The sequence below is a fragment of the Rhizobium rhizogenes NBRC 13257 genome (genome assembly GCF_000696095.1).
Lineage (GTDB): Bacteria > Pseudomonadota > Alphaproteobacteria > Rhizobiales > Rhizobiaceae > Rhizobium > Rhizobium rhizogenes.
Genome location: NZ_BAYX01000018.1, coordinates 1 through 54347, shown reverse-complemented (window position 1 = coordinate 54347; position 54347 = coordinate 1). Strand labels below are relative to the sequence as shown.

The 54347-nt window shown below is 59.1% G+C and carries 65 protein-coding genes and 3 tRNA genes (1 of these 68 running past the window's edge); 39 read left to right on the top strand and 29 right to left on the bottom strand.

The window, feature by feature from the left end:
* From msrA to RRH01S_RS28350, 5 genes are all read left to right on the top strand, one after another.
* Positions 1–532 carry the 3' portion of a peptide-methionine (S)-S-oxide reductase MsrA gene (gene msrA, locus RRH01S_RS28370; RefSeq protein ID WP_042476080.1) on the top strand. Its footprint begins 209 nt before the window's first position, so 532 of the gene's 741 nt are visible here — the last part of the coding sequence; its start codon lies beyond the left edge, outside the window; it ends in the stop codon at positions 530–532.
* Positions 533–664: 132 nt separating this feature from the next.
* On the top strand, positions 665–1588 hold the full coding sequence (locus RRH01S_RS28365) for a bestrophin family protein (protein ID WP_042476075.1): 924 nt from the start codon (positions 665–667) through the stop codon (positions 1586–1588).
* Positions 1589–1652: 64 nt separating this feature from the next.
* Complete coding sequence (locus RRH01S_RS28360) at positions 1653–2192, top strand: sigma-70 family RNA polymerase sigma factor (RefSeq protein ID WP_007699204.1); 540 nt, start codon at positions 1653–1655, stop codon at positions 2190–2192.
* Positions 2179–2949 (top strand): anti-sigma factor family protein, encoded by a 771-nt coding sequence (locus RRH01S_RS28355; RefSeq protein WP_042476069.1) that lies wholly within the window; start codon positions 2179–2181, stop codon positions 2947–2949. Before RRH01S_RS28360 ends, RRH01S_RS28355 begins: the two co-directional genes overlap by 14 nt.
* Positions 2950–2971: 22 nt before the next feature.
* The gene (locus RRH01S_RS28350; RefSeq protein WP_012652482.1) at positions 2972–3688 is read left to right on the top strand and encodes a Bax inhibitor-1/YccA family protein; all 717 of its coding nucleotides are present in this window, start codon (positions 2972–2974) and stop codon (positions 3686–3688) included.
* Between the two features lie 515 nt (positions 3689–4203).
* Here RRH01S_RS28350 and dgoD read toward each other — a convergent pair.
* Both dgoD and RRH01S_RS28340 read right to left on the bottom strand, forming a co-directional pair.
* Entirely contained in the window at positions 4204–5352 is a 1149-nt protein-coding gene (gene dgoD / locus RRH01S_RS28345) for a galactonate dehydratase (protein WP_007699196.1), read from the bottom strand.
* Positions 5353–5414: 62 nt separating this feature from the next.
* Positions 5415–6179 carry a FadR/GntR family transcriptional regulator gene (locus RRH01S_RS28340; protein ID WP_042476066.1) on the bottom strand — a complete coding sequence of 255 codons (765 nt, stop codon included), beginning with the start codon at positions 6177–6179 and terminating at the stop codon, positions 5415–5417.
* A gap of 313 nt (positions 6180–6492) precedes the next feature.
* Between RRH01S_RS28340 and RRH01S_RS28335 the strand changes: the two genes are divergently transcribed.
* On the top strand, positions 6493–6924 hold the full coding sequence (locus RRH01S_RS28335; protein WP_012652480.1) for an OsmC family protein: 432 nt from the start codon (positions 6493–6495) through the stop codon (positions 6922–6924).
* A 109-nt stretch (positions 6925–7033) separates the two neighbouring features.
* Here RRH01S_RS28335 and RRH01S_RS28330 read toward each other — a convergent pair whose 3' ends face one another.
* Positions 7034–7573 (bottom strand): hypothetical protein, encoded by a 540-nt coding sequence (locus RRH01S_RS28330; protein ID WP_042476062.1) that lies wholly within the window; start codon positions 7571–7573, stop codon positions 7034–7036.
* A gap of 432 nt (positions 7574–8005) precedes the next feature.
* Between RRH01S_RS28330 and RRH01S_RS28325 the strand changes: the two genes are divergently transcribed.
* From RRH01S_RS28325 to RRH01S_RS28310, 4 genes are all read left to right on the top strand, one after another.
* Complete coding sequence (locus RRH01S_RS28325) at positions 8006–8485, top strand: hypothetical protein (RefSeq protein WP_042476059.1); 480 nt, start codon at positions 8006–8008, stop codon at positions 8483–8485.
* Positions 8486–8606: 121 nt separating this feature from the next.
* Positions 8607–9215 carry a TetR/AcrR family transcriptional regulator gene (locus RRH01S_RS28320; RefSeq protein ID WP_007699182.1) on the top strand — a complete coding sequence of 203 codons (609 nt, stop codon included), beginning with the start codon at positions 8607–8609 and terminating at the stop codon, positions 9213–9215.
* Between the two features lie 58 nt (positions 9216–9273).
* Complete coding sequence (locus RRH01S_RS28315) at positions 9274–10431, top strand: efflux RND transporter periplasmic adaptor subunit (RefSeq protein WP_012652477.1); 1158 nt, start codon at positions 9274–9276, stop codon at positions 10429–10431.
* 20 nt (positions 10432–10451) lie between these two features.
* A complete protein-coding gene (locus tag RRH01S_RS28310) occupies positions 10452–13607 on the top strand; it encodes an efflux RND transporter permease subunit (protein WP_042476056.1) in 3156 nt (1051 codons plus the stop codon).
* A 74-nt stretch (positions 13608–13681) separates the two neighbouring features.
* Here the strand turns inward: RRH01S_RS28310 and RRH01S_RS28305 are convergent, their stop codons facing one another.
* Positions 13682–14419: a metallophosphoesterase family protein gene (locus tag RRH01S_RS28305; RefSeq protein WP_165586821.1), complete on the bottom strand. Its 738-nt coding sequence runs from the start codon at positions 14417–14419 to the stop codon at positions 13682–13684.
* Between the two features lie 389 nt (positions 14420–14808).
* On the opposite strand from RRH01S_RS28305, the gene RRH01S_RS28300 reads away from it, so the two are divergent.
* Positions 14809–15246 carry a VOC family protein gene (locus tag RRH01S_RS28300; protein ID WP_037221338.1) on the top strand — a complete coding sequence of 146 codons (438 nt, stop codon included), beginning with the start codon at positions 14809–14811 and terminating at the stop codon, positions 15244–15246.
* A 26-nt stretch (positions 15247–15272) separates the two neighbouring features.
* Here the strand turns inward: RRH01S_RS28300 and RRH01S_RS28295 are convergent, their stop codons facing one another.
* The gene (locus tag RRH01S_RS28295) at positions 15273–15746 is read right to left on the bottom strand and encodes a VOC family protein (protein WP_042476053.1); all 474 of its coding nucleotides are present in this window, start codon (positions 15744–15746) and stop codon (positions 15273–15275) included.
* Positions 15747–15974: 228 nt separating this feature from the next.
* On the opposite strand from RRH01S_RS28295, the gene RRH01S_RS28290 reads away from it, so the two are divergent.
* Entirely contained in the window at positions 15975–16322 is a 348-nt protein-coding gene (locus RRH01S_RS28290; RefSeq protein ID WP_007699162.1) for a hypothetical protein, read from the top strand.
* A gap of 200 nt (positions 16323–16522) precedes the next feature.
* Here the strand turns inward: RRH01S_RS28290 and RRH01S_RS28285 are convergent.
* Positions 16523–16597, bottom strand: a tRNA-Thr gene (locus RRH01S_RS28285).
* A gap of 154 nt (positions 16598–16751) precedes the next feature.
* Here RRH01S_RS28285 and RRH01S_RS28280 point away from each other — a divergent pair.
* The 10 genes from RRH01S_RS28280 (at position 16752) to RRH01S_RS28235 (ending at position 22856) form a co-directional block, all read left to right on the top strand.
* Positions 16752–17021 carry a hypothetical protein gene (locus RRH01S_RS28280; protein WP_234711772.1) on the top strand — a complete coding sequence of 90 codons (270 nt, stop codon included), beginning with the start codon at positions 16752–16754 and terminating at the stop codon, positions 17019–17021.
* A 127-nt stretch (positions 17022–17148) separates the two neighbouring features.
* Positions 17149–18441 (top strand): UDP-N-acetylglucosamine 1-carboxyvinyltransferase, encoded by a 1293-nt coding sequence (gene murA, locus RRH01S_RS28275; protein ID WP_007699148.1) that lies wholly within the window; start codon positions 17149–17151, stop codon positions 18439–18441.
* A gap of 132 nt (positions 18442–18573) precedes the next feature.
* Positions 18574–19017, top strand: a complete 444-nt coding sequence (locus RRH01S_RS28270) for a DUF2948 family protein (protein WP_012652471.1) — start codon at positions 18574–18576, stop codon at positions 19015–19017.
* Positions 19018–19077: 60 nt separating this feature from the next.
* Positions 19078–20376: a histidinol dehydrogenase gene (hisD, locus tag RRH01S_RS28265; RefSeq protein WP_042476051.1), complete on the top strand. Its 1299-nt coding sequence runs from the start codon at positions 19078–19080 to the stop codon at positions 20374–20376.
* A gap of 3 nt (positions 20377–20379) precedes the next feature.
* A complete protein-coding gene (locus RRH01S_RS28260) occupies positions 20380–20853 on the top strand; it encodes a UPF0262 family protein (protein WP_007699142.1) in 474 nt (157 codons plus the stop codon).
* Positions 20854–20858: 5 nt separating this feature from the next.
* Positions 20859–21326: an arsenate-mycothiol transferase ArsC gene (locus RRH01S_RS28255; protein ID WP_007699140.1), complete on the top strand. Its 468-nt coding sequence runs from the start codon at positions 20859–20861 to the stop codon at positions 21324–21326.
* A gap of 142 nt (positions 21327–21468) precedes the next feature.
* The gene (gene infA / locus RRH01S_RS28250) at positions 21469–21687 is read left to right on the top strand and encodes a translation initiation factor IF-1 (protein WP_004117876.1); all 219 of its coding nucleotides are present in this window, start codon (positions 21469–21471) and stop codon (positions 21685–21687) included.
* Between the two features lie 55 nt (positions 21688–21742).
* Entirely contained in the window at positions 21743–22363 is a 621-nt protein-coding gene (locus tag RRH01S_RS28245) for a Maf-like protein (protein WP_012652468.1), read from the top strand.
* A 5-nt stretch (positions 22364–22368) separates the two neighbouring features.
* Positions 22369–22584 (top strand): DNA gyrase inhibitor YacG, encoded by a 216-nt coding sequence (gene yacG / locus RRH01S_RS28240; protein ID WP_007699131.1) that lies wholly within the window; start codon positions 22369–22371, stop codon positions 22582–22584.
* 196 nt (positions 22585–22780) lie between these two features.
* Positions 22781–22856: transfer RNA gene (locus RRH01S_RS28235), tRNA-Phe, on the top strand.
* 197 nt (positions 22857–23053) lie between these two features.
* Here RRH01S_RS28235 and RRH01S_RS28230 read toward each other — a convergent pair.
* Positions 23054–23653 (bottom strand): hypothetical protein, encoded by a 600-nt coding sequence (locus RRH01S_RS28230; RefSeq protein WP_042476046.1) that lies wholly within the window; start codon positions 23651–23653, stop codon positions 23054–23056.
* A gap of 12 nt (positions 23654–23665) precedes the next feature.
* Positions 23666–23884 carry a hypothetical protein gene (locus RRH01S_RS28225; RefSeq protein WP_042476043.1) on the bottom strand — a complete coding sequence of 73 codons (219 nt, stop codon included), beginning with the start codon at positions 23882–23884 and terminating at the stop codon, positions 23666–23668.
* Positions 23885–24048: 164 nt separating this feature from the next.
* On the opposite strand from RRH01S_RS28225, the gene RRH01S_RS28220 reads away from it, so the two are divergent.
* From RRH01S_RS28220 to RRH01S_RS33250, 4 genes are all read left to right on the top strand, one after another.
* Positions 24049–24249, top strand: coding sequence for a hypothetical protein (locus tag RRH01S_RS28220; RefSeq protein ID WP_042476038.1), 201 nt, complete (start codon positions 24049–24051; stop codon positions 24247–24249).
* Positions 24250–24355: 106 nt separating this feature from the next.
* Positions 24356–24682 carry a hypothetical protein gene (locus RRH01S_RS28215; protein ID WP_042476035.1) on the top strand — a complete coding sequence of 109 codons (327 nt, stop codon included), beginning with the start codon at positions 24356–24358 and terminating at the stop codon, positions 24680–24682.
* 229 nt (positions 24683–24911) lie between these two features.
* Entirely contained in the window at positions 24912–25367 is a 456-nt protein-coding gene (locus tag RRH01S_RS28210) for a Panacea domain-containing protein (RefSeq protein ID WP_042476032.1), read from the top strand.
* Complete coding sequence (locus RRH01S_RS33250; RefSeq protein WP_052365325.1) at positions 25367–25927, top strand: hypothetical protein; 561 nt, start codon at positions 25367–25369, stop codon at positions 25925–25927. The genes RRH01S_RS28210 and RRH01S_RS33250 overlap by 1 nt, the downstream gene beginning before the upstream one ends.
* A gap of 39 nt (positions 25928–25966) precedes the next feature.
* Here RRH01S_RS33250 and RRH01S_RS28200 read toward each other — a convergent pair whose 3' ends face one another.
* The 9 genes from RRH01S_RS28200 to RRH01S_RS28155 form a co-directional block, all read right to left on the bottom strand.
* Positions 25967–26614: a DUF3102 domain-containing protein gene (locus RRH01S_RS28200; RefSeq protein ID WP_178128648.1), complete on the bottom strand. Its 648-nt coding sequence runs from the start codon at positions 26612–26614 to the stop codon at positions 25967–25969.
* 23 nt (positions 26615–26637) lie between these two features.
* Positions 26638–26949, bottom strand: a complete 312-nt coding sequence (locus RRH01S_RS28195; protein WP_042476029.1) for a hypothetical protein — start codon at positions 26947–26949, stop codon at positions 26638–26640.
* Positions 26946–27806 (bottom strand): baseplate hub protein, encoded by an 861-nt coding sequence (locus RRH01S_RS28190; RefSeq protein WP_042476026.1) that lies wholly within the window; start codon positions 27804–27806, stop codon positions 26946–26948. The genes RRH01S_RS28195 and RRH01S_RS28190 overlap by 4 nt, the downstream gene beginning before the upstream one ends.
* Positions 27807–28068: 262 nt before the next feature.
* On the bottom strand, positions 28069–28779 hold the full coding sequence (locus tag RRH01S_RS28185) for a hypothetical protein (RefSeq protein WP_042476023.1): 711 nt from the start codon (positions 28777–28779) through the stop codon (positions 28069–28071).
* Positions 28780–28791: 12 nt separating this feature from the next.
* The gene (locus RRH01S_RS28180) at positions 28792–29364 is read right to left on the bottom strand and encodes a hypothetical protein (protein WP_042476020.1); all 573 of its coding nucleotides are present in this window, start codon (positions 29362–29364) and stop codon (positions 28792–28794) included.
* A gap of 11 nt (positions 29365–29375) precedes the next feature.
* Complete coding sequence (locus RRH01S_RS28175; RefSeq protein ID WP_042476018.1) at positions 29376–30860, bottom strand: terminase large subunit domain-containing protein; 1485 nt, start codon at positions 30858–30860, stop codon at positions 29376–29378.
* Complete coding sequence (locus RRH01S_RS28170; protein WP_042476015.1) at positions 30857–31231, bottom strand: hypothetical protein; 375 nt, start codon at positions 31229–31231, stop codon at positions 30857–30859. The genes RRH01S_RS28175 and RRH01S_RS28170 overlap by 4 nt, the downstream gene beginning before the upstream one ends.
* Positions 31232–31831: 600 nt before the next feature.
* Positions 31832–32128, bottom strand: coding sequence for an addiction module antidote protein (locus tag RRH01S_RS28160; protein WP_042476010.1), 297 nt, complete (start codon positions 32126–32128; stop codon positions 31832–31834).
* 1 nt (position 32129) lies between these two features.
* Positions 32130–32417, bottom strand: coding sequence for a type II toxin-antitoxin system RelE/ParE family toxin (locus RRH01S_RS28155; protein ID WP_042476006.1), 288 nt, complete (start codon positions 32415–32417; stop codon positions 32130–32132).
* 229 nt (positions 32418–32646) lie between these two features.
* Here RRH01S_RS28155 and RRH01S_RS28150 point away from each other — a divergent pair, with 229 nt between their 5' ends.
* The 3 genes from RRH01S_RS28150 to RRH01S_RS28140 all read left to right on the top strand — a co-directional run bounded on the left by RRH01S_RS28150 (position 32647) and on the right by RRH01S_RS28140 (position 34328).
* Positions 32647–33150, top strand: a complete 504-nt coding sequence (locus RRH01S_RS28150; protein ID WP_042476002.1) for a hypothetical protein — start codon at positions 32647–32649, stop codon at positions 33148–33150.
* Between the two features lie 169 nt (positions 33151–33319).
* Positions 33320–33670, top strand: coding sequence for a hypothetical protein (locus tag RRH01S_RS28145; protein ID WP_234711771.1), 351 nt, complete (start codon positions 33320–33322; stop codon positions 33668–33670).
* Between the two features lie 193 nt (positions 33671–33863).
* Positions 33864–34328, top strand: a complete 465-nt coding sequence (locus RRH01S_RS28140) for a hypothetical protein (protein WP_131597897.1) — start codon at positions 33864–33866, stop codon at positions 34326–34328.
* 185 nt (positions 34329–34513) lie between these two features.
* Here RRH01S_RS28140 and RRH01S_RS28135 read toward each other — a convergent pair whose 3' ends face one another.
* The 6 genes from RRH01S_RS28135 to RRH01S_RS28105 form a co-directional block, all read right to left on the bottom strand.
* Positions 34514–34825, bottom strand: coding sequence for a DUF6074 family protein (locus tag RRH01S_RS28135; protein WP_042475993.1), 312 nt, complete (start codon positions 34823–34825; stop codon positions 34514–34516).
* A 92-nt stretch (positions 34826–34917) separates the two neighbouring features.
* Positions 34918–35445 (bottom strand): helix-turn-helix domain-containing protein, encoded by a 528-nt coding sequence (locus RRH01S_RS28130; RefSeq protein WP_042475990.1) that lies wholly within the window; start codon positions 35443–35445, stop codon positions 34918–34920.
* 190 nt (positions 35446–35635) lie between these two features.
* Entirely contained in the window at positions 35636–35911 is a 276-nt protein-coding gene (locus tag RRH01S_RS28120) for a hypothetical protein (protein ID WP_042475984.1), read from the bottom strand.
* Entirely contained in the window at positions 35908–36192 is a 285-nt protein-coding gene (locus RRH01S_RS28115) for a hypothetical protein (RefSeq protein WP_042475982.1), read from the bottom strand. The genes RRH01S_RS28120 and RRH01S_RS28115 overlap by 4 nt, the downstream gene beginning before the upstream one ends.
* Positions 36189–36599, bottom strand: a complete 411-nt coding sequence (locus RRH01S_RS28110) for a hypothetical protein (protein WP_131597895.1) — start codon at positions 36597–36599, stop codon at positions 36189–36191. Before RRH01S_RS28110 ends, RRH01S_RS28115 begins: the two co-directional genes overlap by 4 nt.
* Positions 36596–36784 carry a helix-turn-helix domain-containing protein gene (locus RRH01S_RS28105; RefSeq protein ID WP_042475976.1) on the bottom strand — a complete coding sequence of 63 codons (189 nt, stop codon included), beginning with the start codon at positions 36782–36784 and terminating at the stop codon, positions 36596–36598. The genes RRH01S_RS28110 and RRH01S_RS28105 overlap by 4 nt, the downstream gene beginning before the upstream one ends.
* A 113-nt stretch (positions 36785–36897) precedes the next feature.
* Here RRH01S_RS28105 and RRH01S_RS28100 point away from each other — a divergent pair, with 113 nt between their 5' ends.
* From RRH01S_RS28100 to RRH01S_RS28080, 7 genes are all read left to right on the top strand, one after another.
* Positions 36898–37620 (top strand): Arc family DNA-binding protein, encoded by a 723-nt coding sequence (locus tag RRH01S_RS28100; RefSeq protein WP_042475972.1) that lies wholly within the window; start codon positions 36898–36900, stop codon positions 37618–37620.
* A gap of 125 nt (positions 37621–37745) precedes the next feature.
* Positions 37746–38996 carry a tyrosine-type recombinase/integrase gene (locus RRH01S_RS28095; RefSeq protein WP_042475969.1) on the top strand — a complete coding sequence of 417 codons (1251 nt, stop codon included), beginning with the start codon at positions 37746–37748 and terminating at the stop codon, positions 38994–38996.
* Positions 38997–39030: 34 nt separating this feature from the next.
* Positions 39031–39100, top strand: a tRNA-Phe gene (locus tag RRH01S_RS34555).
* 488 nt (positions 39101–39588) lie between these two features.
* On the top strand, positions 39589–39828 hold the full coding sequence (locus tag RRH01S_RS34700; RefSeq protein ID WP_142887375.1) for a hypothetical protein: 240 nt from the start codon (positions 39589–39591) through the stop codon (positions 39826–39828).
* Between the two features lie 127 nt (positions 39829–39955).
* Positions 39956–41902 (top strand): PrkA family serine protein kinase, encoded by a 1947-nt coding sequence (locus tag RRH01S_RS28090; protein WP_007699128.1) that lies wholly within the window; start codon positions 39956–39958, stop codon positions 41900–41902.
* An 18-nt stretch (positions 41903–41920) separates the two neighbouring features.
* Positions 41921–43189, top strand: coding sequence for a YeaH/YhbH family protein (locus tag RRH01S_RS28085; RefSeq protein ID WP_042475965.1), 1269 nt, complete (start codon positions 41921–41923; stop codon positions 43187–43189).
* A 2-nt stretch (positions 43190–43191) separates the two neighbouring features.
* Entirely contained in the window at positions 43192–44739 is a 1548-nt protein-coding gene (locus tag RRH01S_RS28080; RefSeq protein WP_034521382.1) for a SpoVR family protein, read from the top strand.
* A 12-nt stretch (positions 44740–44751) separates the two neighbouring features.
* On the opposite strand, the gene RRH01S_RS28075 is transcribed toward RRH01S_RS28080, so the two are convergent.
* The 6 genes from RRH01S_RS28075 to RRH01S_RS28050 all read right to left on the bottom strand — a co-directional run bounded on the left by RRH01S_RS28075 (position 44752) and on the right by RRH01S_RS28050 (position 51179).
* Positions 44752–46203, bottom strand: a complete 1452-nt coding sequence (locus tag RRH01S_RS28075) for a DHA2 family efflux MFS transporter permease subunit (RefSeq protein WP_042475962.1) — start codon at positions 46201–46203, stop codon at positions 44752–44754.
* A 235-nt stretch (positions 46204–46438) separates the two neighbouring features.
* Complete coding sequence (locus RRH01S_RS28070) at positions 46439–47326, bottom strand: DUF6030 family protein (RefSeq protein ID WP_042475959.1); 888 nt, start codon at positions 47324–47326, stop codon at positions 46439–46441.
* A 138-nt stretch (positions 47327–47464) separates the two neighbouring features.
* Positions 47465–48175: a copper homeostasis protein CutC gene (locus RRH01S_RS28065; RefSeq protein ID WP_012652463.1), complete on the bottom strand. Its 711-nt coding sequence runs from the start codon at positions 48173–48175 to the stop codon at positions 47465–47467.
* Positions 48165–49091, bottom strand: coding sequence for an ROK family protein (locus tag RRH01S_RS28060; RefSeq protein ID WP_012652462.1), 927 nt, complete (start codon positions 49089–49091; stop codon positions 48165–48167). Before RRH01S_RS28060 ends, RRH01S_RS28065 begins: the two co-directional genes overlap by 11 nt.
* A gap of 91 nt (positions 49092–49182) precedes the next feature.
* Positions 49183–50523 carry an ATP-binding protein gene (locus tag RRH01S_RS28055; RefSeq protein ID WP_012652461.1) on the bottom strand — a complete coding sequence of 447 codons (1341 nt, stop codon included), beginning with the start codon at positions 50521–50523 and terminating at the stop codon, positions 49183–49185.
* Positions 50520–51179 (bottom strand): response regulator, encoded by a 660-nt coding sequence (locus RRH01S_RS28050; protein WP_012652460.1) that lies wholly within the window; start codon positions 51177–51179, stop codon positions 50520–50522. Before RRH01S_RS28050 ends, RRH01S_RS28055 begins: the two co-directional genes overlap by 4 nt.
* Positions 51180–51408: 229 nt before the next feature.
* Here RRH01S_RS28050 and RRH01S_RS28045 point away from each other — a divergent pair, with 229 nt between their 5' ends.
* The 3 genes from RRH01S_RS28045 to RRH01S_RS28035 all read left to right on the top strand — a co-directional run bounded on the left by RRH01S_RS28045 (position 51409) and on the right by RRH01S_RS28035 (position 54339).
* Positions 51409–51864, top strand: coding sequence for an RbsD/FucU family protein (locus tag RRH01S_RS28045; protein WP_012652459.1), 456 nt, complete (start codon positions 51409–51411; stop codon positions 51862–51864).
* Positions 51865–51922: 58 nt separating this feature from the next.
* Positions 51923–52876, top strand: coding sequence for a sugar-binding transcriptional regulator (locus tag RRH01S_RS28040; RefSeq protein WP_042475956.1), 954 nt, complete (start codon positions 51923–51925; stop codon positions 52874–52876).
* A gap of 146 nt (positions 52877–53022) precedes the next feature.
* On the top strand, positions 53023–54339 hold the full coding sequence (locus tag RRH01S_RS28035) for an ABC transporter substrate-binding protein (protein WP_012652457.1): 1317 nt from the start codon (positions 53023–53025) through the stop codon (positions 54337–54339).
* Positions 54340–54347 lie beyond the last annotated feature (8 nt).

Below are 54347 nucleotides of genomic sequence, written 5' to 3'. Positions count from 1 at the left end.
CGTGCAGGGTGTGTTCCAGCATGTCAACGGTGTGATCAGCGCCACCTCGGGCTATGCCGGCGGCAAGAAGGATACGGCTCAGTATGAGACGGTGAGCGGCGGCGATACGGGCCATGCCGAATCCGTGCGGATCGTCTTTGATCCGCACAAGGTCAGTTACGGGCATCTGCTGCAGATCTATTTCTCGGTCGCCCACGACCCGACGGAGCTGAACTATCAGGGGCCGGACAGCGGCACGCAATATCGCTCAGCAATCTTTCCGACGACCGCCGAGCAGGCTGATGTCGCCAAAGCCTATATCGGGCAGCTTAACCACGCCAAGGTTTTCGACGCGGAGATCGTCACCAAGATCGAGCCGGAGCGGCAGTTCTATGCCGCCGAGGGCTATCACCAGAATTTCCTGACGATGAACCCCAATTATCCCTATATCGTCGTCAACGACCTGCCGAAGGTCAAAAACTTGCAGCGCCTTTTCCCTGGGGACTATCGCTCCGATCCGGTGCTGGTCGCAGCGAACGCCTCGGAAAATTGAGGAGAGCCGGCTAGCAATGCGGGCCGGTCAGAGCGGCTTTGCAGGAAATGCTCGTTATTCTCCTGATGTCTGGTGTATTGCTTTGCAATTGCCAGACATCAATCCAGACATCAATTGAGAGTGCTTTTTACCATGATCGTCCGCGACCGGCCGAGCCTTTTCCAGCTTTTCTTCATTATGCGCGGTTCGGTCGTCCGACGAATATTGCCGCAGATCGTCGTGATCTTCCTGCTATCGGTGTTGATCGTCTGGGGCCATGAGGAGCGGCCGAACGTCATCCTCTCCTTCAACGGGTCGCCTTTCTCGCTGCTCGGCATCGCGCTTTCGATCTTCCTCGGCTTCCGCAACAACGCCTGTTACGATCGCTGGTGGGAAGGGCGGCGCGACTGGGGGCTGCTCATCCAGGTCAGCCGCGGCTTTGCGCGGCAGACATTGATGCTGGAGGCTGCCGGCGAGACCGGGCGTCAGGCACGCAAGGGTTTGCTGCAGTTGACGATGGCCTTCGCGCAGGCGCTGGTCTGTCATTTGCGGCCCGGCGGCGACGAGAACAAGGTGCTGCAACACCTGGCGCCCAGCGAAGTTGATTTCTACCGCGCGGCTCAGAATAAACCGGATCTCCTGCTGCGCCTGATGTCGGCCGATCTGGCGCGGCTGAAGGCAGCGGGCGGAATTTCGGATATCCAGTATCAGATGCTTGATGCCAGTGTCGGCCAGATGGGGGCGGTACAGGCGGCCTGCGAGCGCATCCGCAACACGCCGCTGCCGTTTGGTTATACGCTGCTTCTGCACCGCACCGCCTATCTCTTCTGCTTCCTGCTGCCCTTCGGTTTCGTCGATACGCTGGGCTGGGGTTCGCCGTTCGTGGCCGCTCTGGTCGCCTACACCTTCTTCGGCCTCGATGCGCTTGGCGACGAGCTGGAGGACCCCTTCGGCAATCGTCCGAACGCTTTGGCGATCGGCGCTCTTGCCGATACGATCGAGATCAATCTCAGGGAAGCGCTCGGCGAAACCGACCTGCCGCCAATGCCGCAGCCCAGGGATTTCGTGCTGATGTAGGGGCCTGCAAAAAATATTTGCCGGGCCATGGAATAAGATCGGCTCGGCTTCCGTATATTGGGGTATGGAACGCAACAAACGGACATTCGACGTTTTAGGGCAGCTCGGTTCGCTGAGACGATATGCCCGTTCGCTTGTCCGCAATGCGGATGAGGCGGAAGACCTGGTGCATGATGCGCTGGTCAAGGCCTATGAGCGCAAAGCGAGTTTCCGGCGCGGCGCGAACCTGCGCACCTGGCTGCTGTCGATCCTGCACAATGCCCATATCGACCGCTTGCGCCAGAAGCGTTCACTGAACCGTCGCCATGAAGAGGCGGCAGTCGAGTTCGAGCCGGCCCTTCCGGCCTCGCAGGACCATGCCGTGCGCCTGAGCCAGGTGCGGGACGCCTTCTTCAATTTGCCGGAAGAGCAGCGCGAGGCGCTGCATCTGGTGGCGATCGAGGATCTTTCCTATCAGGAGGCGGCCTCCGCGCTCGGCATTCCCATGGGGACGCTGATGTCGCGTATCGCTAGGGCTCGCGCCAGCCTCCGGAGTTTCGAGGAGACGGCACCCAAGATTTCGCATCTTCGGCTCATCGACGGAGGCGGCAATGAAAACAATTGATCCGATCATCGATAGCGATCTCGACGCCTATGTCGATGGCGAGCTGACCGTGGCGCGCCGTGTCGAGGTGGAATCCTATCTCTCCGAGCATCCGGCGATCGCCGCTAAGGTCATGGCTGATCTCAGCATGCGGGGCGAGCTGCGCATGGCGCTGGCGGGTGAAGGTCTGGCGGCAAGGGCGGAAACCCGCGAAGCCGCCCGGCGGCTGGAGCGCGGGCTCGCCTATGGCCGCGTGCTGAGCTCCTTCCAGCGGGTGGCGGCCGTCGCCATGCTGATGGCGACCGGCTGGGTGGCGCATACATCCTTCGGCGCCTTCACGGCGAGCGAGGTCAATGCTTCGGTTCCGGCACCTGCTTTCGTCGACGATGCGGTGCGCACCTATCAGGCGACTGCGACGCGCGACACGATGAAATCGCAGCCCGGGCAGTCCGGCTACAATCCGGAAGAGATCCGCGCCTCGACGGCGATCGTCCTTCCAGAGATGCCAGCGGGCTGGCGCGTCACCGATGCGCAGATCTATCCGTCCGAATTCGGTCCGAGCGTTGAAGTGGCTGTCGATGCCGGCAAGGGCGGGCAATTATCACTGTTTGCCATCCGTCCGGGCAACTTCGCCGTCCAGAAGGTCAGCCATGTCACGCGCGACAATGTCCAGGCTGCCTATTGGCAGATCGGCGAAGTCGCCTACGCCCTGATCGGCGGCGGCAAGGCGAACGAACTCGATGGCGAGGCTGAAAAGCTCGCCCGCACCCTTTACTAGTTTTGATCAAAGGAGATCGACTATGAACCCGACCAATCCGCGCTTCGGCTATGGCGCCGCTGCCGGCTCGCAGGCGCTCTTCGACGAAGGCCTGCGCAAGCACATGCTGCGCGTCTACAACTACATGGGCATTGGCCTTGTGGTGACCGGTATCGTCGCGATGATCGTCGGCACGACGCCGGCGCTCTACGTGCCGATCTTCCAGTCGCCGCTGAAGTGGGTCGTCATGCTGGCGCCGCTCGCCTTCGTGCTGTTCTTCTCGTTCCGCATCCAGACGATGTCGGCGAGTGCGGCGCAAACGATGTTCTGGGCTTTCTGTGCCGTCATGGGCCTGTCGCTTGCATCGGTGTTCCTGGTCTTCACCGGCACCAGCATCGCGCGGACCTTCTTCATCGCTGCCACCATGTTTGGCGCGACCAGTCTCTACGGCTATACGACCAAGCGTGACCTTGCCAATATCGGCTCGTTCCTGATGATGGGCCTGTTCGGCGTCATCATCGCCAGCGTCGTCAATATCTTCCTGGGCTCGAGCGCGCTGCAGTTCGCCATCTCGATCATCGGCATCGTGGTCTTCGTCGGCCTGACCGCCTGGGATACGCAGAACATCAAGGAACAGTATGCCGAGAACCACGATCAGGAGACTTCGCAGAAGCTCGCTGTCTTTGGCGCACTGTCGCTCTACCTGAACTTCGTCAACATCTTCCAGCTTCTCCTGAACTTCACGGGCGAGCGGGAATAGCATCGGACTTTTAAGCTTGGGCATGATCTGAAAGTTACTCCACTCTTTCGTTTGATCGTGCTCCGGGAATGCGTCTCCCTGGGGGTTTGTGAGACGCATGACGCGCCTGCGGTATCTGCGCCGATACCGCAGGCGTACTTTATTTTGGGGTTGGGATTGGGGTGGTTGGTCAGTAGCGGTCTATTCGTAGGAGCGCGATGATGCATGCTCCGAGGCGTCGTCAGAACGTTGTGGCAGCTTCCGAGTTCACTGAGAGTTCCTCACCCTCCTCTGTCACTGACGTGACATCTCCCCCACAAGGGGGGAGATTGGTAACTTGTGGTACTCTCTCGCCTCAAACTGATGTTGAGTCTGCTGAAATCGAGGCTGATCGCCTTAAGGAGAGCGGGCGGCATCCTCCCAACAATCTCCCCCCTTGTGAGGGAGATGTCACGAAGTGACAAAGGGGGTATCAGAGGTGCGTCACATGAGAGACTGCGGTCCCTGACACCCACCCCTCAAAAAATGTCAGCGACCTACCATTCCGCTACGCTGCCATCTTCATGACGCCAGACCGGGTTGCGCCAGCGATGGCCTTCCTTGGCGCGTTCGATGACGTAGGCTTCGTCCACTTCGATGCCGAGGCCGGGGCCTTGCGGGATGCTGACGAAGCCGTCGGCGTAGTGGAAGACTTCCTTGTTGGAGATGTAGTCGAGGATGTCGTTGCCCTTGTTGTAGTGGATGCCGAGGCTCTGCTCCTGGATGAAGGCATTGTAGCTGACGGCGTCGACCTGCAGGCAGGCGGCAAGAGCGATCGGACCGAGCGGGCAATGCGGCGCCAGCGCCACGTCATAGGCTTCCGCCATGGCCGCGATCTTGCGGCATTCGGTGATGCCGCCGGCGTGTGAGAGGTCGGGCTGAAGAATGTCGACATAGCCGTCCGACAGGACCTGCTTGAAGTCCCAGCGCGAGAAGAGCCGCTCGCCGAGCGCGATCGGCGTCGAGCAATGATTGGCGATTTCCTTCAAGGCTTCGCGGTTTTCGGAGAGTACCGGCTCTTCGATGAACAGCAGCTTGTAGGGTTCCAGCTCCTTGGCGAGAACCTTGGCCATCGGGCGATGGACGCGGCCGTGGAAATCGACACCGATGCCGACATAGGGGCCAATTGCCTCGCGGATGGTGGCGATGGTCTCGACTGCCTTTTCCACCTTGTCGTAGGTGTCGACGATCTGCATTTCCTCGCAGCCGTTGAGCTTAATCGCCTTGAAGCCGCGAGCGACGACCTCTTTGGCGTTGTTGGCAACGTCGGAAGGACGGTCGCCGCCGATCCAGGAATAGACCTTGATCTTGTCACGCACCTGGCCGCCGAGCAGCGAATGGATCGGCTGGCCGAGCGCCTTGCCCTTGATGTCCCACAGCGCCTGGTCGATGCCGGCAATGGCGCTCATGTGGACGGCGCCGCCGCGATAGAAGCCGGCGCGGTACATGACATTCCAATGGTCCTCGATCAGGAAGGGATCCTTGCCGATCAGATAGTCTTCCAGCTCGTGCACGGCGGCCTGGACGGTGAGCGCGCGGCCTTCGACGACTGGTTCACCCCAGCCGACGATGCCTTCGTCAGTTTCGATCTTCAGGAACATCCAGCGCGGCGGCACGATATAGGTCGTCAGTTTGGTGATTTTCATGGGAATGCTTCCGTTTCGGCTTTTGGTCACATCGGCGGCGGAAGGCCGCGGATCTCGGGGTTTCAGGTCCTGCTTTTCTCCGCTCGTCCCATCGCCTTTCCGGCGGCGAGGTCGCGAGCGGCAAGGTCCAGCAGGCGATGGGTGCAGTCGCGCGCGGCAATGCCGTTGCGCAGGCGCAGCGCCTCCACCAGCTCGCCATGCACGGCGATCGCCTCGTCGCGGCTGTCGGCGGCGACATTGGAGGCGTGCAGTGCGTATTTGAGGCCGGCATGGATGGCACTCGACAGGCGGCGGAACACTTGGTTGTGGCTGGCGCCCAGCAGCACCGTATGGAACGTCACGTCGGCTTCGGTGAAGCGCTCCGGATCGTCGCCGGACTCGCACATCTGCCGCCAGGCCCGGTCGAGATCGGCAATCTCCTGGGCAGTGGCGCGCTCGGCGGCGTACTCGGCCGCGACAGGTTCGATGGTGCGCCGCGCCTCGAGGATGCTGCCGAGAATATCGAATTCGGCAATATAAGGTCCCATCCATTCGAGCACGTCCTGATCGAGGATGTTCCAGTCATCCTTGTCGCAGACGGTGGTGCCGATGCGTGGCTTGCCGCGCACGAGACCTTTCGATTCCAAGATCTTCAGGGATTCGCGGATGACGGTACGGCTGACGCCATAGAGCTCGCAGAGATCGTTTTCGCGCGGCAGGGCCGAGCCCGATGGATAGCGTTCGGAGCAGATATCTTCAGCAATCGCCGCCGTCACGTTCCGGCGCACGCGCGGGCGGCGTTCCGGCCGATCAACCAAGCCATGCTCTTGCCGTTCAAACGAATCCAACTATCTCTTCCCCGCTCCTCGCAGTCGAAAACACCTTACTACAATCATCATACACAGGCAATTCCCTGGTATGATGATTTGTCAACTGACTTGCGCGACTAGAAAGGGTGGATGCGCCATTTTGGATCTTCCTGGAAGAAAACAGCGCGTCTTTTCAAGGCAGCGGTGGGCTCGCCGTTACTGCGCTGTCGTCATCGACGGATAGAACACTATATTGCTGATTGGGGCTGCCAGAAGGCGGTTCCCCATCGGCCATTGCCGGGAGGGCAAAGCCCCTTTTTTCCAAGGTTTAATCAACGACAAGGAGGACGGTATGCAGATCAATCGCACAGGTTCGGCCCAGTGGTCCGGCGGTCTTAAGGACGGCAAGGGCCAGATCTCGACCCAGAGCGGTGCGCTCAACCATTATCCCTACGGCTTTGCCAGCCGCTTCGAAGGCGTCGCGGGCACCAATCCGGAGGAGTTGATCGGCGCGGCGCATGCGGGTTGCTTCACCATGGCGCTGTCGCTGATCTTGAATGAGGCGGGCTTCACTGCCGAGACCATGGAGACGACGGCCAAGGTCACGCTTGAAAGCGTCGAAGGCGGGTTTGCCATCAGCGCGATCCACCTGACGCTGACGGGCAAGGTTCCCGGTGCCGACGAGGCCAAGTTCACCGAGCTTGCCAACAAGGCCAAGGCCGGTTGCCCGGTCTCCAAGGCGCTTGCCTCGGTGCCGATCTCATTGGAAGTGCGCCTCGCCTAGGCTCGGAATCCAATGATTCGACAGGCTCTCCGCGATGCGAAGAGCCTGTCGAACGCTGCCCGTGATGGCAAGGTGGCCTATTTCTGCACACCAACGGGTATTGGTGGTCTTACGAGCCGGTTTCCGCTGCAAGGCGTCGTTTGACGATCAGGGCTAGCGGCACGGTGTAGAAGAAGTGCGACATGAAGCCACCGATGACGACCATCGGATCGAAGTAGTTGGGATGATCCGTGGTGGCGACCATGATCGCCGCATGCATCACGATCCAGATCATGACAGCATAGAAGAGCGCCACGAAGGTCGCCTCATAGCCGCGGCGCCGGAAGTACGGCCAGATGCAGGCAAAGGCGATGCCCCAGGCAAAAACGAAAGAGAAGTGGATTGCCGTGCCGAGAAAATAGGCCGTCAGTCCCAGAGATTCCTGCACGCCCTTGCCGAATACAAGGCCCGTGGCATTGCGGGGAATGCCCGCCAGCGGCATCAGTTGCTGGATGCCGACCCAGACGATCGCCTCATATATCCAGATCAGGACGCCGCCCGTGATCCCCCCGATCAAACCCGCTTTTATGGTTGACCATAGGGCCGGTCTATTCGTGACGTTCGTTCCTACGCCCGTATCTCGACGGACATCGCCATAATTGGTGCTCATCCCTGATTTTCCTCCCTGTTTGTTCCGCGCTTGGTTCTTGCTCAACCGCGTCAATTGCGGATGCGCGTAGGCTCCTCCTCCAGAGGATTTCATAAGGGGAGCGGGAGTGTCTTATCGAGAGCCACACAAGGGCCGGTCATAACGGCCGGTTATTCATCAATCGCATAACTGACAGCGCTCTCGACATTTCGTCTCGCGATCCGGCCATTCATCGGATGAATAGAAGGGATGCCGTTGCATCGCCAATTCAAAGAGCCGGCGGCCTCATAAGTATTGGCTATACTGCAAGGTCGGCAAGGCTACGTGCGGTCCGGCGGTATTTCCTTGCCTTGCGGCGGGAAGGCGCGGTTTCACGCATAAATCTACAATCCCTCATTATCGAGCCGAACTAGGCTTGTCGCGGAAATGTCCTGCGCGAGGGAGATTGTTCACATGTCCGCACTGACCTGGATTCACGTCATCATCAGCCTGATCGCGATCGTCGCCGGCGTTATCGTCGCGCAGGGATTGATCGCCGGCGACCGTCACGAACGGTCGACGCTCGTCTATATGGTCACAATCCTGCTGACGAGCCTGACCGGGTTTCTCTTTCCCTTTAACGGCGTGACACCGGGCATCATATTCGGCATCATCTCGGTTCTGATCTTCATTCCCACGGCGCTCGCGCGTTATAAGTTTCAGATGACCGGCTTCTGGCGGCTCGTCTTTATCGTCGGCAGCCTGTTCATGCACTACCTCAATTGCATTGTCCTGATCGTCCAATCCTTCCAGAAGATCCCTGCGCTGAACGCGCTGGCGCCACAGGGGAACGAGCCGCCGCTTCTGGCTGTTCAGGCGGTGCTGCTGATTGCATTCCTGATTGTCGGCTTGCTGAGCGTCCGTCGTTTCCGTCCCCATATTCTGGGTGCCTGACACCTGATCACGACCGCTGTTTCAACCGTCCGGTTGCCGGTGCGGTTTCTTGACAGGTGTGGCCTTATGGTTTACGAGTGATGAAAATTGAAAATCGTCACTCGTAAATCGAAAGTAAACCATGCTTGATCTTTCCGATGTCAGCGCCGATCCGGCGCGTCAGGAAAACATCACAAAAATCCTCGACGCAGCCGAAAGGCTGTTTCGCCACTACGGTTACGCCAAGACGACGGTCGCCGACATCGCTCGCGACCTCGGCATGTCCACGGCGAATATCTACCGCTTCTTTGCTTCAAAGACTGAAATTCGCCAGGCCGTTTGCGGCCGGATGCTTGAATACAGCTACCAGATGGCGCTGGAAATCCGCCGCCGCCCGATCAGCGCCTCCGACCGGCTGCATGCCTATGTCTATGCGCAATACAAGCAGACGTGCGAAAACATGCTCGACGAGCAGAAGGTGCATGAGATGGTGGTCATCGCCATCGAGCACGATTGGCACGTCATCGAAAAGTTTATCGATCGTATTCATGATTTGATAGCCGAGATCATCGCTGAGGGTATCGCTGCCGGCGAATTTCTTGAGCAGGACCCCTATGTTGCATCGAAATGCTTCGGCGCGGCGACGACCATCCTTTGCCATCCGCAGATGGTCGCGCAAAGTCTTAGCAAGCCGAACCGGGCCGAACCCGAAGACCTTATCGAATTCGCCATCAGGGCGCTGAAGAAATAGCAGTCCGCGTGCCGAATGATCGGCCGTGCTTGCATTCCGTTTGACTAAGGAGAGCGACATGCGTTCGCTGACGACCACGACGATACGATCCATAGCCGGCGCTGCATTCATTGCCGCTGTTGGTCTTACGCTTTCCGGCTGCAACGAGAAGAAGGAAGAGGCGGCGGAGGTGATCCGGCCGGTCAAGGTGATCGAGATCGCGCAGGCGGATACGACGCGCAAGCTCGATTATTCAGGCTCGGTCAAGGCGCGGACGGATATGAACCTTGGCTTCCGCGTCAGCGGCAAGATCGTCGAGCGCAAGGTGGATATCGGCCAGAAGGTGAAGCCCGGCGATGTGCTCGCCCGCATCGACTCTACCGATTACGCCCTGGCGGTGCGCCGCTCGCAGGCGGATCTCGATTCGGCTGAAAAGCAGGTGCAGACGACGGCGCTTGCCCGCAATCGTGCCCAGCAGCTCTTCGACAAGAGCGTCGGGTCGAAGTCGCAGCTCGAACAGGCCGAACTTTCCTATGATCAAGCCGTTTCGACGCGGGATTCCGCCGTGTCGGCGCTGACTGAGGCGAAAAACCAGGTTGCCTATAGCGATCTGACGTCGGACATGAACGGCATCGTGACGACCGTCAATGCCGATGTCGGTCAGGTCGTCAGCTCCGGCACGCCCGTTATCACCGTCGCTGTCGACGGCGAGAAGGAAGTGCTGATCGCTGTGCCGGAAATGGATATCGCGCAATTCAAGGTCGGCAAGGACGTCAAGGCGCGCTTTTGGTCCGACGACGCGCTGGTGCTCGACGGCAAGGTGCGCGAGGTGGCGGGCAGCGCCGATGCACAGTCACGGACCTTTGCAGTGCGTGTCAGCCTGCCGAGCGATCACCGCGTGCTGCTCGGCATGACCGCGACGATCGAGGCTGAGGCCGGCAATACCCAACCTTACGTCTCCGTTCCGCTGAGCGCGCTTGCCCAGAAGGACGGCCAGCAGATCGTCTGGCTGGTCGACCGCAGCGCCGGCTCGGTGCATTCCCGCAACGTCAAGGTCGCCGATTTTGCCGATGACGGCGTACGTATCGCCGACGGCCTGAAGGCCGGCGATGTCGTCGTTGCCGCCGGCACGCAATTCATGACCGAGAATATGAAGGTCAAGGTGCCGGATGCCCAGCAGGTATCGGCCGCGACCAATGGCGGCGCCGTCACGGCCGCTGCCGATATCGTGCGCTAAGCGGATCGAGGGGCGAGACCATGACTATCAACAGCACCTCGGAAGAGAAGAAGCCTTTCAACCTGTCGCGTTGGGCGATCGCCCATCCGAGCATCGCGCGCTTCCTGTTCGCGCTGATCATCATCGCCGGTGCGTTCGGCCTGACCCATATGGGCCAGAAGGAGGATCCGGATTTCACCTTCCGTGTCATGGTCGTGCAGACCATCTGGCCCGGCGCCTCGCTGCAGGACATGGAAGACCAGGTGGTCAACAAGATCGAGCGCAAGCTGCAGGAAACGCCGCATCTTGATTGGGTCAAATCCTATACCCGCGCCGGCTTTGCCATCACCACCGTCCAGATCAAGGGTGACACCAACACCGCACAGGTGAAGGACGCCTTTTATCAGGTGCGCAAGAAGGTCGGCGATATTGCCAATACGCTGCCGTCCGGCCTGCAAGGCCCCTATTTCAACGATGAATTCGGTGACACCTATATCACCCTGCATTCGATCAGCGGCGACGGCTACAGCTATCCCGAGCTGAAGAAATTCGCGATCCAGGCGCGAGACATGCTGCTCGCGACGCCGGGCGTCGAGAAGGCCGTGATCATCGGCGACCAGCCTGAGCAGATCTATATCGACGTCTCCTCCAAGGTGCTGGCGGAGCGTGGCCTGACGCTGACCGCCCTGCAGAACGCCATTGTCGGCCAGAACAATGTCGATCCAGCCGGTACCGTCGACACCAGCACGCGCTCCGTGCGTATCTCGGTCGAGGGTGACGTCAACAAGATCGAGGATATCAAGAACCTCCGGCTGACCGCCGGCGGCCAGGTGACGCGTCTCGGCGACATCGCAACGGTAAGCGCCGGGCTGCAGGATCCCTATACGGCCAAATTCCTCTATAACGGTCATGAGAGTGTCCAGCTCGGCGTCGTCATGGCCAATGGCAACAAGGTGACGGACGTCGGCGCGGCGGTGGAAGAGACTTATAAGCGCTTTACTGCCTCACTGCCGGTCGGCGTGCAGGTCGATCAGGTTTCCAATCAGCCGGAAGTCGTGACCGACGCCATCAGCGAGTTCATGCATGCCCTCGGCGAGGCGCTGGTGATCGTGCTGATCGTCTCTTTCCTGTCGATCGGCTGGCGCTCCGGCCTGGTGATCGCCATCGCCATTCCGCTCGTGCTCGCGGCGACCTTCGCCATCATGTACGAGCTCGGCATCGATCTGCAGCGCATTTCGCTCGGCGCTCTCATCATCGCGCTCGGTCTTCTGGTCGACGACGCCATGATCGTCGTCGAACTGATGGAGCGCAAGTTGGAGGAGGGGCTTGCCAAGCTCGATGCGGCAAGCTTTGCCTATTCCTCGACTGCCTTCCCGATGCTGACCGGCACGCTGATCACCACCGCCGGCTTCATTCCGGTCGGTTTCGCCGCCTCGACGGCGGGTGAATATGTCCGCACGCTCTTCTACGTCGTCGGCATCGCGCTGGTGATCTCGTGGTTCGTCGCGGTCTATTTCACGCCATGGCTCGGCTACATGATCCTGAAGCAGCGCCACCATGTCGGCGAGCATCACGATGTTTTCGACACGCGCTTCTATCGCCGCCTGCGTTCGTCGGTGGCCTGGGCCGTGCGTCATCGCGTCATCGTGCTGCTTCTGACGATCGCCGCCTTCGTCGGAAGCCTGTGGTCCTTCCAGTTCATCCCGCAGAACTTCTTCCCACAGTCGTCTCGCCCGGAAATCCTCGTCGATCTCTGGCTGCCGGAAGGCACCAGCATCAAGGAGGTCGAACGGCAGGCGCAGGCGCTGCAGGCGCGCGTGGCCGACGATCCGGACAAGCGTTTTGTCGCCACCTATGTCGGCCAGGGCGCCCCGCGCTTCTTCCTGCCACTCGACCAGCAGCTCACCAATCCGAACTATGCCCAGATGCTGGTCATGGCGAAGGACGAGCCCGCGCGCGAACGGCTGATTACTAAGCTGCGAGGCATTCTTGCCGCCGACTTCCCCACGGTCCGCGGCAAGGTCGACCGCCTGTTCCTCGGTCCGCCGACCGGCTGGCCGGTGCAGCTTCGCGTCATGGGTCCGGACCGGCAGGAGGTTCGCCACATCGCCGACGAGGTGAGGCAGCGCTTCGCCCAGAACCCGCTGCTTGGCGCCATCCATGACGACTGGCTCGAGCCGGTGCCGGCAATGAAGCTGGTGATCGATCAGGACCGCGCCCGCGCTCTCGGCGTCACCTCGCAGCGCATCCGCCAGATGCTGCAGGCCACCATGTCCGGTGCCACCCTCGACAATTACCGCGAGGGCGAGGAGACCGTCGGCATTGTCGTCAGGGAGCCGGCTGCCAGCCGTCATCTGCTGACCTCGGTCAATTCGATCTATATCCCGACCGATAGCGGTGGTTTCGTGCCGCTGTCGCAGGTCGCCAAGATCGAGCCCGTCATGGAGCAGAGCATTGAATGGCGTCGCGACCGCCTGCCGACCATCACGGTCCGGGCGACATTGCCTGACAACGTGCAGTCGAACGATGTGACGGCCAAGCTCTATAACGACATGGCCGACCTTCGAAACAGCCTGCCGGCCGGCTACAAGATCGAGATCCAGGGCGGCGCCGAAGACAGTGCCGAAAGCCAGGCCTCGATCGCCGCCAAGGCACCGATCATGCTGATCATCATCGTCGTGCTGCTGATGGCGCAGCTGCAACACTTCGGCAAGGCGATGCTGGTGCTGGCCACCGGCCCGCTTGGCATCATCGGCGCGGCAGGTGCCCTCTTGATCAGCGGTGCGCCCTTCGGCTTCGTGGCGATCCTCGGCGTCATCGCGCTGCTCGGCATCATCATCCGCAACTCGATCATCCTTGTCGACCAGATCGACCAGGATATCGCGGTGGGCATGGACCGAAAGGAAGCGATCGTCGGCGCGGCCGTGCGACGTTTCCGGCCGATCGTGCTGACGGCGCTGACGGCGGTTCTGGCGCTGATCCCGATCTCGCGCGGCGTCTTCTGGGGCCCGCTCGCCTATTCCATGATGGGCGGCATCCTGGTTGCCACAGTGCTCACCATCTTCGTGCTGCCGGCGGGCTATGCGCTGTTCTTCGGCCGCGAGCCGAAGACGAAATCGGCTGAGCCGCTGGTGGACAAGCCGCAGGAAAGCAACGACGCCGTGGACCATCTGCCGCCGGCCATGGCCGCGGAATAACAGGCGCGGACGAAATGAAGAAAAGGGGCCTCGGTCTATGCCGGGGCCCCTTTCTATTCGTGCCGAATGCTCGCCTAGAGGATTGTCGGCTGACCGTCGACAATCTTGAGGATCGTCAGGGTTCCGCCCATGGAAACAGCGGTGTCGATGCCGATGCGGCCACTGCCGAAGGTCGGGCGCGGGCTCGGCGTATGGCCGTGCACCACCAGCACCGGCAATTGCGGCCCCTGGGAGAGGAAGGGTTCGCGGATCCAGATCAGGTCGTTATCGGTCTGTCCCGCCAATGGTATGTACGGCTGAATGCCGGCATGGACGAAGATGACGGAGCCGACGGTGACGGCGACCGGCAGCGAGCGCAGCAATTTGACATGCGCCGGCGGAATGGCCCGCCGGGCCGCCTCGCCGAGTTCCTCGACGCTCCGGCCTTCCTCGCGCAGCAGATAGTCCACGTCGACACCATAGGAGGCGAGCGTCGGGCCTGAGCCATACTCCAGCCAGTCGCTGTTGCCGCGCGGATCGTCGAGGAATTTCAGGAAGACGTCGTCGTGATTGCCCAGCAGGCTGTAGCGGTCGAAGTTCGAGGGCGGCGGGTCGCACAAATGCTGCAGCACGTCGCTCGATTGCGGGCCGCGATCGACGTAGTCGCCGAGGAACATCAGGAGCTTTCGGCCAGGAATTTTGGCGGCATCCGCGACGATGCGCCTCTCGGCCTCGATCAGCTCATCATGGCAGCCATGGATGTCGCTGAGCGCATAGATGGCTGTGTAATTCTGAGCCGGAAGATCGATGCGGGCACGCCGGGACTGTTCCATGGATCTCGCCGTTCTGCTGCTGAATAGTCGATAAATTAATCCCATCATCGACATCCGCAAGCGCCGGCACTGCGACACAACCTTTTATTGAAATAAACCAATAATTCCACCTACTTATGGCGTTGTTGCGACGGTAATCCAGTCAATGTTGCAGTGCAATATGCGTTGGTGAGCGATGCTTGTGCGCGGTTAAGAAACGGGAAGCTATAAATGCCGCTATGCGTCAATCTGACCGGCACGACGGCGGGCGGCAGGCGCGTTGGAGCATTTTGGGGCGGGTAATGCTTCCCGCCGGCGAAACGCGAGAGCTGAACGGCCTTGACGATCTCGCAGCCTTCTGCTCCCCATGGTTCCGGTCAGGGAGACAGACATAAGAGGAGGAACTGCGCGTGAAGCATGTGAAATCGATCGGCCATGTCGCCGTCAGCGTCAAGGATATCGAGCGGTCGCTTGATTTCTACGTCAACAAGCTTGGCTTCGAGGAGATGTTCCGGCTGGAGCAGGACGGCCGCCTCTGGATCGTCTATCTGCGCATCACCGATACGCAATATCTCGAGCTGTTTCCCGATGCCGTCGGCGACAGCGCGCCGCCGTTTGCCAATGTCGGCTTCAATCATCTCTGCCTTGAGGTCGACGATATCGACGGCGCGATTGCCGAGCTGACCGGCAAGGGCGTCGCGCTCACCTCCGAAAAGCAGCTCGGCGTCGATCACAACTACCAGGCCTGGATCACCGATCCCGAAGGCAACCGCATCGAGCTGATGCAGCTCGGCGAAAAGGCCATGCAGCTCCAGGCGATCGCGCGGTTGCGCAGGGAGCGGGCCTGAGACGGATAGTTCCGAATCGTTGCCAGCTATCCGCGATAGGCCGCCTGCAGGCCGGCAATGTCGAGCTTGATCATCTCCATGATCGCCTGCAGCACGCGACCGGCCTTGGCCGGGTCGGGGTCGGCCAGCATCTGCTTGACCACTGTCGGGACGATCTGCCAGGAGACGCCGTAGCGATCCTTCAGCCAGCCGCATTGCTCGATGGCGCCGCCGGCGGAAAGCCCGTCCCAGAGCCGGTCCACCTCGGCCTGGTCGTCGCAATCCACCTCCAGCGAGATCGCATGGGTATATTCGAAGCGCCTGCCGCCATTCAGCGCCATGAAGCGCTGGCCGGCAAGCGTGAAGCTCACCACCAGCACGCTGCCTTGCGGGCCGCCGGGTGTTTCGACGACATTCTTCTGCACATGGTCGATGCGCGAGCCGGGAAACAGCGACACATAGAAATTGGCCGCTTCCTCGGCCTCGTTTGCGAACCACAGGCATGGGGCAATTTTAGACATGGGATGCTCCTCTCTTCGGTTGGAATGCTCCAAGGACGGACGGTGAGGGGCAAAGCCGACAGGGGAGTGGAGTTTTTTGAGTTTGCCCGGCTGCAGCGCGCGACCTTTCCCGGCATGATCATAAATCGACCGCCATCATGCGCTTTGCATTTACCAGCCGGTGCATATGCGAATATGCTTGGCGCCTGACGACAGGCGATGCAGGAGCGTCGCTTCAAGGAGATGAGAGTGAGCTACGATTTCCATGTGGGCCAGAAGGTCGTCTGTATCGATGACAAGTTCAAGCATGTCAGCATCGACCAGCTGATCCGCAAGGGGACGATCTACACGATCCGCTGGGTCGGCGAATACTCGCATTATGTCGATGGCAATTTCATCGGCGTGAAGCTGGAAGAGATCCACCGCGGCAATGACGACGGCCCCGAAGGCTACGGCGCCGCCGACATGCCCTACCGCGCCACCCGCTTCCGCCCACTGGTGAAGGACAAGATCGCGACCCTGCGCAAACTGCTGGCCCCGACGCCGGATGCGCCTGTGGAGCCGAAGGTGAAGGTTAAGAAGACGGAGAAGGTTTGAGGAGGTTGGGCAGTCGAGGCCGTAACGTACAACTTTGTTAAGGCACACCAAGTTCTTCGGAGTCTTATGGACGACGCACTCTTGTGAGTAGCTGGGGTGGGATTGAGCATGCACAATCTGGTTGCCAGATCCGATATTGCATTTCATCGTGCAAGAGCGACCAGCCAGTTATTCTTCTAAAGGCAGGGGAAATAGAAAACTGGTGCTGCTAGAGAGATTTGAACTCTCGGCCTCTCCCTTACCAAGGGAGTGCTCTACCCCTGAGCTATAGCAGCAAACCGTGGCGCTTTGGGTGCGCCGTATTGGGCGAGGCGGCTATTGCCATAGGTCGAGGCTGAGTGCAAGCCGCAAATTTCAACTTCTGTGAAAGATCGCGGGAAAAAATGCGTCGGCCTTTTGAAGTCGAGGGATTTCGGCTATGGGAAGCGCATGGGTGTGGATAAGACGAAAACGGGTGATGAGGCGATCTCGCAAGGCGGTTTGACGGCCGGCGAGGCGGAAGAAGGCGTGGTTGCGAGGCCCGTCACCGAGGCGGACAGGCGGCGGGAGCGGGCGGCGCAGAAGCTGCGCGAAAATCTTGGCCGCCGCAAGCAGCAGGTGAGGGCGCGGCGCGCTGGCCAAGCGGACGAAACGGATGGGCTGCCGGCCGCAAATACCGCGCCCGAGAAAGACGCCGCCGCAAAAATGGACGAATCGTAATGATTCATGTCGCCCATCATCAAACAGCCATCAAACGAATTGAAGCTTTAATCTATTTCGTCTAAAGAGCGCCTTTTCCCAGGTGGCATGGAACTTCAGGAAAGGCGGGCTCGGCCCGTAGTCATATATGGATCGTATCAGGATTGTCGGCGGCAACGAGCTTAACGGTATCATTCCGATCTCCGGCGCCAAGAACGCGGCTCTGCCTCTGATGATCGCCTCGCTGCTCACCAGCGATACGCTGACGCTTGAAAACGTGCCGCATCTGGCCGACGTCGAGCTGCTGCAGCGCATTCTCGGCAATCATGGCGTTGACGTCGCCGTCAACGGCCGGCGCGAGCGCCAGGAAGACGCCTATTCCCGCACCATCCATTTCACCTGCCGCACCATCGTCGACACGACCGCGCCTTACGAGCTGGTTGCCAAGATGCGCGCCAGCTTCTGGGTCATCGGGCCGCTGCTTGCCCGCGAAGGCCAGGCGCGCGTGTCGCTGCCCGGCGGCTGCGCCATCGGAACGCGTCCGGTCGATCTGTTCATCGAGGGCCTGACGGCGCTTGGCGCCAACATGGAAATCGACGGTGGCTATATCAACGCCACCGCGCCCAAGGGCGGCCTGATCGGCGCGCGCTATGATTTCCCGAAGGTTTCGGTCGGCGCGACGCATGTGATGATGATGGCGGCGACCCTTGCCCGCGGTACGACGGTCATCGGCAATGCGGCCCGTGAGCCCGAGGTCGTCGATCTCGCCAATTGCCTGATCGCCATGGGCGCCAAGATCACCGGCGCCGGCACCAGCACGATCACCATCGAAGGCGTCACCTCGCTTTCCGGCGCGCGCCACCGCGTCCTGCCGGACCGCATCGAGACCGGCACCTATGCCATGGCCGTTGCCATGGCCGGCGGCGACGTTACCCTGGAAAATACCGACATGGCGCTGCTCGACACGGCGCTGGACAGCCTGCGCCGTGCCGGTGCCGATATCTCGGCGACCAATAACGGCATTCGCGTCAAGCGCAACGGCGGCGGCATCCAGCCGGTCGATGTCGTCACCGATCCCTTCCCGGGCTTCCCGACCGACCTGCAGGCGCAGTTCATGGCGCTGATGACGCGCTCGACCGGCACCTCGCATATCACCGAGACCATCTTCGAAAACCGCTTTATGCATGTGCAGGAGCTCGCCCGCCTCGGCGCGAAGATCTCGCTCTCCGGCCAGACGGCCAAGATCGAGGGCGTCGAGCGGCTGAAGGGCGCGCCAGTCATGGCGACGGACCTTCGCGCTTCCGTATCGCTGGTCATTGCCGGCCTTGCCGCCGAGGGCGAAACGTTGGTGTCGCGCATCTATCACCTCGATCGCGGCTTCGAGCGGCTGGAAGACAAGCTGACGCGTTGCGGTGCGATCGTCGAGCGCATCAGCGACTAATTCCCGCTATTGCCGTGAACAGACCGGAGAAGCCCGTTTTCTCCGGTTGCGTCTTTGCCGCCCGCATCCTATTTCCATCACGAGGACATGCCGCTATCGGCATGTCCGTGGGCGATCAGGGATATCAGGCGCATGACCAATCTCAAGCTAATGGCACTCGACACCGAAGACTTGGGCGTTATTTCCGCGCATATGCAGGATAGCGTCTTCAAGGTCGGCGACATGTCTTATACGCCGAAGCTTAAGCAATTTTCGTTTGCCGCCAACCGTTTCGTCTGGGAACTGTCGGATCCGAAGAGCAAGACGTTCGAGCGCCGTCGCGTGGCGCTGGTGTTCAAGCGGGTGCTGGCGGTGCGCTCCAGCGGCGTCGACCGGCGCCGGCGTGATGACGTGCTGTCGCTGCTCGCTATCCGCTTCGACCAGAAGGGCGACGGGCCTGACGGCACCATCGAGCTGACGCTTGCCGGCAATGCGACCATCGCGCTCGATGTCGAATGTATCGAAGTTCAGCTTGCGGATATTGGCGGCGCGTGGGAAACGGCTAATAAGCCCAGTCATCCGGACGAAGCGCTCTAGGCCGGACGGAAAACGAGTTTCGGTCGCCGGCGGCGGCCTCGATGTAAAAGGATTATCAGCGTGGCTATCTGGCTGGATCAGGCGTCGGAAGGGTTCGAGGAGCAGTTCGCCGCTTTTCTCACGACCAAGCGAGAAGTGTCCGAGGACGTGAATGCCGTTGCGCGCGCCATCATCGACGATGTCAGGGCGCGGGGCGACGCGGCTCTGGCCGATTACTCCAAGAAATTCGAAGGCATTGATTTCGCCACGACGCCGATGCGCGTCACGGAAGCGGAGATCGACGCGGCGGTTGCCGCCGTTCCCGCCGAAGTGCTGGGCGCGCTCAAGGTCGCGGCCACCCGCATCGAATCGCATCATCGCCGGCAATTGCCGAAGGACGATATCTACGAGGACGATCTCGGCGTCGGTCTCGGCTCGCGCTGGACGGCGATCGAGGCTGTCGGTCTCTACGTGCCCGGCGGCACGGCAAGCTATCCAAGCTCGGTGCTGATGAATGCGGTGCCGGCCAAGGTCGCCGGTGTCGAGCGTATCGTCATCACGGTGCCGACCATGGGCGGCTCGATCAACCCGGCGGTGCTGGCCGCTGCCCGCATGGCCGGCGTCGAGGAGATCTACCGCATCGGCGGCGCGCAGGCGATCGCAGCGCTGGCCTATGGCACGGAGACGATCGCCCCGGTCTACAAGATCACCGGCCCCGGCAATGCCTATGTCGCCGCCGCCAAGCGCCATGTCTTCGGCACTGTCGGCATCGACATGATCGCCGGCCCGTCCGAAGTGCTTGTTATCGCCGACAAGCACAATGATCCGGACTGGCTGGCCGCCGATCTCCTGGCGCAGGCCGAGCATGACGAGGGCGCGCAGTCGATCCTGATCACCGATGATGCAGAGTTGGGCAAGGCTGTCGACGGCGCCGTCGAACGGCAGCTGAAGCGGCTCAGCCGGTCGAAGACGGCGGCGGCGAGCTGGCGGGATTTCGGCGCCATCATCCTGGTATCCGACCTGAAGCAGGCCGTTCCGCTTGCCAACCGCATCGCCGCCGAGCACGTCGAACTCGCGGTCGATCATCCCGATGCTCTGCTTGCAGGCATCCGCAATGCCGGCGCTATCTTCGTCGGCCGTCATACGCCGGAAGTGATCGGTGATTATGTTGGCGGCTCCAATCATGTGCTGCCGACCGCGCGCTCCGCCCGTTTTTCGTCCGGCCTGTCGGTGCTCGATTTCGTCAAGCGCACCTCGATCCTGCGGCTCGGTCCGGAGCAGCTGCGCGCACTTGGCCCGGCGGCGATCGCGCTTGCCGAAGCGGAAGGGCTCGACGCCCATGCGCGATCGGTTGCAATCCGTCTCAATCTCGAGAGGTAAGGCATGGCAGAAGGTGTCTTCCGGCTGAGCGATGTGGTCCTGGACGACACGATCGGCCGTTCGACGCCCGACGTCGAGCATGAGCGCGCCGTCGCCATCTTCGACCTGATCGAGGAAAACAGCTTCCAGCCTATCGGCCATGCGGGCGGGCCTTATCTCCTGAACCTGTCACTGGTCGACCAGAAGCTGGTTTTCGACATCCGGACGGAGGAGGGGACGGTCGTTGCCGCCCATATCCTGTCGCTGACGCCGTTTCGCCGGATCGTGAAGGATTACTTCATGATCTGCGAGAGCTATTACGAGGCGATCCGCTCGGCCACTCCCAGCCGCATCGAGGCGATCGACATGGGTCGCCGCGGCATCCACAATGAGGGGTCGCGGACGCTGATGGAGCGGCTGCAGGGCAAGATCACCGTGGATTTCGACACGGCGCGGCGGCTCTTTACCCTCGTCTGCGTGCTCTATTGGCGTGGGTGACGGCGATGGAGCAACCGAAGGCCATCGACCATAGCGTAAAGGCGCCGGGCGCCATCCTCTTCATGTGTGGGCTGAATGCCATCCGTTCGCCGATGGCGGAAGTGATTGCGCGCGGGATGCTGCCGCAGGGCACCTATATCGCTTCAGCGGGCGTGCGGGCCGGCGAACGCAATCCTTTCGTCGATGTCGTTCTCGACGAGATCGGCCTCTCGCTCGGACGCCGGCAGCCGCAGACGCTGGAGGAACTGGAGGATGATTTCTTCGATCTCATCATCACGCTCTCTCCCGAAGCGCATCACGCGGCGCTGGAATTGACACGGGCCAATGCCATCGAGGTCATCTATTGGCCGACCATGGACCCCTCGGCGATCGGCGACACGCGCGAGCAGATTCTCGATGCCTACCGTGATGTGCGGGATTATCTTCAGGGCCTGATCGAGAGCAGGCTGGTGGAACGTCGCGGCTCCCTTTAAGGTGCCGCGTGAAACAAATGCAGAAAGCCTTATCAACGTGGTTCACAAAACCGCGTCGATTGTGTAGTTTCCGCGCAAATTTCCGGCGACCCCGCATTTTGCCACGGGCGCCGGCCACAACCCTACAGGAAAAGAAGCTTTAATGCCGAAAGAAGAAGTCCTAGAATTTCCGGGTGTCGTCACCGAATTGCTGCCGAACGCGACCTTCCGCGTGAAGCTGGAAAACGAGCACGAGATCATCGCCCACACCGCCGGCCGCATGCGCAAGAACCGCATTCGCGTTCTCGCCGGCGACAAGGTGCTGGTGGAAATGACCCCTTACGACCTGACCAAGGGCCGCATCACCTACCGTTTCAAGTAGTCGCTGCTCGTTTTCGAGCCGGCTGTCCGTCTCCCGCCTGATAGGTCGAGGTTTTATGGCGCTGAAACACAAGCTGATACTGGCCTCCGGATCGCCGCGCCGCGTCGACCTCCTGCATCAGGCAGGGATCGAAGCGGCGCGCCTGATGCCCATGGATATCGACGAGGCTCCGAAGAAATCGGAGCATCCGCGATCGCTGGCGCGTAGGCTTTCGGCGGAAAAGGGCGAGGCGGCCTTTGCCGCGGTGAAAGGCGATGTCGCCTGGCAGGGAAGCTATATCCTTGCCGCCGACACGGTTGTCGCCGTCGGCCGTCGGATTCTCCCGAAGGCAGAGTTCGTCGACGAGGCGTCTTCGGCGCTGCACCTGCTCTCCGGCCGCAGCCATGTCGTCTATACCGGCGTCTGCCTGATCACACCCGACCGCAAGCTGCGCCAGAAGGTCATCGAGACCAAGGTTCGCTTCAAGCGGCTGTCGGCCAGGGACATCGACATGTACCTCGCCTCCGGCCAATGGCGCGGCAAGGCGGGTGCCTATGGCATCCAGGGGCTCGCGGGCTCCTTCGTGCAGAAGCTGATCGGCTCCTACACCAATGTCGTCGGATTGCCACTTTATGAAACCATGCTGCTTCTGGCGGGAGAGGGTTTCGACGTTCATGCCACCTGGCAGGAAGGGTGATTGTCATGGCGGATGACGACAAGATCAAGGTTGGCGCAAAGATCGAGCCGCTGCGCAAGACACGGCCTTGCGTGGAATGCGGCCGGCCTTCGATGCGCGAGCATTACCCTTTCTGCTCGGATCGCTGCCGCTCGGCCGATCTGTCCCGGTGGCTGAACGGCTCCTATGCCATTCCCGTTGCCGAGGATCAGACCAAGGCGGACTATCCCGAAGAGGAATAGTTCCGCCGCCATTTCGATGTTCGGTCCGGCGAAGCCATTCATTTTGTTCGTAAATTGCCAAAAATCCATTTCCTGTCAAAAAAGAGTCATTTGCGGCTGGACATGGACGAACAAGATGCTATAACCCCGCTCGCTTCCGGGGTGAACCAAGCACCCAGGGCCTTCCAAGGCCTTCTGATTTGCGTGAGGCACGGATGCCCAGATAGCTCAGTTGGTAGAGCAGCGGATTGAAAATCCGCGTGTCGCTGGTTCGATTCCGGCTCTGGGCACCACTTAAATTATCAAGAAAATCAATTGTTTACGTGATACTGAGGTCTCCGATTTTGCCACTTTCGTGTCGCGTCGTGTTGCAAGCCACTACCCAGCATTTCCAAGGGTTTCAATAGGGTAGCGGCAGTTCCACGCGACATGAGATGCGACATGTTTCGACGGAACATTGTTGGTCGAAAGGGATTTCCAGCATCTATCGCTAATCGTCCGATGCCTCCTCAAAAGGATGAAACCTTAGAACACCTCCGAGTGCTCCTGCCGCTTTATGGATGGCCTTGAAGTTCGGGTATTTGGTCCGGTAGCCGCGTGTCTGAAAGTAGCGTCCAGTTTTGCTCGCTTCATCAAGCTCCCTCATCACCATATTTGAATCATAGCAATGGGAGCGAACTTGGTCGTTCGCCACGATGCCAGTTTTCTTATAAGGTTTCTTTTTCCGATAGTATTTATACCGGTTGGCGGCAGCCCGTATGTTGACCAACTCTACGCCTGGGAATGCGGCATATAGTTCTTCATGGGTTGCTTCAGGATATATCTTTCGAAGCTTCTGCTTCTTCAGAGGCCCCCATTCATGCCGCTTTCGAGCGAATCCCAGCTTACGACAGCGAGCCTGGATCGCAGAAGGGGAGCGGTGCGACAAGATATGCCGCAGCGCAAACTGATCGGAATGAAGAAGACGGCAGAGTTCGTCTTCGAGTGGTGTCCAGAGCCGATGACCGCCGGGCGTAAAGCCGGACCGCTCCATCCTGGCTCTCATTCGCTGCGCGGCCGCTGCCTGTTTTGCGAAATATGCGAGCGTCAACTGTCCAATCCGCTAGGCCTTTTTCACTTTCATTGTCCGGTAGGTATTGAAGGTGCCGGCCTTGTCCGTGAAGGCATCAATCACGGCACTCGGAAGCGCACCCAATTCTCTGAGTTTGTAGGCGAGTTCCGCGAATTCAAATTTCAGCCTGTCAACCTCACCCACCATGACTTCCTGAATTCTCGCCTCGAGTTCAGCTTTTTGCCTAAGAAGATCATCAAGTTCTGACATTCGCTTTTCCTTCGAAAGGATCGACTTCGGCTCATGAGCGAGCCGATATGGTTCTAAAGCGATGCTGCGGAATCTGTCCAATCGCGACGGCGTTTAGGCTTTCGGATTTTCTAACAGGTGCGACTCTTGGATGATTTTGATCCACTGACATTCGTGAGGACCCCATGCCGACCACCATCGCCGATCTTGCCGAGGGCTGGAAACGCTCCAGAGACGCACTTCAAGATCAAGTCAATCTAATGGACCGGGATCCGATTTTTCCCGAGGCTACGCTTTCCCCTGCTCAGCGAAATGGTCTTCGAAGTGAGATCGAACTGATCATCCATCGTTACGATCAACTCATATTGCAACACAGCCGTCGCTAAGCAGACGCGGCAAATTTGGTTTTCTGTAACCCTTAGGCGAACTATCGCCATCGACATTCGCGCGGTTTTTGACCATTATGTGATCGCCGACCCTTGGAGCGCGCCGATGTCTATCGATGGATATTATCTCTCGAAACTTTCCGCTGCTGTCGGATGCCTGGTCGGTCTTGGTGATATTAGGATGAGGGTGGAGTACGCTTTTGCGTCCATGACGACTATCAAGTCGGAGGAATTCTCAAACGAAGAAATCGGCGATCGATATCAGGAACTCTACGACCGCTGCACGTCCCACGCGGCTGAGAATGATGGCGAAGGTACGATTCGTGCAACCCTACGCCACATGAGCGACGAAGACGTCTCTGACATCGCGCATAAGATCTTCGAACTTCACAACTGGTTGCTATACGAACGAGCTCCTCAGGCGCTCATGTGAGCCTTCGTCACCCGCATGCACTCCTGGGCGATGCTGGCGATAGGTTTCTCTGAGGTTTGCGCAACAGATCGATCCTGATCCTCATAAATTAAGGCAAACGAAATCAATAGGTCGCATCGTGCGGCTTCGTACTGCACTGGCATTCAGCCCCGAACAAGTCTATGTACCTACGCGTTATGACCGTAGGATACGGCCATCAAGGTCGATTTGGACCGAAAGGAAGATAAACATGTCCGTAAAAGATGTAGCAGAATACATCTTGCGGTCGCGCGGCGAGATGACCGCAATGAAGCTGCAGAAGCTCGTCTACTATGCTCAGGCATGGTCCCTGGTTTGGGATGAACGCCCGATGTTCGAAGAGCCAATTCAGGCTTGGGCTAATGGACCGGTCTGTCGTTCACTTTATTCCTCACACCATCGCCAATTTTCAGTCCCTCCGAAGCAGATCATGCAAACTGAGCCTAATCTGGATGAACGGGCTCGCGCGACGATTGATGCAGTGCTGAATTTCTACGGCGACAAGTCGGCTCAGTGGCTAAGTGACCTGACGCATCTTGAAGAGCCATGGAAGAAGGCCCGTCAGCGGGCAGGCGTTCCGGATGGCGCTGCGTCTGAGGAGGAGGTCACCCTCGCAGACATGCACGAATATTACTCAGGCCTTCAGGCAAGCAACGCTGCCTGCTGATGGACCGGAAGCAAGCGCGCATCGATCGACGGATTGAGAGGCAGGTTCGGCAGCAGGTGAAGGCTGTGCGGCTCGTTGAAAAGGTAGAAGCTGAACACGAGCCCCGCACCGCCTTTACCCCGGGTGGAGCAAAGACTGCTCGATCAGAGCAAGACCCCGGTAGCATCATGCAGATGCGTATGAGCTACCGAATCCACGATCATTCCGATCGTGCCAATAGTTGGAGTTGGGGTCAGGTCCGCAACTGGTGTGACCCGATCTACGATGCCAACAGCGCTTGCGTAGTGAGATCGACTATGATCGAGATGGGCGGCCTGTATTGGCACGAGATTATGGGGCAGATGACCGGCGGCCGGGACAGGCATAAGAAACACCACTCCCAACCACTTGATAGCCTTTGCGAGGAAGCTCAACTCCGTTGGATCGAAATCGGTCGAGAAGAGGACGAGCTCTTCCGGTTTCGCACCGGAGGAAAACAGCGAATATGGGGTTTCCGAACCGGCCATGTTTTCAATGTCGTCTGGTGGGACGCCGAGCACCAAATTTATCCGGTCGATTGAAGACCCATGTTTGTTGAAAAGCAATAATCGTTTTACTCGCTACCCATTGATGCCCGTTCTGGCCACCCGCATGTACCGCTGTACGGTGCCATAGCTGAGACCGGATTTTTCCTGCACCCACGGTAGCCAATGGCCACGGGGTAGCTGGGATTTGATATCGATGAGCTTCTTGCCCATCTCGATCGCTTGGTCATAATTGGCGCGGCTGCGAGCCCTCCCCACCTCCGGAACCTTATTCTTGACCGTGCTGGCGGTGTCCTGAGATGACATACGCTGCTGGCTGAAGGCGCACAGCCGATAATAGATCGCGCCGGCGAGGGCGTGACGCTGGTGGCTGAAGCCGCGAAGCTGGTTGATGGTGGCCATGATCGGCCCGAGCGGGATCTCATCCCACCACTGCAGCCATTCAGAGGTGCGCTCCTCCACCCACTCCGGACAGGCTCGTATGAGGTCCGAGACGGCCCATAGGCTCGTCTGGTCGATCAGGGCATTGTTGCCCCTGGTTTCGCTCAGCGTCGTCATGACGAGCCGGAAATGACCTTCGCCGTACTTGGCCAGGATCAGGCACATAGATGCTACGGCACGGGTTTGCCCGGGCTGTGGATACACGTTGCCCGGGATAATCTCGATATCATATTCGGCGCAGATCGCGCGGACGTTTGCTTCCGCGTTACGGATGGTCTTCAAGACATTCCTCCGATAGCAGATGATCAATGTGCCGGAGCGTTGAGTTCTGCCGGCTGACCAAAAATAAATTGGTATTTGTGGGTCAGATACTCGGCCACGGCGGCGCGATCTGCCGACCAGCGGTTTCCAGTCACGTCGGCCCAAAGAGTTGCGGCTGTTACGCAAGCGCTCACCGCTTCATCGAGCGTGATTTCTTGATCTGGAAGGAAATAGCGTTCGAGCGCCTCTTCCATCTCCGCAGCCTTGAGCAAGAGAGGTTCTGCCCGATCACGATGATCGAGGGCGGCAGCACGCATACTGCCGAGGATCGGCAATGTCGTTTCAACGTTGATCATTGTGTACCTACCGCTATGAGCTCGAGGATCATGAACCACTTCCCGTTTGGGGTCTGGGATTCCAGCTCGTAGACGATCGCTAAGACCTGCCATTTGCCATTTGCCGGTGTAAGGTCGCTTTTGACCTCGACCAAGGAAAGTTGCTTGACTGCGGGATTGAACAGGCAGCGAACGATCACCTTTGCTTCGGAGAATGTCGGATAGCCGACCAGCCCGGTATCAGGAGAGATCAGGATGGCGTCGCCCTGACGAGGTTGACCTCGAGGAGAGATCACCATGACATTGCGCTCAAAGATCAGATCGAAGTTGCCGTGGCGGGCGATCGCCATGGCTTGCGTCCAGGCCGTGCCACCGAAATAAGGGTTCGACAGCTTGACGTTGACGCCGTTGTTTTCAAAGGCAAAGCCCATCTGCTTCGCCAGGTTCCCCATCATGCCGGCGGCGTCCGCAGATCCCTTGATGCTGAGCGCTGGGACGGGCTTGACGGCAACAAACGGGCCTGGGGCGGCTTGGACGCGGAAAGCAATATTCGGCTGGCTGTTGCCGTCTACGAAGGCCTCAAAGATGCGACCGCCAAAGACAAGCGTCATGCCCGTTTCATCGTCGCCGGCTTCAACCGTCACAGCGTTATCGTATCGAGCATTGAGCTGTGTGCCGACCGTGGATAGCTGGTTCATCATCGACAGGGGCAATCCCCAGATCGACAGGTTCATATTGCTGTTAGACGCTCCGCCGGTGGCCTGGATGATCGCAGAGATCCTAAGGCCCGAAATGGTGGCCGTATTGTTTTTCCTGTCGCCGAACGAGCCGTTTGCAAGGTTGAAATTAACGGTGATCTTCTTTTCGGTGAAGCTCATGGCATACCCCGCGTATAAGCAGTGCCGGCTCCGAGCGGAACAGGAGCAACGCCCGAAGCCGGCATGTACGGCACAACAATCAGATGCCGATTAGCCATCCCTGGGGTAAGGAGGGACCATGATGGCCTGCCGGTGTTTTTCGAAATTACGGCACCGCCGGCTGGCCGTACCCGCGTCCGGAAAGTAGAAACGCGGGGCCAAAGGCGCGCACCCCTGAGGAGACAGCGAGGTAAACTCGGTGCGCGCCAAATCGTGATCATGGTCAATTGGCCTCCGGAAGGGGGGCGTTGGCGTCATTCTGGAGAGCTTTGATGGCGTCTTGCCATGGCTGGACTATTGGCTGTGCTTCCTTCGTATCTGCTCGGACTCCACCAATCCAAGCGATACTGAGAGGCATATTCAACAGCCGATCGATTGCCTTGCTTCGATCAGTCGGCGGCCAGGAAGTTCCAGCCAGAGACGACACGAACCTAAGTTCGATCAATTTCGCCATGAACTTGTCGCGAAGCCCGATCGCCTCCGCGTGGATTGCGTCAACCTCCCCATCGAGGATCTTGGCGATGCCGGCATTTCGGCGACGCTGTGCAACTGCCAGGGCCTCTTCGTGATCTTCACAGGAGGAACGCACGACTTCGAGCCCCGCCTGTGCTGCCGCCAGCGTTTCGTTGGCAGCGGCGAGCCTTGAATGGGCGGCTCCCATGACATCGCTCCGTGAAACGGACGAACCGGACCGCGCCGCCTCGACCATTCGAGAGCGCAACGTGACCCGAGCGGCTTCGACGCCTTGTTCTGCTTCATCCTGTTCTTTAAGTGCGTCCCCAATCATTTCATGGGCACGAGACACCGCTGATTGCTTTTCCGCGAGGCCGCGCTCAAGCCGAGCAATTTCTTCCAGAGCCTGGGCAAGCTCCACCCTGTCCGGATTATGAGGTGGCTCCTTGCCACCGATCGCCAATTTCAAAAGCTTCGACATGGCTTTCCTCCGTTACCGAACTTTGATGCGCGCGGCTTCGGGAAACATGGCGTTGAAGCTTGCGGCTCCCTTTGCCGTCAGCCGCGACGGCTCCGACCTGGGTTGCTGACCAATGGTGTTTACCTTCACACCCGCAATGTCGGGATAGCGCTCTGCAAAGCTCTTGGCTGCTGCGCTGTCCATCGCCGGCGGACCCTTTCCCACTTCAGGCTTGCCCTCGAATTCCGGTGGTTCGTCCTCTGCGCCCTCCTGGCCCTCCATGCAGGCCTCCCGCAGAGCAGCCCAGCCTTCCGGCGAGAGCTTCATGGCAAGGTCCCGCAAGAAAGCCATACCGGCCTCGCCAGGAGAAACCACGTCGTCGGGATCAGCCTCATCCATGGCATAGCGCGCGGTGTCGAATTTTTCGCCCTTTCGAAAATCCTTCAACGGTGTCCGGATCTGCTTGCCGGGAACGCGGCGAATGTTCTTGGGCATAGCGTCAAAGGCAGCTTGCGGAGCAGGATGGGTAAGGTGTGGATTGGCACGGAGAAAGACCCCGAAATTGTGCAATTCGCGATCGTTCAGAGGTTCGTGTGGGTGGGACATGAGTAATCCTTTCATCGATGTCCACCGCTGCTAAGGCGGGGATGATTGAATGTGCGGCCTGTCGGTTGACGGGATGCGGTCAGAGCTGCCTCGCTGATGGCCAGGGGCGCGCGCTTGCCGAGCACCTGGAACACGGCGCCGGCGACAGCATTCGCGACGTCGTCATGAAATGCAGCACCCGGAGGATGATCAATGATATCGCGTCCGCTAGATCCGGAACGACGCTCGAGTTCCACGAGCTGATTTGTGGCTCTCTCGTTGTCGAGAAGACCGACGCGGCCGGAGTTGATCGCCGGCACCATCGCAGCATAGAGTTCGCTCTTAGGGGCCGTGCTGCGCTCGTAGGTGACGCCGTGCCGGCTGAAAGGTTCCTTGCACCATTCGCCACCGAAGTTGTCGCCGGTGAGCGAAAGAATGCCGTAGCTCTTCAGCAGCTCGCAGAAGTCCTTGGTGACGGCTTCCGGGCTATAAGGCGGTTTGCGCTCGCGTAGAACGTCCAGAACAGCCCTGTTGCCCTCCTTGTGGGCAATGCCGAGTGTCATGCTGTCGGAGCTGCCGCCGGAGGGATCAACGAAGCCGTAATAGCGAATGCCAGGCTCACGAGCGCGTTCGACGACACCAACATCAACCGCAGCCTCAACCACCTCGCGGGACAGAAGCGTCTCGACGTCGGTTCTGAACTTGCCGCCGTATTCGGCGCTGGCGGCCGACGGATCCCGTTCGTAGGCACGGTCGATGACCCGCTGGGGGAGGGTGCTGTTGAGCACCTTGGATTCGGCATTGGCGATCAGGATGAGCGGATCACCGTCAGGCTTGAAATCTTTGCGGTAATTGGTCCACAGCTCCCCACGGCGCGCGTAGGGCGAACTGATGCATACCAATGGCCCTTCCGTCGTTGCCAGTGCTGGACGGGCGGCTGTGAGGATTTCCTTATCGGGGTTCTTCGAGCCTTCAATCGACCAAAACGCGATCTCGTCACAGATGATGGCAATGGCGGTGATCGACCGAATGGTTTTGAAGTTGGCCGGTACGATGTTGATGTCTACACGCGTCGAAAGCCTTATGGCGTCAGCCGTGGGCTCGCCTTCCAGCAATGCGCTGAGATCGGGGGAATGCTGCAGGATGCCGACGAGATGCATGAAGGCACGGGACGCCTGGTATGTGTTTGCGGCAAGGACAGGGAGGACGGCACGCTCACCAGGAGAAAGGCAATCGGTCCAGTCAATGCAGGTCGCCAGATACGCCCCCAGAACAGCCGCTGCGCGCGTTTTGCCACTGCGCCGACCCGCAACCGTCCAGAATTCCTCAACGCGCTGCTGAGGCTCCTGTGAGCGCCCGGTGACGAGGGAGAACATCTCCCGCTCTTCAGGTGTCAGGGTCTCGCCCATCGCAGCCATTAGCAGGGCACGCCATATCGACCAGCTTTCGCCGGCAATGGCTTGTCCAAGCAGGTTGTCGTCCCGCAGGGCTTCTCTGAGGCTGACGCGTACCTTCAAGCAGCGCTCCTCCCGGCAAAGACGTCATCGGGGGAGCGGCGGCGCTTGCCATGCTTCACGCCGATCTGGAGGGCCTTCTCTGTGAGGCCGGCGGCGCGCTCTGCCCTGACAACGTCATCAAGGCTGATGTCCTCACCTCTGAGGAAGCGCGCACGGGCTATCTCGGCAATGACGCGCATATCAGCCGCGGAGGCGATCCTGCTTGCCGTCATGTCATCGATCTTGGAGGGGCCGCCCAGTGCGTCGGCGAACATCAGCATCAACTCGGCACGGCGGCGCCACTCGTGAGTTCGACGATCAAGCAGCGAGTTCGTGAGAGCGCTAGGCTTCGACGTGGTATCTGCCGTGTTTCCCTGTGCTTTCTCGTGCATTGTTTCGGCTCCTGAATGCTGAGCTGAAAGCTATCACGACACGCGGATTAACGCAACATGATCGCGACACGTAAAAACTTTGTAAGTAAAAACAGTAAGTTATGAATCGACAAGCGGATAATTATTCCGCAACTCAGTTTTGTGATCACAAACGTGATTTTGGCACTTTTTCGCCGAAAAATTCAATGATTTCAAATGGATATTTTGTCAGTTGTCGACAGCGCTATTTATCGATTTAGCTTTCGTGAATATTCTCTAATATGGGGTGATCGGTAGGAGGTTCCCATGCATCAATTTTTATTGTGGCTAAGCTTGATCGCAGGTATTTTGTCTGCTCTTGCCTGGTTTCGATCTACCCAATTCAATGTTGCGAAGATCAGCATGCTCGACCTGACAGTTAGCACGAACTTATCCCACATAGTCGACCCCTTGAAGAAGCAGAGCAAATGGAATGCCATCGGAGCATTCCTCGCGGGTGTGGCAGTACTGGCATCGGTCTTTTCGTCGATATCGTCCTAGGGTACGTTACGGCCGCCAGGAGTAGTCAAAATAAAACCCCGCCATAACAGCGGGGCTGGATGTGAGAAGCTAGCTGTTTTTCTATGCAGCTTCATGGGCTGGAGTTACGGTGAGCTGCAGCCCAAGAGCCTTCATGACGCCGAGAAGGGTAGAAAGCTTGGGGTCGCCCTTTTCACTGAGGGATTTGTAAAGAGCCTCGCGGGTGATACCGGCTTCTTTGGCAACGTGAGTCATACCTTTGGCTTTGGCGATGTTGCCGAGAGCCATGGCGATATCTTTGGTGTCGCCGTCTTCGAAAGCGATTTCAAGATATGCCTGGATCGCTTCATCGCTGGTCAGAAGCTCGGTTCCTTCCCATGGGGTGGTTTCGATAGCCATTTCAGACCTCCTTTGACATTTCGATGGCGCGCTTTATGTCGCGATCTTGCGAACCTTTGTCGCCACCGGACAGTAAGATGATGAGTTCACTGCCTCGCTGGACGAAGTAGATGCGATATCCAGGACCGTAGTCGACACGAAGCTCGCCGATGCCGCTGAAGAACTTCGCATCGCCTAGAAGGCCCAGACTCAAGCGATCAATGCGCTTCTGAATTCGCAACTGAGCCCGAATGTCTCTCAGGGATTTTAGCCATTCGAGGAAGACATCGGTTTTACGAACTTCAATCATGTGTAATCTATAGTTCACAGTCTGCTCATCGTCAAGGAAAATGACGCTACCGTCATTTTGAGTGCGACCCACGTATTGAAATGCAAAGATCGCATGGTCGAGTGGTCTTTATGTGAGCGACCTATCGGACTGATAGCGGCAAAAAATCTATCATGAGTCGTATGAAGGCATACATGCGCATAAAGGGGCGCGTTGCAAAATGATCTGTAAGCGCCGTATGGGGTGACAAATGCATCCGAAAGAATTTTATGACGTTGTCACGAAGCCAAATATCGCGGAGGCAATCGGCAACGAGGAGGATTACCGTTTAGCGGTCAATGCGATTTTGAGCGTTGATGCCGCGTACGGGGTACTTTTTGAACACTTGAAGGTGATCCAGGATCCTATCCTGCAAACTGTCTTTGTCGGAGAAGGCGAACCGAAGGAATTGAAGGACAATCACTTCAAAGACTATATTGCCAAGCAGTCAAAAGAGTTCGAGATCATTCGTGACGCGGCTTATGCAACAAAGCACGGGCGCCTATCCGATCGCAAATCGGGTGCTCGACTCGTTCGATCTCCTGGCGATGTTCGTTCCCGAAAGCTCGTTGTTGGTCTTTTCGCATGTGGGGATGCGTTAGGATCTTCGGCAGTGTTTATTCAATCCACAGACGGCGAGATGCACCGCACTTGGTACCTGCTTCGGAAAGTTGAAATTTTCACTGATCAGCTGCTGGTGGATCTCGGGATATGATCTTTCATGCTGCTACAGGGATAGTTCGCGAAGGACGCCGTTGGGAGTAGGGCAGCCAATGTCACAACAAGCCATGATACACGCATAGAATTCCCCCGTCAGAGAGATGTTGCAACCTTCGCGTCATGAATGCAAGGTGCAGGCGCATAATGGCTGCGGGGAGCGTTAAATGGGAGTTCGTCTGGTCGCGTTTGGAATGGGGGTGTTTTTGGTCGGCGTTGGGACCGCTCATGCCTATTGTTCGGAGCCGAGCGCACCATACTGTGTGAGCAGCTATGGCAAATTTGACAGTCAAAGCGATTTCGAACAGTGCAAGCGCGAAGTCGAAAGCTACAAATCGGAAATTGAAGATTTTGTCCGGTGCGAGCAGCGTGATGTCGACGAGGCAAATGATGCTGCCAAAAAGGCGGCAAGTGAAGCGGAGGACGCTCTTCGGACCGCCAAGAACGCTGTCAATGAGCAATACTCCAATTACAACGATGCGGTGAACAACTTCAATAACCGCGCGAATTCAAATTAGGGCAAACCGGCTAGCTCGGAGAAGCGGTCCATTGCCCTATCGCCCGCAAGAAGTTCGGTTTCGCTCATGCCGCGCCTCGGATCGTCGCTGCCCATCGGTCGACCGCAGCTTGATGCATAAAGGATATGTCAGTCACTGTATGTAATATGATAACAATTTGAGTTGGGGGATTGCTGGTTTCTGAGGGGGCTTCATGGAGCTGATTTCTTCACTCCTAAAATGGCGCGACGATCGACATCGTTTGGCTAAGTTGAGATATGATTTGGAAGATGTCGATATGGCATTCCGCAGAAAAGTGCAGGAAGAAAAGCTGCGACGCGGCTCGGACGAATGGGACTATGCGTATTCCAATTACGATAATGAGCGAGAACTGATCGACGCCGAGATAGATCAAATTGAGACACAGAACTATATCAGGCGTGCAAGGGCTTGGTCAGTGCCGATTCCCTGGCGCCCTATCTCCGAAGATCCGGTTTATGATGACAAAAACTGGATTTGGTCCAGGGTCCATGGAACATACTACCTCACCGACGAAGGTAAGGCGCTTTTACGTCGCGAGACATATGCCGAAATCGAAATGCGCTACAAACCATGGACGACATGGGTCGCAGTCGGAATCAGCATGCTTAGCTTGATCATTTCGCTTCTGCGTTTTTAGGGGAAAATCGCCGTCTCCTATTTCAAATTTCAGAGACGGCGACTGCTTCCTGTTTGTATCGTGCCCTTTGAGGAGCGGCAGCGGGTAGAGAATAAAGCCCAGTTCGGCCGTGCACTTTCGTAATCTTGCTGTTCTTTCGAAATCTTGCTGCGAAATGTGACGAGATCGTATTCAGGCCATCGTATTCAGGCCGCGCCCCTGGGATCATTGCCGCCGGCGACCCGGCTGTAGCACTGGCGGATCATCTCATCCTGGACGGCATGCCAGAAGGCGCCGAGATGTTCATCTTGTTCATGCTCGGGAACGCCGACGCGATCGAGCTGGCGCAGCAGAGCCTCAGTGACTTGGTTGCGGTAATAGTCGGCGTGGCGATCAGTCGCCTTGTCCAGCATCTTTGAGGCAACGTCGCGGATTCTACCGACACGGCTGAGAAGTGGGAAGAGGATGACCTTGCAGGGTGGCTGCCAGGCGAAGAGCGGGAGATCATGTTCACGCATGCTGCACCTCCGACGCGCTGCTTTGAGCGCATGATATGGTTAGATTATATACTGTGGTACGAGGGCATACACTTACACCCCGAAAACGGGGCTTATCGTGTGCCATGGGCATACACTTTCGAGTTTATGGTATGCCCTGATACCACCATACGATCCTGACCGGTGGTATCTGCTACCACCATGCGTGTGCCGTGGGCATACCGTTGTTTTTCTTCCATGCTCGGATGCCATCGCATAAAGTCCTTCGTCGGGACCAGTGAACGCTCCGGCTGATCGACTGCCAACTCGGTGAGTATCCAGCGCGTCGAACGGCCGCCTGGGGCTTTCGCTTTCCAGTGGAATGACCCGACCGAAGCTACCTTGATGAAGCCCTTGGCTATGAGCCCCTTGAAGGCCTCAGCAACGGGCTTGTTGCTGCAGTTAAGCGCATCCATAGCCTCCCGATGGGAAAGCGCGATGTCGCCATTGTTCTGGCCATTATAGCGTTGCTTCAACTCCATGTAGAGACAGCGTTCATAGACACTTGCTGCCTTCCATGCGTCGGACATCACCAACCATTGATGCATCTGAAAGAAGCGATCGCCGGTATGTTTTCGAGCTTTCCGCTTGTGTTGATTCATCCGTGCGCCTTTCTAAAAACGCGATACTTGGTAGCAAGTGCTGCTGCTTCGCATGCCTCAAGGGCGCTGAGACCAAAGTGATTACGAAGAGAGGGAATGACCGGCTGAGGCACCGGGTTCTGATCTGCGAGCCACTGGGCCGCCTCAACGACGGCCTCAGAGTGTTGGTGTTCGGGTGCGGTGAGATCGGTCATCCTGCACGAACCCCGTTTGCAATCGGAAATTCCCGCATGACCAGGTCGAGAGCGTCACGATCGGCGATGCCACATTCAGCGGGATCCTGTTCAAGGTCGTATATCAGTTTGTTGCCGATACGGACGCCTACGGAGCCTACAGATGGCTCATCGTCGTCGTTGTCTTCGAGATCAGGATCGCCGTCGAGGATATCGAGGAGTCCTATCATCTCCTCGATACGGGCTTCGAGTTCGGCACGGCGATGCTGCAGGACTGCGGGGGAGCGTTTCATTGCTGATCCTCCCCAGTCTTGAGGGCTGCACGTCGAATAATCTCGGCGTTGACAGCCTTCTTCAAAGCATAGAGATCGATGCCGCCGGTGTTCTCGGATGGGTCCGAGAGATTGTCGACGATGGAGCGTGCCTTCTCCAAGCGGACGGTGATTTGTTCAGCGACCACCTGAATTGCGTTCGTATCCCGCATATCGCCGAGACCGGCTGCGGCAAGATGGATCGCCTGGACAAAGCTGCTGGCCTCGCCGAGGGTGTCTTCGAGCTCGATCAACTTATTCACGACCGCACGTCCAGACCGAAAGCCCTATCAATGGCCTGCTCCAGAGCTAGGGCGAGATAACGAACATGATCGGCCATGTATGTGATGCCATCGACCTGATCTTGGTTCAGGCCATAGGAAAACATCGCATTGGGGCGAAGATCCTTGGAGTTGCGGAACATATCGTTGGTGTATTCGTCGAGGACCAGTGCAGCCCGCCTCAATTGGGAGACGTCGGCAGACATGCCATCGAGATCATCTAGGATCTCCTTGTCTGTCCGCGTCCCTTTGGCGGCTGGCTTTCGGTCGCCGCCAGTGCTATTTACTGTCTTGTTCATTTCCATTTCCTTATCGAGATGTTTGAACCACGGTCCGGAAGCGCGCCAACGCTTGCCGGACCCTTTCATTTCCAAAGTTTGGGTTTTCACGCCGCCGTCTCCATGAAGAAACGGATCAGCGCGCTGCGTTCTGCGACCCAGCGGCCGCCGACTTTCTTGGCGGGAAGTTGGCCTTTCTCCAGTAGGTGAAAAGTGATGCGACGAGAGCGGCCGATAATATTGGCGATCTCCTCGCCACCCCACACCAGATCAAGTTTGTTTTCGGCTTGCGCCATTCTCTTTCCTTTCGCGAAAAGAAGGTTATTCAATGTAATGGCTAGTAGCCATGTGTTAACTATGGCTACTAGCCGGTATTGCGTCAAGAAAAAAAATCTGGCTGGTAGCCACCATGACAAAAAAGCCGGTTACTCAGCCCCAAGACAAATACGTCCTTCGCATGCCGGACGGCTTACGAGAGAGAATCAAAGCTGTTGCTGAGCGTGAAGGCACCAGCATGAATCATGAGATAATCAGGGTTCTTGAGCGCGCATTCCCAGAGCAATGGCCGGTGGATGAGCGCTTGGATGAGCTTGCTCAGATGCTGGCTGTTCTCAGCGCTGGTAGGGGTGACCCAAGGCTAGATAGTTTCATCGACAGATTTAAGGAGACGGTGGACGGCATCGTGTCGGGCCGGGTGACGGGCGTGGATGCTGAAACCCGCGAATCGGTTCGAGAGCTTTGGTCGCTCTATCGCTCGCGGGCGAGCGAGGCTGAGCACGAGGCCGAGCGAGATGCGCAGATGGACTACACCGAGGAAGAGCTTGAGGCTTTTGATCTGACCGGGAACCACGCGAAATATGCGGTCCCGCCCCCGAAAAGGCCTAATCCGCTTCAAGATACTTTCCACCTGATGGACATTTTGCCCCGCGGCCCTCTTTCCGAGATGGCGGAGAAGTTGAGCAAGTGTGATACCGAGGGAGCGGCGGAGATCGTCCGGAATATTCCAAAGGGTGAAATCAAAAAGCGCCTGGATTTTCTTGCCCTCTCGGTCTTTGAGCAGGAACGCCTTAGGCGTGACCCTAACGAAGAGCCGCCCAGTGGGGACTATAACCCCTTCAAATTTACCGAGTAGCCAATGTCAGTTCGGAAGCGCGAACGGGCCGCTCCGAAAGGGATGATTGACAAGCGGATTTATTGCGACATAATGCAACACGGTTACAACGGATAACAAATGTTCCGTGTTGAGAGGTTGCCACGATGTCGATCCGCAAGCGCAAATGGACTACAGCCGCAGGCGTCGAGAAAGAGGCTTGGGTCGCGGATTACGTCGATGGCCAGGGTGTCAGACGCCTGAAGACCTTTGAGCGTAAGAAGGACGCGGACGCATTCATCTCAACGGCCAAGGTCGAGGTTCGTGAAGGTACGCATGTCGCCGACAATGCCAGTATCAGCGTGAAGGCTGCCGGCGATCTGTGGATCAAGAGTGCGGAATCAGCCGGCCTCGAGCGATCGACGGTAAGTCAGTATCGACAGCATCTCGATCTCCACATCAGCCCCTTTATCGGTTCGACAAAACTTTCAGCTCTCAATCTCCCCACGGTTCGCGCCTTCGAGGACAGACTTCGGGAGGAGGGGCGCTCGCCAGCGATGGTAAAGAAGATCCTTGTCAGCCTTGGTTCCCTCCTGGCCGATGCTCAGGAGCGTGGCAAGGTAGCCCGCAACGTCGTCAGGGACATGCGTGGCGTCCGTCGCAAGGGCAAGGAGCGCCAGCAGGAGAAGCGCCAGAAGGGCAAGCTCAAGGTTGGCGTGGACATTCCTACTCGCGAAGAGGTGAAGGCCATTGTAGGGGCTCTGGAAGGCCGCTGGAGGCCGATCCTGTTGACGGCTATCTTTTGTGGCCTTCGGGCTTCGGAACTGCGTGGGCTGCGCTGGAGCGACGTGGATTTCGATAAGCGTCAGATCCGGGTTCATCAGCGTGCGGATCGCTATAACGAGATCGGCCGGCCGAAGTCGGAAGCGGGGGAAAGAACTATCCCTGCACCGCCCATGGTCATGAATACTTTGCGGGAGTGGAAGCTGTCGTATCCGAGGCCACTGACCGGCTTTGACGATGCTGACGAGAATCCGATCCGGGAAGAGGCCAAAGACAGCCATCTGGTTTTCCCCAACGGTAGCGGCAACGTCGAGTCGCTGGCCAACATTATCAATCGCGGACTGATCCCGGTTCAGATCGGTGCCGGGATTTCAGTGAAGACCGGCGAGAAGGACGAGGAGGGCAATCCCGTTGTCGCGGCGAAGTACACCGGCATGCATGCCTTGCGTCACTTCTACGCCTCGTGGTGCATCAACCGGACAGAAGACGGTGGCTGCGGCTTGCCTCCGAAAGTGGTCCAGGAAAGGCTCGGACATTCGTCTATTGTGATGACAATGGACGTCTATGGGCACCTGTTTCCAACGGGTGATGACGCCGACGAACTGGCTGCAGCGGAGCGTGCTCTACTGGCATAATGCGACACGAATGCAACATGGCGTCAGAAACACTATAAATATCAATGTGTAATATCGGATTGAAAATCCGCGTGTCGCTGGTTCGATTCCGGCTCTGGGCACCACTTAAATCCACAGGAAAATCAGCGTTCTATCTAGGTTTCGTCTCTTTCGTGCTGCGTTGTGTTGCAATTCACTCCTCCGCATTTCCAATGCTTTTGTATCTATTCGATTTTGCGCGATTCCGGATGGTGTATTAGCAAATGATCGTTGCACTACTCGTTCTGGCTCTTCTCGCGATACTCTTCCGGGGTGTCTTACGAACCCTTTTCTTAGCCCTCGCATTGATCGTGCTATTTATCATCCTCCTGGTTTCAGTGTGAGACACGAGATCGAAAGCTAGGTAACCTTCAATCTCCTTGCCTTTCGCCAGATTTGCTCTCTTCTCTTTGAGGGGGCTCCCATGAACCGGGAACGAGGTCTAGCTCACAGAGCCTTCGCTGTGGTTTTCCCGTCTGTTCGGCCTGGATTATTTGAGCATCAGCGACGCACTACATCTTGTTTGACGGCTGCGGCGGCCATGGAGTGCCGGGCAGGATCGCAATAGGTGTGCATGATAGTCGAGGATGGCGGCGGAGGTTTCGGTGCCAGCTGGTATTCTTCTTCCCGAATTTCCCATTGTTTCGATCGGGATGCCGCGACCCGGGTCAGGCTGGATGGACGAATTCGGATTCGCGTTTTTCGCGATCTGCTGACTGCCCCTTTTGATAGAATTTATAAAATTCATTCAACTTTGGGTGAAATTAAAATTAATTCCGGTGAAAGAACCTTTCAAGATATTGATGACGTTTAGAATCAAGCGTACGAATTATTGAAGGGTCACCTATTGATTCGAAGCGACTATTACCGCACCTTAGATACTAGCGGGAAAGTGTCTCGCTAAGTCCACGTTTATTGCAATAGCAAGTTAACGAGGCGCCATGTCAAACAACGATGTCCTATTCAACACGTTCGCCCGTTCTTTCGAAGCACGGCGCGAAGTCGAGATGTCATTCTCTGAATACCTGGAAGCGTGCCGGGACGATCCGCTCATGTACGCGAATGCGTCGGAGCGCCTGCTGGCCGCGATGGGTGAACCGTTGCTGATCGATACGGCCAAGGATACTCGCCTTGGGCGTATCTTCATGAACCGGACGATCCGGACCTATCCCGCCTTTGCCGGCTTTTTCGGCATGGAAGAGACGATCGAACGTATCGTCGCCTTCTTCCGCCATGCGGCGCAGGGGCTGGAAGAGCGCAAGCAGATCATCTATCTGCTCGGCCCCGTCGGCGGAGGTAAGTCGTCGCTTGCCGAGCGGCTGAAGTCATTGATGGAGGTTCATCCCATCTATGTGCTGAAGGCCGGCAATGAGCTCAGTCCGGTGTTCGAAAGCCCGCTTAGCCTTTTCGATCCCGTGACCATGGGACCGATGATCGAGGAGCGCTACGGCATTCCGCGCCGGCGACTGACTGGGCTGATGAGTCCATGGTGCCTCAAGCGGCTCGAAGAGTTCGAGGGCGATATTTCTCGCTTCCGTGTCGTCCGCATTCAGCCGTCCAGGTTGCGGCAGATTGCCATCGCCAAGACCGAACCGGGCGACGAGAACAATCAGGACATCTCCTCGCTGGTCGGCAAGGTGGATATCCGCAAGCTCGAAAGCCTGGCGCAGAACGATCCCGACGCCTACAGCTACTCCGGCGCTCTGAACCGCGCCAACCAGGGTATTCTCGAATTCGTTGAGATGTTCAAGGCGCCGATCAAGATGCTGCATCCGCTGCTGACGGCGACGCAGGAGAGCAATTATATCGGCACCGAGAATATCGGCGCCATTCCCTTCTCCGGCATCATTCTGGCGCATTCGAACGAGTCGGAATGGCAGACGTTCAAGGCCAACAAGAACAATGAGGCCTTCATCGACCGTATCTGCGTCGTCAAGGTCCCTTACTGCCTGCGGGTGACCGAAGAGCAGAAGATCTACGAGAAGCTGATCGAGGAATCCGAGCTTAGCGATGCGCCCTGCGCACCGTCGACGCTGGAAACGCTCGCCCGCTTCACGGTTCTGACGAGGCTTGCCAAGCACGAGAACTCGACGGCCTTCTCCAAGCTTCGGGTCTATGACGGCGAAAGCCTGAAGGAGACCGATCCGAGGGCGCGCAGTGTGCAGGAGTATCGTGATTCGGCCGGTGTGGATGAAGGCATGGACGGGGCGTCTACCCGTTTCGCCTTCAAGGTGCTGGCGGCGACCTTCAACTACGATACGACGGAGATCGGCGCCGATCCGGTACATCTGATGTATATGCTGGAGCAATCGATCCGTCGCGAACAACTGCCGCTGGAAACCGAGAAGCTCTATATCGAGTTTATCAAGAGCGAACTCGGGCCACGTTATGCGGAATTCATCGGACATGAGATCCAGAAGGCTTATCTGGAATCCTATGCAGACTACGGCCAGAATCTCTTTGACCGTTATGTCGACTACGCCGACGCCTGGATCGAGGATGTCGATTTCAAGGATCCCGACACCGGCCAGCTCCTGGACCGAGAGCTTCTCAACCAGGAACTGACCAAGATCGAGAAGCCGGCGGGCATCGCCAATCCGAAGGATTTCCGCAACGAGATCGTCAAGTTCTGCTTGCGGGCGCGGGCGAGCCATGGCGGCAAGAATCCGTCCTGGACAAGTTATGAGAAAATCCGCGAAGTCATCGAAAAGCGGATGTTCTCCCAGGTCGAGGATCTCCTGCCAGTCATCTCGTTCGGGTCCAAGAAGGACGGCGACTCGGAAAAGAAACATGGCGAATTCGTCGAACGCATGATGGCGCGCGGCTATACCGAGCGTCAGGTTCGACGGCTTGTGGAATGGTACATGCGTGTGAAACAGGCGGGATGAGCCACCAAGGAAGAAGGAATGCACATTGTTGACCGACGCCTGAACCCAGGCGGAAAAAGTCTAGAAAATCGTCAACGATTTTTGCGAAGAGCAAAAGCGCTGGTGCAGAGAGCGGTCTATGAATCCTCTCAAAATCGCGACATCCAGGATATCCTGAAGGGTGGCGAGATCAGCATTCCCCTACATGGAACCGAGGAGCCTCGGTTCCATCGTGGCCCGGAGGGGCTGCGGGAGCATATTTTTCCCGGCAACAAGGAATTCTTGGAGGGCGATATCCTTCCACGGCCGGAGAGCGGCGGCGGCAAGCCGAAGGCTGGCGGCGAGGGCAGCGGCGAAGACGCTTTCCGGTTCATCCTGACCCGCGATGAATTCCTCGATCTTTTCCTCGACGATCTCGAACTTCCCGATCTTGCCAAGAAGCGGCTGGTGTCGGCGGATCAGATCAATCCGGTGCGGTCGGGCTATTCGGTGACGGGCTCGCCGGCCAATCTCGCCATCAACCGCACCATGCGGCTGGCAATGATGCGACGCGTGGCGCTGCATCGTCCGAAGCCGGAGACGGTCGCCAAGCTCGCCGCGGAAGCGGCCGAGTGCAAGGACGACGAGCGGCGCGCGGCGCTCGAGGCCGAGATCAAGGTGCTGGAATCGAAAGTCCGGCGCATCCCCTATATCGACCCGATCGATATTCGCTATCGCCGTTTCGAGAACGAGCCGAAGCCGGTGGCGCAGGCGGTGATGTTCTGCCTGATGGACGTGTCCGGCTCGATGTCGGAACACATGAAGGATCTCGCCAAGCGCTTCTACATGCTGCTCTACATCTTTCTGACCCGGCAGTATCGCCGCGTCGAGATCGTCTTCATCCGTCATACGGATGTGGCCGAAGAGGTGGACGAGGAGACGTTCTTCCGCAGCCCGGCGACCGGCGGCACACAGGTGTCGAGCGCGCTCGAAGCGATGCGGCGGATCGTCCAGGATCGCTTCCCCCCGTCGGACTGGAACATCTACGCTGCGCAGGCATCGGACGGCGACAATGCCTATTCCGACAATGCGACGGCGGCGGCGCTGCTCACAGACGCCATCCTGCCGGTCAGCCAGTATTTCGCCTATCTGGAAGTGGGTGAGGCGCGGAGCGTCGCGATCTCCTCCGGCTCGGCGCTCTGGTCGCTTTATGAGCGCATCCAGGCGGGCTGGCCGGTGCTGTCGATGCGGCGCGTCAGCGATCGCAGCCAGATCTACCCGGTCTTCCATGATCTCTTTCAGCGGCGGGCGGCGGAAACAAGGGGCTGATAATGGCGAAAGCATCGATGGAACGGCTTTTCGACGGTGCGGACTGGGATTTTTCCACCATCCAGAGGATCCACGATGCCTGCGAGCGGATCGCTATCGACGAGCTCGGCCTCGATGTTTATCCCAACCAGATCGAGATCATTACCGCCGAGCAGATGCTCGACGTCTATTCCTCGATCGGCATGCCGTTGTTCTACAAGCACTGGTCCTTCGGCAAGCACTTCGCCCACCACGAGGCTTTCTATCGCAAGGGCCTGCGCGGGCTTGCCTATGAAATCGTCATCAACAGCTCGCCCTGCATCTCCTATCTCATGGAGGAGAATACGGCGACGATGCAGGCGCTGGTGATTGCGCACGCCGCCTTCGGTCATAATCACTTCTTCAAGAACAATTACCTCTTCAAGCTCTGGACGGATGCCGAGGGCATTCTCGAATATCTGAACTTCGCCAAGGGCTATATTACCCGATGCGAGGAGCGCTACGGCCACGCCGCTGTCGAGCGGACGCTGGATGCCGCGCATGCGCTGATGTCGCACGGCGTCCATCGCTATGCCGGCAGGAAAACGCCGAGCTTGCGCGAGGAGGAAACGCGCGAGCGCGAGCGCCGCGAATATGATGAGCGGATCTTCAACGATCTCTGGCGCACCGTTCCGGTTGGAAAGGGCAAGGTCATGCCCGACCTGGACTTCGAACGCCGGCGTTCGCTGGCCGGTCTGCCGCAGGAAAACGTCCTTTATTTCCTCGAAAAGATGGCCCCGCGCCTGAAGCCCTGGCAGCGGGAGATCCTGCGCATCGTCCGTCATGTCGCCCAGTATTTCTATCCGCAAAGCCAGACCAAGGTGATGAACGAGGGCACGGCGACCTATGTGCATTACCGCATCATGACGCGGCTGCACGAGCTCGGCGGCATTGGCGACGGCGATTTTCTCGAATTCCTGAAATCCCACACCAATGTGGTCTTCCAACCGTCCTTCAACGATCAGCGCTATTCCGGCCTCAACCCCTACGCACTCGGCTTTGCGATGATGCAGGACATCGAGCGGATCGTGACCAAGCCGAAGGAAGAGGACCGGCTTTGGTTCCCCGATATTGCTGGCACCGGCGACGCCATGGCGGTGCTGCGCGATCTCTGGGCCAACTATCGCGACGAAAGTTTCGTGTCGCAGTTCCTCAGCCCGCATCTGATGCGCAAGATGCGGATGTTCCACCTCACCGACGATCCGGAAGAGGAGGAGGGGCTTCGGGTGGCGGCAATCCACGACGAGCGCGGCTATCGTCGCATCCGGCGCGAGCTGGCGCGGCAATATGATGTCGGCTGGATCGATCCGCATATCGAGATCGTCGATGTCGATCTCGCCGGCGACCGCAGGCTATTGGTCAAGCATACCGTGCTGAACGGCGGCTTTCTGGAGGATGCTGACGCCAAGCGCGTGTTGCAACACCTTGCCGATCTCTGGAGCTACGATGTGCTGATGCAGGAAGTCGACAGCACCGGTCTGGTGTTGCGCGAGCATCTGGCCCATCCGCGCCTGTCTTCCGTCGCAGCCTGAGGGCGTGAGACCTTACGCCGCTTCCTTCGACCGGCGGTAATGGCCGCTGACCTGTCGGCCGTCTTCGGGCCGCAGCTTCAGGAAGCCCGGCAGGCCGAGCAGCGGGATCACCGCCATCAGCAGAAAGGCCATATGGAATTTTTCCGGCGTTAGCGCGGAACCGTCCAGCGTGACCAGGCCGAGCAGCATTGCTGCGATGGAGACGCCGAAGCTGACGCTTAACTGCTGCAGCACGCCGCCGAGGCTGGTCGCGCGGCTGAGCTGGGCGGCCGGAGTATCAGAGTAGGATAGCGTGTTGGAGGTCATGAACTGCGAGGCACGCGCCAGGCCGAAGATGAAGACATAGACGATGATGACCCAGTGCGGCGTATCCGGCCCGATCAGGGCGAAGCCGGCGACGATGGTGGCGCCGAAAATGGCGCTCGCGGTCAGCACGCGATCGAAACCGAACAGCCGCAGCATCTTCGACGAGACTGGACGCACGGCAAGCGAACTGAGGGCGCTGACGAATGTCAGTGTGCCCGAGACGATCGGGCTGAGGCCGAAGCCGACCTGCAGCATGAGGGGCAGCAGGAAGGGCACGCCGTTGAGACCGACGCGACAAATGCCGCCGGCAAGCGTGCCGACGCGGAACGTGCGCAACTTGAACAGGGTCAGATCGACCGCCGGCGATTCCGCCGTCCTGGCATAGCGGACAAAGCCGACGAGAAGCAGACCGGCGGCGGTAAGTACTGCGACGATGGCCCAGATGGGGATCGCCGGGCGGCCGATATTCTCGATGCCATACTGCAGCAGCAGGCAGCCGACGCCGACCATGATGAAGCCTGGAAAGTCGAATTTGAGCGACGTGTCGCGGACGGTGTCCTCGATATATTTCAGCGCCATCGCCATGCCGATGATGCCGAAGGGCAGGTTGACCCAGAAGATCCAGCGCCAGGAGAGGTAGGTCGTCAGAAAGCCGCCCAGAAGCGGCCCGATCACCGGACCGATGATGGCCGGCAATGTCATGTAGGTCATTGCCGTGACGAGCTGGCTGCGCGGGAAGCTGCGGATGAGGATGAGGCGGCCGACGGGGGTCATCATTGCGCCGCCGAGGCCCTGCAGGGCGCGGGTGGCGATCAGCATCGGCAGGCTTGTCGCCAGGCCGCAGAGGATCGAGCCGATCGTGAAGATGAAGAGCGACAGGGCGAAGATGCGCCTAGCGCCGAAACGGTCGGCGAACCAGCCGCTCACCGGGATGAACATGGCGAGCGTCAGGATATAGGTCGTGACTGCGAGGTTCATGCGGACGGGCGTGGTGCCAAGGCTTCTGGCGATGTCAGGAACGGCGGTGATGAGGATCGTCGAATCAAGCTGTTCCATCAGGAATGCGACGGCGACCACGGCGGGGATGATGTAGCGCAGACGAGGGTCACGATCGATCGCGAAGGTCTGGCCTTGCGGGGCGGTATCTGGCGTGTCCATGGGAATGCTATGACTTTCCACGGCCGGATGGGAGGCCCGGCGCGTCAATGCTGGTGCATGATCCGACCCAAGAACCGTTTCGCATTTCTGGGAATCATGCTGTGGTCGGCCGGCTTTGCACCGGCCATCGAATTCAAGTCCATATGATCACCATCGAAGGCGCACTGCAACAAAAAGCAGGCTCATGGAGACGCTTGGTCGCACGTGCGGCGGGGAATTTCTGTCGCCAGTTTCGCTAGTTGCCGGGCGGGACCGACCGGAGCGTCCATCGTGCCCTGTCGAAGACGATTGCCGTGCGGATCTGTTCCGGCGTCGTCCTGCGCAGCTCCAGTTGAAGGTTGAAGTTCCTGTCGTTCTGGAATTCGCGGAAAAAGCTGAGCTTGGCGCCGAAATGCTCTTGTGTCACGTCCTGCAGCTTGCCGATCGCGTCGAGTGCGGCCTGGAAATCAAGCCAGTGGGTTTCCGTCAGCAGCATGACCATGGCGTCGATGAAGGTCTCGCCGACGGCACGGCCGTCGGCATTGTCGGGCATGATTACCTTGATGCGGACATTGTCGAGATCACCGGTTGGTGTGCCGCGGGCGATAATGAAGAATGACGCGGCGCTCGGGTTTCCGAAGTCGCCCTTCTGGATCTGGTGGCTGCATTCGAATGTGCCGACGCCCAGCGCGCTCTGCTTCCATTCCCCGACCGGCAGGCCGGATTTTGTCAGGTCGGCGCAGAGCGTCTGCCCGGATATGCGCCAGCTTCGCACGAACGCGCCGCGCAGGGCGTCGACGGGCGGGTCGAGTATATGGGACGAGGATCGGGCATGCACCGGTTTCGTTGTCTGTACAGCCGGCACCGCTTTGACGGGCTTGGCGGGTGCGGGCGCTGATGTGGCGGCCGGGGTCGGCGCGGGATGGGTGACGTTGGCGGCTTGCGGGGCGGCTGCGGCTACCGCAGGGACTGGCGGCGGATGCGCCGGCGGGCTAAACAGGTTCAGCTGGTAGCGGGTGTCGAGCGTCCGGAGATTGCGCATGTCATTCGCAAGTAGCGCCGTCGCCAAAATGATCGAGCCGATGACGATCGCCGCAATCCAAAAGACAGCCTTGCTTTTCTTGCGAGGTGGCGCCACCGACATGGTTTAGATCTACAGCTACTCCGGAGAAATCTGCTTAACTGCAATGGCTTGGCATTCCGCAGCTACGCTATAGCTACAGAATATACGTTTATGAACGATTGATCATTCTACGTTTCTTTGTCAATTCGCAGTTGCCATTCAAGCAAAATGCGCCTTGAGCGCCCTGACGGACGCGGCGTCCGTGCGGCGCGTCGTGGGTACGGAAAAGCCGAAGGCGAGCAGACGCTCATCCGTTTCGGTTTCGGCGACAGAGCAGGAGGCATGCACTTCGCTGATCGTCAGTCGCGGCCATAGCGCGCCGATCGTCCCGATATTGACGCCCGAACCGGGCATGATCGAGATGCGGCCGGCGGCGATGGTGATGGCTTGTTCGAGGACGGCGATGCCGTCCACGGCTGTCTTCGCGCAGCCTGAGGTCAGGATGCGTTCGAAGCCGAGAGAGATGGCCAGTTCCACCGCTTCCTCGATATCGGGAACGAGATCGAAGGCGCGGTGCAATGTCTTGCCGAGACCTCCAGCATGGGTGACGAGCGCGGTGAGCATTTCGCGATCGAGGCGGCCATCCGGCAGTGAGGCACCAAGCACGACGCCGGGCAGTCCCGCATGCCTGATGGCATCGATATCGCCCTTCATGACGGCAAGCTCATCGGTGGAGTAGACAAAACTGCCGGCGCGCGGGCGGATCATGGCGTAGGCGGGAATGGGTGCCTTTGCCGCCGCTGCCATCAGCCCGGCGCTCGGTGTCAGACCGCCGACGGCAAGGGCGCTGCAGAGCTCGATGCGATCGGCGCCGCCGGCGATGGCGGCGGCAAGGCCGGCGATATCCTCAACGCAGACCTCAAGCAGCATGGTTCCGCTCCTCGACGAATTTCAGCCCCAGCAGGGCCGCGCCGATCAGGCCGGGCTCGAGCTTGCATTCGCTCGGCACGACGAGCGGGCGGTCGAACTTGCGCAGGATGCGGGTTCGCACTGCCGCGTCCAGCCGCTCCAGCAGCGGTTCGACATTGGAAAGGCCGCCGCCGACGGGAACGATGGTGGCGCCGGTGATATTGACGGTCAGAGCCAGCGGCGAGGCGACGAGATCGACCAGGACCTCGATCGTTCGCGCCGCATTGGCGTCGCCTTCCAGCCATTGGCCGATGATCTCCTCGCTGGAAAATTCCAGGCCGTGCAGGGTCTTGTGCAGGCGCTCGACGCCACGGGCGCCGCCCACGGTGTCGACGCAGCCCTTCTGGCCGCAGCCGCAGGGATAGGCCGGGATGGCGACCGGCGGATTGCCGGCGAAGGAGGCGATGATCGGGCCGTGTCCCCACTCGCCGGCAAAGCCGCCGGCGGCGTTGACGAGGCGGCCATCGGCCACCAGGCCGCCGCCAACGCCGGTGCCGAGAATGGCGCCGAGGACGATGCGATGGCCGCGCCCCGCGCCGGACATGGCCTCCGCCATGGCGAAGCAATCGGCATCGTTGGCGATCAGGACGGGATAGCCGAGTTCCGCTTCCAGCTCGGCGGCAAGACGCCGGCCGTGGATGCAGGGAATATTGGCGCAGGTCAGCGCCTGGGTATCGGGATCGACGACGCCGGCGATGGAAAAGGAGAGGCAGTCCGGCTTCTCACCGGCCTCAGTGATGACGGCTCGCAGGGCCGCGACGAATTCGCTGAAATCATCTTTCGGCGTCGGGCGCCGGGCAAGCGGGGTGATATCCGTCACGGAGTGGGCGATACCGCCCTTGATGGCGGTGCCGCCAATGTCGAAGGAAACGATCATAAAACTTGACCCGCAGGAAACATGCGGCACTTGCTCGCACCCTTTGCCGTTCTTTGCAAGGCCAATAAGCGCGGCTTCCGTCGAGGCGCGATCAGGCCGAAGGCAAGGTGATCCGGGCTTCGAAACCATCCGCTCGGCCGGCGGCGGGCGACAGGAGATCGAGACGGCCACCGATCTGTCCGACGATGCGCTCGGCGATGGCAAGGCCGAGGCCGGAGCCGGAGGCTTTTGTCTTGCCGCGCCAGAAGCGTTTCTTCAGGCCGGCGAGTTCCTCCAGGGAAAGCGCATGGCCGCCGTTCAGGATGCGGATGACGTCGCCGTCGACCTTGACAGTCACTTCGTCGTCGGTCGGGCCGTGGATCAGCGCATTCTCGATCAGATTGCGCATGACGATGGCGAAGGCGTCGATATCGACGTTGCGGATCAGCGTCTCGTCCGGGTTGCTTTCCAGGAGGATGCGGCCGGCGGTGCCGGTGTCGCGATCATAGTCGCCGATGATGGTTTCGATGACGGCCATCAGGTCTACGGGTTTGTCGCCGGTGCCAATCCCGGCCTGGGCGCGGGAGAGCTGCAACAATTTCTCCGCCAGTCGTCCGAGGTTGGAGAGCGAGGTTTCGATCCGGCCGGCGCGTTCGACAAGCGGCCCCGCCGGCAGCTCTGCGATCAGGCGCTGTGTCTGGGCGAGTGCGCCGGCGATCGGGGTGCGAAGTTCATGGGCGCTGTTGGCGGTGAATTCCCGCTCGGCTTCAAGCGCCGAGCGCAGCCGCTCGAGCAGCAGGTTGACCGAGCGGGCGATCGGCTGGAGCTCGCGCGGCAGCGTGTCGCTTTCCAACGGGACCATGTTGCCGCCATCCTTGGTGGCGATGTCCGAGCGCAACCGGTCGATCGGCCGCAGCGATCGGCCGACGGCGAACCATATGGCGAGAATACTGGCCGGGATGAGGGCGAGCAGCGGCCATAGCAGGGCGACGCCGCTCTCGCGCGATGCTTCCCGCCGGTTCTTGAAGGCGTCGGCCACATGCAGGAAGATCGTGCCGTTCATCGAGGATTCGGTGTAGATCCGGTATTTCGGCGTGTTATGGAAACCGATCTTCAGGGGCACCTCATAGGCTATCGGCGGCGCGTCGTGCGAATGCAGGATGACCTTACCCGAGGCGTCGAGCACCTGATAGGTCAGGTATTCCCGGTTCAGTCCCTTGTTCAGCTCCTCGAGGCTTTGCGGATCGCTGGAAGGATCACGATTGGCGAGATCGTCGACCACCAGCGGCATCAGCCGTTCGGCGGTTTCCTGCAGCGCGCCGTCGAAGGTTTCGGAAAGCTCATGGTTGACGACATAGACGCCGATCCCGACGGCGATCAGCCAGAACACGACGACCGTACCCGTGAGTGCCGCAATCAGGCGGCGGGTGATGCTGGTGGGACGCAGGGTCATCTTTCACCCAGGCAATAGCCGACGCCGCGGGCCGTGCGGATGCGATCTTTGCCGATCTTCTTGCGCAGGCGGCTGACGTAGACCTCCACGGTGTTGCTCTCGATTTCGGAGCCGAAGGCATAGAGCGCCTCCTCGATCTGGTCCTTCGAGATGATGGCGCCCGGCCGCGTCACCAGGAGGTCGAGCACGGCCCATTCGCGGCCGGTGAGCACGACATCCTTGCCATCCAGCCGGACCCGCCGTTGCGGCTGATCGATCTCCAGATCGGCAAAGCGGATGGTCGGCTGCGGGCTGCCGCTGTAGCGCCGGGCCACCGCCAGGATGCGGGCGGAGAGTTCGCCCAGGTTAAACGGTTTGACGAGGTAATCGTCGGCGCCGCTGTTCAATCCCTCGATGCGGTCGGAAATCTGGTCGCGGGCAGTGAGGATGATCACCGGTGTCTCATCCGGTTTGCGTCGCAATTTCTTCAGGAAATCGATGCCGACGCCGTCGGGCAGTTGCAGGTCGAGCAGGATAAGGCCGTACTTTACGGCGCTGGTGACCTCCGTCGCGTCCGCGAGGTTCTTCACCCAGTCGACGGCGTGGGTGGTTGCCGCGATATGGTCGCGAACCGCGCTGCCGATCGTTTCATCGTCCTCAACCAGAAGAATTCTCACTTGCCCTCGCAACCAGTGCCTGTGCTTCAGTTAACGCCGCCGAACCTATCTGGTCAATAAAGGCTGAAATAAGCCAGGATGAGAAGCGCTTTTCTGATCCCGAGATTCTCCAGCCGATAACGTTCACGGCGGCTATGGACAGAGATCGTGACCACGATTACTTGTTTGCTCCCAAAGAGAAGAGGGCGAGGGCAGGGCCGTCGCCGGTTACGCACTGGAGGAGGCTTTCATGCTGAAGGGAATTTCGCCGCGGTTGAACGCGGACGTGCTGCACGCGCTGGCATCGATGGGGCATGGCGACATGCTTGTCGTCGTCGACACCAATTTCCCCGCCGAGTCGGTTGCGCAGCAGACGATGCTCGGCCATCTTCTGAGGATCGACAACGTGTCGGCGGCCGAGGCGGTCGAGGCGCTGCTGTCGCTGATGCCGCTCGATACCTTCATCGACGATGCTGCGACACGCATGGAAGTGGTGGGTGCGCCGGAGGAAATGCCGAAGGTTCAGCATGAAGTGCAGGCGGCGATCGATCGTGCCGAGGGCAAGCACTGGCCGCTCGTGCCCGTCGAACGCTACGCCTTCTATGAGCGGGCGAAAGAAGCCTATTGCGTGATCCAGACCGGCGAGCGCCGCTTCTATGGTTGTTTCACCTTGACCAAGGGCGTCATCCCGCCGGAAACTGAATGAGCGATTGCGCTAGGTCGTTTGGCCTGGGCAAGAGGCGCTGTTTTCGAAAAGGACTGTGATGGCCAGGAAGTTGGATTCCCAAGGGCGGCTTGATGACGCGGCGCGGGCCGGCTGGCTGTATTATGTGGCCGGGCGGACGCAGGACGAGATCGCCATGGCCATGGGAATCTCCCGGCAGTCGGCGCAGCGGCTGGTGTCGCTGGCTGTTGCCGAGCGGCTGATCAAGGTGCGGCTGGATCACCCGATCGCTGCATGCCTCGAATATGGCGCCGCGCTGCGCGAGAAATACAAACTCAAGCATATCGAGGTGGTGCCGAGCGATCCCGACGGGACATCGTCCACAGTGGGTATTGCTGAGGCGGGGGCTGCCGAAATCGAGCGCTGGCTGAAGCGCAGCGATCCGATCGTGCTTGCGATCGGTACAGGGCGCACGCTGAAGGCCGCGGTCGATCAGTTGCCGGCGATCGAATGTCCACAGCACCGCATCGTGTCGTTGACCGGCAATATCGGCCCGGATGGTTCGGCTGCCTATTACAACGTCATCTTCAGCATGGCCGACGCGATCAAGGCGCGGCACTATCCCATGCCGCTGCCGGTGCTCGTCTCCTCTGCCGAGGAGCGCGAGCTGCTGCATGCGCAGGCGCTGGTGCGCTCGACGCTCGATATCAGCGCGCAGGCCGACGTCACCTTCGTCGGCGTCGGCGAGTTGGGCATCGAGGCGCCGCTTTGCCTCGACGGATTTCTCGAGAAAGACGAGATGATGGCGCTGATGAAGCGTGGCGCGGCGGGCGAGATCTGCGGCTGGGTTTTCGACGGCGACGGAAAGCTGATGTCGGATGCCGTCAACGACCGCGTTGCCAGCGCCTCCATTCCGCCGCGCGATACGTCTTCCGTCATCGGAATAGCCAAGGGCAAACGCAAGTTCGAGGCGATCAGGGCCGCCGTAACCGGCCATCAGATCAATGGTTTGATCACCGACGAGGCTACCGCCGAATTTCTGCTCAAGAACTGAGCAAAAAATAACAGCATAAAAACAAATAGATGAGTTGCATGTTCGGCATCGCAGCAACGAATCCGCATTGACATTTTGTCGCAAGGGATGAGTAATTGCCCATGAGCGAAGCGAATGCTCAAGTTTGATCTTCTGGGGAGGAAGATATGAAATTGAAAACCTTTCTGCTGAGCGCCTGCTCGGCCCTGATGTTTGCCGGAATGGCGTCCGCCGAAACCCTCACGATTGCCACCGTTAACAACGGCGACATGATCCGTATGCAGAAGCTTACGGACGACTTCAAAGCGAAGAACCCCGGCATCGACCTGCAATGGGTCACGCTCGAGGAAAACGTCCTGCGCCAGAAGGTCACGACCGACATCGCCACCAAGGGCGGTCAGTATGACGTGCTGACGATCGGCACCTATGAAGTGCCGATCTGGAGTAAGCTCGGCTGGCTGGCGCCGCTCGACAAGCTCAGCGCCGACAAGACCTACGATGTCGACGATCTTCTCCCGGCTATCCGCAGCGGCCTGACCACGGACGGCAAGCTTTACGCCGCGCCGTTCTATGGCGAAAGCTCGATGGTGATGTACCGCAAGGACCTGTTCGACAAGGCCGGCCTGAAGATGCCGGACGCGCCGACCTGGACCTTCATTGCGGATGCTGCCCGCAAGATCACCGACAAGAGCCATGAAGTCTACGGCATCTGCCTTCGCGGCAAGGCCGGCTGGGGCGAGAACATGGCGTTCCTGACGGCAACGGCGAACTCCTTCGGTGCCCGCTGGTTCGATGAGAAGTGGAAGCCGCAGTTCGATCAGCCGGAATGGAAGAGCACGCTCGACTTCTACGTCAAGCTGATGAAGGATGCCGGCCCTCCGGGTGCTTCGTCCAACGGCTTCAACGAGAACCTCTCGCTGTTCCAGACCGGCAAGTGCGGCATGTGGATCGACGCGACGGTTGCTGCCTCGTTCGTGTCCGACCCGAAGGAATCGAAGGTTGCCGACAAGGTCGGCTTCGCCCTGGCGCCAGACAACGGCCTCGGCAAGCGCGGCAACTGGCTTTGGGCATGGAACCTCGCCATCCCGGCTTCCTCGAAGAAGACCGAATCCGCCGAGAAGTTCATCGCCTGGGCAACCGGCAAGGACTACACCAACCTTGTCGCCCAGAAGGAAGGCTGGCTGAATGCACCTCCCGGCACCCGTTCCTCGCTCTATGCGAATGCGGATTACCAGAAGGCGGCTCCCTTCGCCAAGATGACGCTCGACTCGATCAACTCGGCCGATCCGACCCACCCGACCGTCAAGCCGGTCCCGTATGTTGGCGTCCAGTTCGTGGCCATCCCTGAATTCCAGGGCATCGGCACCGCCGTCGGCCAGCAGTTCTCTGCTGCCCTTGCCGGCCAGATCACCGTCGATGCCGCCCTCAAGGCTGCGCAACAGCTGACCACACGCGAAATGACCAAGGCTGGTTATCCGAAATAATCAACCTT

Coding starts and splice junctions, on each gene's coding strand:
- RRH01S_RS28330 (WP_042476062.1), bottom strand. CDS start 7,573: ATGAGCACCAATTATGGCGATGTCCGTCGAGATACGGGCGTAGGAACG.
- RRH01S_RS28170 (WP_042476015.1), bottom strand. CDS start 31,231: ATGCACGAGAAAGCACAGGGAAACACGGCAGATACCACGTCGAAGCCT.
- RRH01S_RS28065 (WP_012652463.1), bottom strand. CDS start 48,175: ATGCTGCTTGAGGTCTGCGTTGAGGATATCGCCGGCCTTGCCGCCGCC.
- RRH01S_RS28315 (WP_012652477.1), top strand. CDS start 9,274: ATGCGTTCGCTGACGACCACGACGATACGATCCATAGCCGGCGCTGCA.
- RRH01S_RS33250 (WP_052365325.1), top strand. CDS start 25,367: ATGGACCGGAAGCAAGCGCGCATCGATCGACGGATTGAGAGGCAGGTT.
- RRH01S_RS28360 (WP_007699204.1), top strand. CDS start 1,653: ATGGAACGCAACAAACGGACATTCGACGTTTTAGGGCAGCTCGGTTCG.
- RRH01S_RS28040 (WP_042475956.1), top strand. CDS start 51,923: ATGGCCAGGAAGTTGGATTCCCAAGGGCGGCTTGATGACGCGGCGCGG.
- RRH01S_RS28350 (WP_012652482.1), top strand. CDS start 2,972: ATGAACCCGACCAATCCGCGCTTCGGCTATGGCGCCGCTGCCGGCTCG.
- RRH01S_RS28185 (WP_042476023.1), bottom strand. CDS start 28,779: ATGTCGAAGCTTTTGAAATTGGCGATCGGTGGCAAGGAGCCACCTCAT.
- RRH01S_RS28120 (WP_042475984.1), bottom strand. CDS start 35,911: ATGAAACGCTCCCCCGCAGTCCTGCAGCATCGCCGTGCCGAACTCGAA.
- RRH01S_RS28100 (WP_042475972.1), top strand. CDS start 36,898: ATGACAAAAAAGCCGGTTACTCAGCCCCAAGACAAATACGTCCTTCGC.
- RRH01S_RS28355 (WP_042476069.1), top strand. CDS start 2,179: ATGAAAACAATTGATCCGATCATCGATAGCGATCTCGACGCCTATGTC.
- RRH01S_RS28075 (WP_042475962.1), bottom strand. CDS start 46,203: ATGGACACGCCAGATACCGCCCCGCAAGGCCAGACCTTCGCGATCGAT.
- RRH01S_RS34700 (WP_142887375.1), top strand. CDS start 39,589: ATGATAGTCGAGGATGGCGGCGGAGGTTTCGGTGCCAGCTGGTATTCT.
- RRH01S_RS28160 (WP_042476010.1), bottom strand. CDS start 32,128: ATGGCTATCGAAACCACCCCATGGGAAGGAACCGAGCTTCTGACCAGC.
- RRH01S_RS28140 (WP_131597897.1), top strand. CDS start 33,864: ATGGAGCTGATTTCTTCACTCCTAAAATGGCGCGACGATCGACATCGT.
- RRH01S_RS28215 (WP_042476035.1), top strand. CDS start 24,356: ATGTCTATCGATGGATATTATCTCTCGAAACTTTCCGCTGCTGTCGGA.
- RRH01S_RS28145 (WP_234711771.1), top strand. CDS start 33,320: ATGGGAGTTCGTCTGGTCGCGTTTGGAATGGGGGTGTTTTTGGTCGGC.
- RRH01S_RS28325 (WP_042476059.1), top strand. CDS start 8,006: ATGTCCGCACTGACCTGGATTCACGTCATCATCAGCCTGATCGCGATC.
- RRH01S_RS28195 (WP_042476029.1), bottom strand. CDS start 26,949: ATGATCAACGTTGAAACGACATTGCCGATCCTCGGCAGTATGCGTGCT.
- RRH01S_RS28210 (WP_042476032.1), top strand. CDS start 24,912: ATGTCCGTAAAAGATGTAGCAGAATACATCTTGCGGTCGCGCGGCGAG.
- RRH01S_RS28270 (WP_012652471.1), top strand. CDS start 18,574: ATGACCAATCTCAAGCTAATGGCACTCGACACCGAAGACTTGGGCGTT.
- RRH01S_RS28260 (WP_007699142.1), top strand. CDS start 20,380: ATGGCAGAAGGTGTCTTCCGGCTGAGCGATGTGGTCCTGGACGACACG.
- RRH01S_RS28255 (WP_007699140.1), top strand. CDS start 20,859: ATGGAGCAACCGAAGGCCATCGACCATAGCGTAAAGGCGCCGGGCGCC.
- RRH01S_RS28220 (WP_042476038.1), top strand. CDS start 24,049: ATGCCGACCACCATCGCCGATCTTGCCGAGGGCTGGAAACGCTCCAGA.
- RRH01S_RS28190 (WP_042476026.1), bottom strand. CDS start 27,806: ATGAGCTTCACCGAAAAGAAGATCACCGTTAATTTCAACCTTGCAAAC.
- infA (WP_004117876.1), top strand. CDS start 21,469: ATGCCGAAAGAAGAAGTCCTAGAATTTCCGGGTGTCGTCACCGAATTG.
- RRH01S_RS28150 (WP_042476002.1), top strand. CDS start 32,647: ATGCATCCGAAAGAATTTTATGACGTTGTCACGAAGCCAAATATCGCG.
- RRH01S_RS28080 (WP_034521382.1), top strand. CDS start 43,192: ATGGCGAAAGCATCGATGGAACGGCTTTTCGACGGTGCGGACTGGGAT.
- RRH01S_RS28365 (WP_042476075.1), top strand. CDS start 665: ATGATCGTCCGCGACCGGCCGAGCCTTTTCCAGCTTTTCTTCATTATG.
- RRH01S_RS28105 (WP_042475976.1), bottom strand. CDS start 36,784: ATGGCGCAAGCCGAAAACAAACTTGATCTGGTGTGGGGTGGCGAGGAG.
- RRH01S_RS28305 (WP_165586821.1), bottom strand. CDS start 14,419: ATGGAACAGTCCCGGCGTGCCCGCATCGATCTTCCGGCTCAGAATTAC.
- RRH01S_RS28155 (WP_042476006.1), bottom strand. CDS start 32,417: ATGATTGAAGTTCGTAAAACCGATGTCTTCCTCGAATGGCTAAAATCC.
- RRH01S_RS28090 (WP_007699128.1), top strand. CDS start 39,956: ATGTCAAACAACGATGTCCTATTCAACACGTTCGCCCGTTCTTTCGAA.
- RRH01S_RS28045 (WP_012652459.1), top strand. CDS start 51,409: ATGCTGAAGGGAATTTCGCCGCGGTTGAACGCGGACGTGCTGCACGCG.
- RRH01S_RS28225 (WP_042476043.1), bottom strand. CDS start 23,884: ATGTCAGAACTTGATGATCTTCTTAGGCAAAAAGCTGAACTCGAGGCG.
- RRH01S_RS28035 (WP_012652457.1), top strand. CDS start 53,023: ATGAAATTGAAAACCTTTCTGCTGAGCGCCTGCTCGGCCCTGATGTTT.
- RRH01S_RS28280 (WP_234711772.1), top strand. CDS start 16,752: ATGGGTGTGGATAAGACGAAAACGGGTGATGAGGCGATCTCGCAAGGC.
- RRH01S_RS28055 (WP_012652461.1), bottom strand. CDS start 50,523: ATGACCCTGCGTCCCACCAGCATCACCCGCCGCCTGATTGCGGCACTC.
- RRH01S_RS28130 (WP_042475990.1), bottom strand. CDS start 35,445: ATGAATCAACACAAGCGGAAAGCTCGAAAACATACCGGCGATCGCTTC.
- RRH01S_RS28085 (WP_042475965.1), top strand. CDS start 41,921: ATGCACATTGTTGACCGACGCCTGAACCCAGGCGGAAAAAGTCTAGAA.
- RRH01S_RS28070 (WP_042475959.1), bottom strand. CDS start 47,326: ATGTCGGTGGCGCCACCTCGCAAGAAAAGCAAGGCTGTCTTTTGGATT.
- RRH01S_RS28180 (WP_042476020.1), bottom strand. CDS start 29,364: ATGTCCCACCCACACGAACCTCTGAACGATCGCGAATTGCACAATTTC.
- RRH01S_RS28320 (WP_007699182.1), top strand. CDS start 8,607: ATGCTTGATCTTTCCGATGTCAGCGCCGATCCGGCGCGTCAGGAAAAC.
- RRH01S_RS28245 (WP_012652468.1), top strand. CDS start 21,743: ATGGCGCTGAAACACAAGCTGATACTGGCCTCCGGATCGCCGCGCCGC.
- RRH01S_RS28295 (WP_042476053.1), bottom strand. CDS start 15,746: ATGTCTAAAATTGCCCCATGCCTGTGGTTCGCAAACGAGGCCGAGGAA.
- yacG (WP_007699131.1), top strand. CDS start 22,369: ATGGCGGATGACGACAAGATCAAGGTTGGCGCAAAGATCGAGCCGCTG.
- RRH01S_RS28060 (WP_012652462.1), bottom strand. CDS start 49,091: ATGATCGTTTCCTTCGACATTGGCGGCACCGCCATCAAGGGCGGTATC.
- murA (WP_007699148.1), top strand. CDS start 17,149: ATGGATCGTATCAGGATTGTCGGCGGCAACGAGCTTAACGGTATCATT.
- RRH01S_RS28335 (WP_012652480.1), top strand. CDS start 6,493: ATGCAGATCAATCGCACAGGTTCGGCCCAGTGGTCCGGCGGTCTTAAG.
- RRH01S_RS28095 (WP_042475969.1), top strand. CDS start 37,746: ATGTCGATCCGCAAGCGCAAATGGACTACAGCCGCAGGCGTCGAGAAA.
- dgoD (WP_007699196.1), bottom strand. CDS start 5,352: ATGAAAATCACCAAACTGACGACCTATATCGTGCCGCCGCGCTGGATG.
- RRH01S_RS28135 (WP_042475993.1), bottom strand. CDS start 34,825: ATGCGTGAACATGATCTCCCGCTCTTCGCCTGGCAGCCACCCTGCAAG.
- RRH01S_RS28310 (WP_042476056.1), top strand. CDS start 10,452: ATGACTATCAACAGCACCTCGGAAGAGAAGAAGCCTTTCAACCTGTCG.